The organism is Acinetobacter sp. CIP 101966, assembly GCF_000369725.1.
Lineage (GTDB): Bacteria > Pseudomonadota > Gammaproteobacteria > Pseudomonadales > Moraxellaceae > Acinetobacter > Acinetobacter lwoffii_Q.
In genome coordinates this window covers 134,243-191,913 of the sequence record NZ_KB850159.1, presented here as the reverse complement: position 1 = coordinate 191,913, position 57,671 = coordinate 134,243, and the positions used below count along the sequence as shown (strand labels likewise).

Sequence of the window (57,671 nt, the reverse complement as noted above, 5' to 3'; positions counted from 1 at the left end):
CCGTAGCCTATGATACCCAATATGCAATTGCAGATCGTGAATACGATTTAAAGATTGGGGTGAAATCAACCGCGATCTTATTTGGTCGATATGATATTCAGATCATTAGCGCTTTGCAGGCCATTAGTATTCTTTTGATTGCTGTAGCACTTTGGCTAGAAAATTTACTGATTCCATTTGGTTTGGCTGCATTAATTGTTGTCACTCTCGATTTTATTTACCAATGGTTTAAAACTCGAGATAAAAATCCACATTTGTGTTTCTGGGCGTTTAGGCATAACCGCTGGATTGGACTGATTATTTTTGCAGGAATACTACTGGCTTTGAGGTAGTGACTGTCTATCGACTGAGAAAAAAGCGTCCTATAAGGATGCTTTTGTTATTGCCTAATCTATAAGGCTTGAGCTATGACTTTATTTTGTTATATTGGGCAGTGTAATTAAATGACGAAATTAAAGCAGGTTTGTTATGTCCGAGCAGCCACAGCCCCGCAGTGTCAAAAAGCTATTGATCTTCGGTACGCTTGCACTTTGTATTCCGGTATTTTTAATTAGTATGGCATTTCTTGCAGTGAATAGTGATGCTAAAAATCAGGAAAAATACAAGCAGCAGCAGACAGATATGATTGCGCGTATTGAAGCACGAGAAGCTGCGGAAAAGCTCAAAGCAGAGCAGGATGTTAAGGCAGATTCAACTCAAGCTGCGTCTGAAAGTAGTGCAACAGCACCTTAATCTATCTAAAATCCCTTTGCACTTGTCTAATACTGCAAATGTCTGTGTAGTAGATAGTTGCATGGGTTTCTGCAAACGATGATTTGACTGTAGATATTCGATACTTAGTAATTAGGCAAGCTGTATTCTAGAATGGAAAAATATAGCCACCCATCATCCGATCGGTGGCTATATTTAAATCATCTTAAAGCAATTCTTTGCGCAATTGTTCTGAAGATTTAATTGAAAGTAGGGCAGGTGCTACATCTAGGGCTGTTTTGGCACCATATTGCTGAGTTTGATTCAGACGGTAGCAGGCACGGGCATAAGCCACTAGAACACTTGCAGTAAACTCTGGATTGCTATTCAGCTTTAAAGAAAACTCAATCACCTGTTTTTGTGCATCACTGGTATTACCACTACGAATGACAAAACCGCCATGTGGCATATCTTGGTGATCTTTCAGTAAAGTTTCCTCACTGATAAAATTCACAGTCGTATTATAATCTGCAAAATAATCAGGCATGCTGACGATGGTTTGTTCAACTGTTGCTGCATCAGCTCCTTGTTCCAAGACCACATAACAGTCACGATGATGTTTATCTTTGGTGCTTAACTCAGGTCGTGCGCCACTGCGGACTTGTTCAATAGCATCAGTGGATGGAATGGTATATTGAACACCAGCTTTCACCCCAGGTACACGGCGGATCGCATCCGAATGGCCTTGGCTTAAGCCTTTACCCCAAAAAGTATAAGTTTCGCCATCTGGTAATAGCGCTTCACCAAATAAACGGTTAATCGAGAACATGCCAGGATCCCAGCCAATAGAAATCATGGCTGTTTTTTTGTTAGCAAGGGCGGGTGCATCGACTGCAGCATAGTATTCCGGAATACGTGCATGCGTATCAAAACTATCTACAGTATTGAATTTACTTGCAAAGATAGGCGCCTGTTGTGGCAAGTCATCTTTAGAGCCGCCACAAAGAATCAGCACATCAATTTTATCGCTAAACTCATTTAATAGTGCATCCATGCTATACACTTGAGTTTCTGCAAAGCAAGGAGAGACGCTGCTTGGTGAGCGGCGAGTAAAAATACCGACAAGCTGCATATCAGGATTTTTCTGGATGGCAGTTTCAACACCGCGGCCAAGATTACCGTAACCCGCGATACCAATACGAATAGAATTTTGCATAAATAAACGATCACTGAATAAAAAAACAACGCCAAAAATAAGCAAGGTGATGATGGCCAGAAATGGAACAGGCCAATCAGGTCATCTGACTTATATTTTGTTTTCGAAAGGATTATAGAGCGATAATTTAAACTTTATCACCCTAATCCTGCAGAAAGGCAGGTTTAACTGAGAATGCTTGTGATGAGACGCTAAATTGGACGAGGATAGGTTAGTTTTGAAGCATGAAAAGCTGCCGAGAAATTAAAAGCGGAGCAGGAGGCTTTGATTAATCCAATTCAAGCTGCAGCGAGAAATATCGAAATTGCAGCTTAATTTATTTTAAATCCCTTTGCAGTTGTCTGATAGTCGGAATCTGGGTGTATCGAATCACGGTATAGCCTGCTGCAATCAGCATGGCATCGCGTTCAGCATCTTCCTGCTCTTTGCCAATATGGCTCGGATCATCCAGTTCGACAATCGCCACTACATTATATTCACGATCAAGTACCACGAAGTCTGTGACTTTGCGATTAAATTGATTGCGCATTTTCATCTGATCGTGCGTGATCAAAGCGCTAAACGCGACTTGTGCCAGAATGTGATGATGAGGAAAGGCATCTTTCAGACGTGTAAACATCCTGCTTTCAAAAGCAGTAATGACGCGCTTCGGATAGAATTTCTTTTGACGGGTGAAGAGATGTGGGAAGAGCAGGCAAACTAATGCAAAAGTTGCCAGGCAGCCAATCACAAAAAATATAAACTGACTCAAATTAAACACAGATCACAAAAGGGGAGAATAAAAAAACCCACTTCGCAATGAGTGGGTTTCTTCAGAATCTTGGCTCTCCCACCTGGGCTCGAACCAGGGACCTGCGGATTAACAGTCCGTCGCTCTACCGACTGAGCTATGGGAGAATAGATTGGCTCTCCAACCTGGGCTCGAACCAGGGACCTGCGGATTAACAGTCCGTCGCTCTACCGACTGAGCTATTGGAGAATCTGACAGCGATTATAGAGAGATTTGAAAAGGGGTCAAGGCACTTTTAGAAAAAAGCTGAAGAAATTGAATCAAGTGTTTTAAAAATAGTCGAAAAGGTTTGTAGTTTAAACTGTTATGTTTATGTAAACCGGTCCTAACAGCAAAATCGCGATCAGCCTGAATTTTGATAAGTGATCTGGATCATAAGAAATGAGCGGTTGATCGCGCATATAAATCAATATGATCTCAATTTAAAAAATACAGCTATAAAAAAACCCACTTCGCAATGAGTGGGTTTCTTCAGAATCTTGGCTCTTCCACCTGGGCTCGAACCAGGGACCTGCGGATTAACAGTCCGTCGCTCTACCGACTGAGCTATGGAAGAATATATGGCTCTCCAACCTGGGCTCGAACCAGGGACCTGCGGATTAACAGTCCGTCGCTCTACCGACTGAGCTATTGGAGAATCTGATCGGCATTTTAGGGATGAATAACCAGGTCGTCAATCAATTAATGTAAAGAAATGAATTGATTGCTTCATAAATATTCATTTAGAGCCTAAAAATAAAAAAATCACCCGAAGTGGGTGATTTTTTTAGCAAAGAAATAAAAAATTATTTCTCAACACCTGCAGGCTGACCTGCATATTTCGCATTTGCATAATCCCAGTTTACTAGGCTTTCTAGGAAAGTAGAGATGTACTTAGGACGAGCATTACGGAAATCGATGTAGTAAGCGTGTTCCCAAACGTCAATCGTCAACACTGCAATTTTACCGTGCGCCATTGGCGTATCAGCATTTGAAGTTTTCATGATAGAAAGCTGACCGTTTACTTCGTCAGCCACTAACCAAGCCCAACCTGAACCAAACTGACTAGTTGCAGCAGCAGCAAATTCTTCAGCAAATTTTTCATAAGAACCGAAAGCTTCGTCAATTTTTGCAGCCAAAGTACCAGTTGCTTTACCGCCACCGTTTTTAGCCATACAGTTCCAGTAGAACGTGTGGTTCCAAACTTGAGCCGCGTTATTGAAAACACCTGCTTTAGAAGCATCACCAGCAGTTGCTGTAATAATTTCTTCTAGAGTTTTGCCTTCAAGCTCAGTACCAGCGATCAGGTTATTCAGGTTAACCACATACGTATTGTGGTGTTTGTCGTGATGGTATTCTAAAGTTTCCTTGCTGATGTGTGGAGCAAGATCTTCGTAGCCGTAAGGTAATGCTGGTAAAGTAATGGTTGTCATGTTCTCAATTCCTTGCATTTTGCTGGGTTTTAACAATAAGTGGCTTTATTGTAATAGATAATCGGGCAGAAATGGGCATCGTGTATAAATAACAATACAGAATAAAGCCTGAAAATATATGAATAAAGCCACTGATCATAACCGTCAGTCGAATTAAATCGGATTGTTTAATTCGAAATAATCATACTCAATATTAAACTGTTCTGAAATAGCCTTGCCAAGGCGTTGCACACCGTATTTTTCAGTCGCATGATGGCCACAAGCATAATAATGCACATTCAGTTCCTGAGCTTCATAAAAGGTGCGTTCGCTCACTTCACCTGAAATATAGGCATCACAATCTTGTAGTGCCGCTTTTTGAATATAATCCTGCGCACCACCGGTACAGAAACCGACTTTATGGATTTGAGTTTTTTCAGCAGGAAGATGAATCGCATCAAAGCCCAGCTTTTCTGAAACATAATTTTTAAAATCTTCCGGACTCATTGGCTGTTTTAAATAGCCAATATTGCCAATTGGACGTTTCTCACTCGGATCAAGCTGTTCGATATTTTCGAGTTCTAATAAATCCGCAATGGCGGCATTATTTCCCAGTGTTGGATGACTGTCTAAAGGCAGATGATAGCCAACCAGTGAGATATCATGTTGAATCAGGGTTTTAATGCGTTTACCACGCATTCCCGTAATCGGATAGGCTTCTCCTTTCCAGAAATAGCCATGATGAACCAGCAATAAATCTGCGCCTTGCTCAATTGCAGCTTCAATTGCACTCTGGGAGGCGGTCACGGCACAGAGGATTTTATTCACTTCGGATTTGCCTTCAATCTGCAAGCCATTCGGTGCATAGTCCTTAAATTCACGTGCTGCCAAAGTCTGGTCACACCATTGAATAATATCGTTCAAATTCGCCATAAAATTCCTGTAAGTTTAAAAACTTGCCCATATTTATCTATAGGTCTAATTGTAACTAAAGCTGCACAAATCTCTGTGGAATTTTTTGTGTTTAGTTATGTATTTAGCATTACAATAGGACACAAATTACTTAGTCATCAACGAATTAAAATATTTTAGAGGATAGCAACGTGCGCCGCACCTTTACATGGTTACCCTGGGTGTTACTGATTTTAGTCATTATCGGTTTTTTGGGGTGGCAACAACTACAAAAACCAAAGGCACCAGTTGCGCCAGATGGCGTCAAAATGCCTGCTGAAAAAGTAGAGCCGTTGATTGATACGTCGCGCTCAGGAGGCGTGGTCTCCTACAGTGCTGCTGTAAAAGTGGCAGCCCCGGCTGTCGTGAATATTTTTACTACCCAAAAAGTCAAGCAACAGGCGCATCCTTTACTGACCGATCCGGTATTTCGTGAATTCTTTGGCGATCAGTTGCCTGACCAGTATGGACAAAGCCCGAATGAAAACAGTTTAGGTTCGGGTGTAATTGTACGTCCAGACGGTTATATCCTGACCAATAACCACGTGATTGCGCAGGCCGATCAGATTGTAGTGGCTTTGCAGGATGGACGTCGTGCCGAAGCTAAAGTGGTCGGAACTGACCCGGATACCGATCTGGCCGTGATCAAGATTGAACTGACGCAATTGCCAGTTTTGCCATTTAAACTCAGTGGCAATGAAGTCGGTGATGTGGTTCTGGCCATTGGTAATCCTTTTGGTGTTGGGCAAACCGTGACGCAGGGGATTATCTCGGCAACGGGCCGTTCAGATTTGGGTATCAATACCTATGAAGACTTTGTACAGACCGATGCTGCAATTAACCCGGGTAACTCGGGCGGTGCACTTATTGATGTCGCCGGTAATTTAATTGGTGTGAATACTGCAATTTTCTCGCAGTCTGGTGGTTCGCTGGGGATTGGTTTTGCCATTCCGGCCAAAATTTGTCAGCAGGTGATGAATGCCATTTTGAAAGATGGCCGTGTGGTTCGTGGCTGGTTAGGGATCAGCTTATTACCTGCAGAGCGTGATGATGTCCTGCAACCCAAAGAAAAAGGTGTGACGGTCGCAGAAGTGCTACCGAATGGACCTGCTGCCAAGGCTGGAATCCAGCGTGGCGATAAGATTATGAAAGTAAATGAGGAAGAGATTAGTTCTGCCTCACATCTGATTAATTTTGTGGCCTTGCAAAAGCCAAACAGTACCATTCAGATTGAAATTGAGCGGGCAGGAAAAACCATGATCCTAGAGGTTGTGGTGACTGAACGTAAGGCACAAGACAGTGCTTCACAATATATTCCTCTGCCAGGCCAATAAGTTTGATTAAAAAAAATCCCTCATGATGAGGGATTTTTTTTATACTTTCTTTCAGCATGTTCTGATACAAAAGTGAAATATTAAGCGTTTTATAAATCATTTAGCTTAGTGAAATAACATTAAAAGAGAAAATAAAAATGAATTTTATGACGGCAGATCAGGCCAAAATTTTATCTAATGTTGCTAACCTGAATATTGAAATGTATAAGCCACGTCTGGCGCAACTGATTGAAGATAATGCCCGGCAAGGCAATACAGCGGTACTGACAGTTTTTCCCAAACATCTGCCTTTGGAAGATATCCGTGCCTTGTCTGCCGAGTTAACAGATCTGGGTTATAACGTACGTTTTGAAGTACAAGAATTTTATTACAGCTTTAATGTCTACTGGCTGTAATTTTAACAGTTGTTCAAAAAAGGTCCTGTTTAGGCATATATTTTGCTGCGTTCATCTCATATTTAAACTATGAGAAATTTATGTCTTTATTTATTCATCATGCAGCACAGGCAGATGCACCTTATGTGGTGCTTTCGTCCGGACTGGGCGGACATGCCAGTTTCTGGAATCCTCAAATTAGAGTTTTACAGCAGCATTTTCATGTGGTTACTTATGACCAGGAAGGCTGTCATTCAGATTCTGAACTCTTGCCCACGCCTTATTCGATCGACCATATGGCCGGCCAGATTCTGGATTTATTGATCAATGATGGCATTCGAGAGTTTCATTTTATCGGGCATGCGTTGGGCGGACATATCGGCATGCAACTGGCGACCTATCAGGCTGAAAGAAAGTTTAAGCTGCTCAGTTTGACCATGTTAAATGCTTGGGGAGAGCTGGATGCTCATACTCAGAAGTGTTTCGAAGCCCGGACTTCGTTATTGCTCAATAGCAAGGCAGAGGCATATGTGAGAGCACAGGCTTTATTTCTTTATCCGCCGCAGTGGATTTCAACCCATATTGATCAGTTAACCGAAGCAGAAAATAAGCAGCTCCTTGACTTTCCACCGATCAAAAATGTTCTGGCACGCCTACAAGCCGTGCAGACTTTTAAACTAAACACAGAACATCAACAGGCACTCAAAGATATTCCTATACATCTGCTTGCCAATCAGAATGATTTCCTGGTGCCTTATCAACGGTCACAGCAATTACAGCAATGCTTGCCGCATAGTCAGCTAAGTTTGCTTGCTACAGGTGCACATGCATCTACTGTGACCGAGACAGATCAGGTGAATCAACTGATCCTTTCATTCCTGATTTCCCCTTAGTTTGAAGATTTTTTTAAAGCCAGACCTCGTGTCTGGTTTTTTATTTTTTCTAATCAATCATTTTTGTAGCATCAGCATGGTTTTTACTTCGAATTGATGCATGAACTGCAAATGCAAAAATTGCTACGAGTGCACTTGAATGAAACAATATGTTCAAAATTGACTCATAGGTAAAAATGGTTATTTTACTAAAAATTCAAAAAATAAAATATTAAGTAATTGATAATTATAAATTAAATATAGTTGGCACACGCTTTGCAATGTTTATCTTGTAAATAAAATTCCCGAAGTGGAATCAGAATTTTGAATAAGTGTTAAAAATAATGAGGTGTGAAAATGAAAATAGGTGTCTTCTGTCCAATTGGAAATAACGGCTGGTTAATCTCTGAAAATGCACCACAGTACATGCCGACTTTTGAGTTAAACAAACAAATCGTACAACGTGCTGAACACTATGGTTTCGATTTCGCACTCTCCATGATCAAGCTGCGTGGCTTTGGTGGCAAGACCGAATTCTGGGAACATAACCTGGAAACTTTCACCCTGATGGCGGGTCTCGCAGCCGTGACCAGCAAAATTCAAATTTATGCAACGGCAGCCACTTTGGTCATGCCACCGGCAATTGTGGCACGTATGGCGTCTACCATTGATTCTATTTCTAATGGCCGTTTTGGTCTAAATGTGGTGACTGGCTGGCAACCACCTGAATATACCCAAATGGGTATGTGGCCAGGTAATGACTATTTTGGTAAACGCTATGAATATCTGTCTGAATATGTACAAATTCTGCGTGAACTTTGGGCGACTGGTAAGTCAGACTTTAAGGGCGAACATTTCCAGATGGAAGATTGCCGTGTCAGCCCACGTCCACAAGCGGATATGAAAATTATCTGCGCAGGTCAGTCTGATGCAGGTTTAGAGTTTTCTGCACAATATGCCGATTATAACTTCGTGTTTGGTAAAGGCTTGAATACTCCAACAGCTTATGCAGAAATTAATGACCGCCTAAAAGAAAAAACAGATGTAACTGGCCGTGATGTACAGACTTATGTGCTGTTTATGGTGATTGCTGCAGAAACTGATGAAGAAGCTCAAGCCAAATGGCAGCACTATAACGATGGTGCCGACATGGAAGCGATTAACTGGCTGATGAATCAAGGCGGTAAAGATACGACTTCTGGTACAGATACCAATATCCGTCAAATGGCTTCGAGTGTATCTCCAGTGAATATCAATATGGGTACGCTGGTGGGTTCCTATGGAAATGTGGCACGAATGTTGGATGAAATTGGCGAGATCAAGGGTACCGAAGGTGTGCTACTGACTTTTGATGATTTTATTCAAGGCGTTGAAAATTTCGGTCAGAAAATCCAGCCACTGATGAAATGTCGTGATCATATTGTCATTGAAGATGCAGCACCGGTTATGGAGAAAAGCGCATGAGTGAATCAGTCGTAACAGCCGGTTTTACTGAAAAACTCGGCACAGGAAAAACCCTTAAAGCTGAACCCGAAGCGATTTGTCTTGCACCAGAACAAACAGCTTTGATCGTCATTGATATGCAGAATGCTTATACCTCGCAAGGCGGCTATCTGGATCTGGCGGGCTTTGATGTCTCAAAGACCAAGCCAGTAGTGGAAAATATTAAAAAGGCTGTTGATGCTGCACATGCAGCTGGTATTCAGGTGATTTATTTCAAAAATGGCTGGGATGCGGAATATAAGGAAGCGGGTGGTAAGGACTCTCCAAATTTCCATAAATCCAATGCCTTAAAGACCATGCGTAAACATCCTGAATTACAGGGACAGTTATTGGCCAAAGGTAGTTGGGATTTTGAACTGATTGATGAGTTAAAGCCATTGCCACAAGACTTGGTGATCGAAAAGCCACGTTATAGCGGTTTCTTTAATACCGCGTTGGACAGCATGTTGCGTGTGCGAGGAATCCGTAATCTGGTCTTTGTCGGAATTGCCACCAACGTTTGTGTGGAATCGACGCTACGTGATGGCTTCTTCCTGGAGTATTTCGGTGTCGCACTTGCTGATGCCTGCTATCAGGCAGGTCCAGCCGAAGCTCATGAAGCCAGTCTGTATAACATCAAGACCTTCTTTGGTTGGGTGTCAGATACTGCAAATTTTGTCGAGACCTTTCAAAAAGAAAGTGAGTAACTAAAAGAAACTAAATCAGCTGTAAGCGCATAAAGAATTAAAGATCAGAATTAAGGAAAAAATAGTATGCCTAAAGAAATCATTATTCCAGCAGGAACATCGAAACCATTAGCACCTTATGTACCGGCAACCAAGGCAGACAATATTGTGTATGTATCCGGTACATTAGCTTTTGATGAAAATAATAATGTGGTGCATGTCGGTGATGCCGCAGCACAGACCCGTCATATTCTGGAAACTATCAAGCGTGTGATTGAAGAAGCCGGTGGCAGCATGGATGACGTAACGTTTAACCATGTCTTTGTCAAAGACTGGGCAGATTATGCTGCGATTAATACAGTTTATGCTGAGTATTTCCCGGGAGATAAACCGGCACGTTATTGCGTACAGACAGGTTTGGCCAAACCTGATGCGCTGGTCGAAATTGCTTCGATTGCCCATGTATAAGCCGATCCACCTGATTCAATCTCATTACTAGATGCCCCAGGTCTGAAACTGAATATTGACTTGGGGGAGGGAGAACAGCATGAATGCCAAACTATCTAAAATCATCACAGAAACAGTTGTAGAAAATAACGCATTAAATAAGGTTTTGGCGACTAACGCATCAGATGACATCTTTACCCAGGTCGATCAGCAGATTTTCCGTCAGGGCATGTCTAATCTAGGTGCTGCAGTGAATGTCATTACCACGCAAGGCGATGCAGGAATGGCTGGATTTACCGCTTCGGCCGTATGTAGCGTGACGGATACACCACCAACGTTACTGGTGTGCCTGAACCGTTCTGCGTCAGTCTATGAAACCTTTAAAAAGAATCAGGTGTTGTGTGTGAATACCCTGGCATCACATCAACAAAATCTTTCCAATCTGTTTGGTGGAAAAACACCAATGGCAGAGCGTTTCAGTCAGGGGAACTGGAAAACTTTGGTGACCCAGTCGCCTGTACTTGAAGATGCCTTAGTCAGTTTTGACTGCGAGGTGGTCCAATGTTTATCCGTAGGCAGTCATGACGTGCTGTTCTGTGAGGTGAAAGCCATGTGCCAGAGTCAAGGCAATGCGCTGATGTACTTTAACCGTTCTTACTGTGAGCCACACAAAATGTGCTAAATCAATTCAGTCCTAATCAAGGAGGGGAAGCCGATGCAAGAAAAAGAAACGTGGTTTCCAAAATTTAAGCCTTACCAAGGCAATCTCGATACCACACCCGTGCAAACAGATGAATATCTGCCTGCTGGGAAAAGTATTATTCTCGGGTTACAGCATGTGTTTGCGATGTTTGGGGCAACCGTGCTGGCGCCACTTTTAATGGGGTTTGATCCCAATCTCACGATTTTTATTACCGGGATTGGCACCATTTTATTTTTCCTGATCACTGGCGGTCGATTGCCAAGTTATCTGGGGTCTAGTTTTGCCTTTATTGGCGCCGTGGTGGCGGTCACAGGCTACTCCGGAGCAGGGGCGAATCCCAATATCGGGCTGGCGCTTGGCGGTACCATTGCTTGCGGTATTGTCTATGCCTTGATTGGTCTGCTGGTCATGAAAACCGGTACCAACTGGATTGAAAAACTGATGCCGCCAGTAGTGACAGGCGTGATTGTGATGATCATTGGTTTGAACCTGGCGCCAGTCGCAATTAAGAGTGTTTCAGCGAACCAGTTTGATTCCTGGATGGCATTAATCACCATTATCTGTATCAGTGTGATTGCTGTGTTTACCCGAGGAATGGTACGCCGTCTGTTGCTGTTATTGGGCTTATTGTCTTCCTATCTGATTTACTTCCTTTTCACAAACGTCATGGGCTTCGGATCTGCGATTGATTTTACCAAAGTCAGTGAAGCAGCATGGTTTGGTTTGCCGAATTTCCAGAGTCCGGTCTTTGAAATGAATGCCATGCTGATGATTGCACCAGTGGCCATTATTCTGGTTGCAGAAAATCTTGGGCACTTTAAAGCGGTATCCGCAATGACTGGTAAAAATCTGTCGCCGTATATGGGACGCGGTTTCTTTGCAGATGGGGTTTGTACTTCATTATCCGCTTCTGTCGGCGGTACCGGGATGACCACTTATGCTGAAAATATCGGTGTGATGGCAGTGACCAAAGTGTACGCCACCACCGTATTTATTTTTGCCGGGATCTTCGCTATTTTGCTGGGACTTTCACCTAAATTTGGTGCGGTGATCAGTACCATTCCAGTAGCTTTATTGGGTGGCGCATCGATTGTGGTCTTCGGGTTGATTACTGTGGCGGGTGCCAAAATCTGGGTGGATAACCATGTTGATTTTACCAAGAACAGTACCCTGATTATTGGTGCGGTGTGTCTGATTATGGGGACAGGTAATTATAGCTTGCAGATTGGTGGTTTCGATTTGGGTGGTATCGGTACTGCGACTTTGGCTGCGATTTTGTTGAACCTGTTCCTAAATCGTGGTGAAGATAAAGAATTGCCAGCATCTGAACCAGCTGAAACCGTAACTGAGGTTGAGGCTAAGCCAGTCGCTTAATATGAGGAGCATTTTTTGAGTCATTCAATTGCATTTTTAGGACTCGGGGCAATGGGCTGGCATATGGCCTCCCATTTGCCAAAACTCGGGCATCAGGTTTGGGTCTGGAATCGAACTGAACAGAAAGCTGTAACGCATGCTGAAATTTTTGCAACTCAAGCAGTGAGTATTAAGCAGGCGGTTCAGGCAGATTTTATCTTTTCCTGTTTGCCGACCAGTCAGGATGTGGAAGCATTGATTGCAGCCCATCCACCCAAACAAGGTGCAATCTGGATTGACTGTACCAGCGGTGTACCGGAATCTGCCCAAAAACTGGCGAAGCTCTTGGAGCAACAAGGCAGTTTTTATCTGGATGCTCCAGTATCCGGTCAGACTGTTGGGGCAGAAAAAGGCACTTTAACTGTGATGGTGGGTGGCAATGAACAAGCCTTTGAACGAGCCAAACCGATCATTGATGCCTTTGCTGGCCTGATTGAATATGTGGGAGAAAGCGGTTCTGGCTTTGCGGTAAAAGCTGTGAATAATACCTTAATGGCGACTCACTTATGGGCATTGGCTGAAGGGCTGACTGTGCTGAAAGGGCAGGGTGTTGATTTAAGCAGTGCACTAAACTGTATTAATCATTCCAGTGGTAAAAGCAGCATGTCGGAAAATATCATGGCACAGCGTGTACTAAGCCGTGAATTTAATAAGACCTTTGCACTGGATCTATTACAGAAAGATATTGGCATTGCCTTGGAGTTGGTACAGCAACAGCAACTGGATTTATCAGTAATGTCTTTGGTTCAGCAAGAGTTTCAGCAGATTGCCAAACCACAGGCCAGTCAGCTGGATTTCTCCGCTGCGGTGCAAGGACTGGAACAGCGGACTCAAATTAAATTAAGAGGATAATCTTTTCAAACAATATTAAAGACAGTGTTAAAGACGTTATAGCTATAGATATATCAGTTTAAAATTTAAAAAGCCGGGAATTTTAATTCCCGGCTTTATTATTGATAAGCCAGTTAAATAGCCTAGGCAGTTCTTAATTCTGTTGATTTGTCTGATATTCCTGAATCACTTCAAGCGCTGCACGGAAGGCTTCCTGAGTAGCTGGGGCACCGCAGTAAGGCAGGCTATGCAGTAGTACTTCCTGAATTTCTTCAACTGTTGCACCATTATTCAAAGCGCCACGAACATGGCCTTTCAATTCAGTTGGGCTTTTTTGCGCGGTAAGAAAAGCAATAGTAATTAAAGAACGATATTTACGTGGTAAAACCCCTTCACGTTGCCAGGTCGAACCCCAGGCATGTTCATTAATCCAGTCCTGCAAAGGCTGAGTAAAAGGAACCGTATTGTCCTGAGCGCGCTTTACAAAGCTTGAACCCATCACTTCAGTACGGACTTTCAAGCCATTTTCATAATCTTGTTGTGACATCATTGACCCTCAATTTTATTATGAGTCTAGCTTAACGTTTTATCTCTTAAATACCATCGTGCAATAGTCGTAAAAAAGTGGCTTAATAGCCACTTGAGATATCCAAAGTGAAATCAGGAAATAACTTCACTTTGTAATCAAGGTCTGATTTAGATAAAAGTTCTATCTAAGGACTGGTTGAATGTGAAGGTGCACTTTGAACTGAAGTATCAGTACCTGTTGCATCTGCTTTCGAAATATGAGGATTTTCCAGCTCCAATACTTCCTGTAAATGCAAATCGAAGACATCAGTCAACATGCTGTCATAGCGACGCGCATTATAGTGCAGTAACTTATTGGCTTCTTCTTCATTAATAAAGCCTTGTTCATGCACATCAGCCACATGATCAGCAAAACTGAGTCCCTTGAATTGACCTTTGTTTTCAGCTTTTTTAAAGCGATCCCAAAGCTGCTCAATTTCCAATAACATGGTGAAGGTTGATTCCATACGACCATTTACATCATCTTCCGCTGTGCTATAGAAAACATGCTTTTTCAGTACTTTCCGGAAAGCATTGTCTTCCATCATACTGTTGGCTACCTGCTGTTTTAGCTGGTCTGACGGTTTTTTCAATGGGCGGCCAAGTGGGAAACATAACAGTTTGACCATACCTGCTGCTGCACCTGATGGAAAGTTGGCAAACAGATCGAAAAAAGCTTCTTGCGCTGTATACAGAGACTTTTCTACCGCAAGCTGTGCATGTAAACGCTCATCTTCAGTCTTTTTGCTATGCTCAAAATATTTCAGAATTGAGGAAGCAATAAACAGATGTGCATGAATATCGGCCAGACGACCCGAAAGCATTTCCTTACGTTTGATATCCCCTGCGAGTAAACCTAGGCACATATCCGCAGTTAAAGCAAAGTTGGCACTCAGCCGATTAATGATCTTATAATAAGGCTGGGTGAAATCAACCGCACTTTGCGGCGCAGCACTTGAGCCACCTGTAAAGGCATAGGCAAAGGAGCGAGCAGTCCGGTTAAAGGTGTAACCCAAATGCTTAAACAGCAAGTTATCAAAAGGATTTAGAGCCGCTGCCGAGTCTTCTGCCTGTAAGAGCTGTAATTCTTCATATAGATAAGGATGGCAGCGCATTGAACCCTGTCCAAAAATCATCAAGGAACGACTGAGAATATTGGCGCCTTCGACGGTAATGGAGACTGGAATTGCCTGATAGTAAGGTGCCAGAAAGTTACGCGGCCCCATCTGAATGGCACGACCACCGACCACATCCATGCCGTGATTGACCACTTTACGCATGCCTTCAGTTGCATAGTATTTGGCAATCGCCGTCATTACGGCAGGCTTGCCACCCTGATTCAGACCACAGGTGACCAGATAACGGAAGGCTTCCAGCATATAGGTGTCACTGGCGATTTCACTATTGGCTTCCTGAACACCCTCAAACTTGCCAACTGAAATCTTGAATTGCTGACGAATACGAGAGAAAGCACCCACATTTAAATAAGTCATTTCTGAAGTAGAAGTAGACAGCGCTGGTAGGGAAATGCCACGACCGACTGCCAAACATTCCATCAGCATGCGCCATCCTTTACCGGCATTTTTTACGCCACCAATAATCCAGTCCAGTGGAATAAAGACATCTTTACCTTCCACTGTTCCATTCATGAATGGCGGTCCCGGGTTATGCCGTGGTCCCACTATTACGCCTTCATGACTGGCAGGAAGCAGGGCACAGGTAATGCCATATTCAGTCTGTTCACCCAAAAGATGATCCGGATCATACATTTTAAAGGCCAGACCCACCACTGTCGCAATTGGTGCCAAAGTAATCCAGCGTTTGGAAAAATTCATTCTCAGACCGAGTACTTCCTGACCTTCAAACTGGCCATAGCAGACTACACCGGTATCAGGAATCGCACCAGCATCGGAACCGGCCTCCGGACTGGTCAAACCGAAACAGGGAATTTCTTCGCCTCGCGCCAGACCCGGCAGATAACGGTCTTTCTGTTCTTCGGTACCATAATGCAGTAACAGCTCGCCTGGTCCGAGTGAGTTCGGTACCATACAACTCACGGCTGTGGTCAGAGATCGCGAAGCAATCTTGCTCATCACCCGACTTTGGGCAAAGGAGCTAAAGGCACGACCGCCGTATTCTTTGGGAATAATCAGGCCTAAGAAACCATGTTCCTTAATATATTGCCAGACATGATCAGGCAGCGCTTTCTGCTCATGGATTTCCCATTCATCCAGCATGCTGCACAAGGTCTCAACCTCATTGTCCAGAAAAGCTTGTTCTTCTAGCGATAATTTGGGATAGGGATAACTGTTAAAGGTTTCCCAGTTCGGTGCACCCATAAACAGTTCTTTTTCCCACCAGCTGGTTCCGGAGTCCAGTGCTTCACGTTCTGTCGGGCTGATACTCGGCATGGCATTGGCCAGTGCTTTATAGGCCGGTTTAGAAATGAACGACATACGTAAAGGGTCGATCATCACCACAAGGCTAATCAGGATCAGCGGAATGCCGAGAATAAGTGACCATGGGCTAATAAAGGCACAGACTACTGACATGACAATTAGTGCAATTGCACCCGCGCTACGGGAGAGCTGAAAATAGAAAACCGCCCATAAACTAAGTAATAGCAGTAGTACAGCAAATATAAATAGCATTGTTATAGTTCTCCAGATTTATACAACGCTGCCTGTGCCGAGATCTCATAGAATTTTTGTCACAGTTCATTCATTTTTTTTGTCGCTTGAGGATCGGACAGGTTCAGCATTGCACGTGTGAGAATGATCGTTTTCAAGTCTTGCAACGATATTTTTAAATCTTTCATCTATTTTTGAGATTGTTTGAAAAATGCTCAGTCTTCAAGTGAGAACGCGCAAAGAAATGTGAAGATAAGTAATGACTTAATCTTATCTAAAATAAAAAATGGCGTTTAACGCTGAGTAGAATTTCAATTATGGATATTAAAAAGCCCTCTACAAGAGAGGGCTTTTATTTCATTTGTTTAAACAGGACTAAGCTTCAATGGCCTGGACTGCAATTTTTTTTGCAGGATCCACTTTACGACGCACTGCTGGTACAGGTTCGCCGTAGTATTGGCGGTCGGCAAAGTAGCTTGAACGAACCATTGGTGCTGCCCAGATATTGCGGAAGCCGAGTTTTTGACCATGTTCGGTATAACGCTCGAATTCTTCAGGTGTCACAAAGCGGTCAATCGCTGCATGTTCTTTTGAAGGCTGCAAATACTGACCAATCGTCACATAATCTACGCCATGCGCATATAAATCATCAAGCAGGGCAAGCACTTCTTCTTCAGTTTCACCAATACCGACCATCAGACCACATTTGGTTGGTACGTCCGGGCAGTATTCTTTAAACATTTTCAGCAGGTTTAAAGAGTGTTGATAGTCAGAACCTGGACGCATGGCTTTATATAAACGCGGTACAGTTTCGATATTGTGGTTAAACACATCTGGTGGGCATTCAGTCATGATGCGCAGCGCGATATCCATACGACCACGGAAATCTGGCACCAGAATTTCCAGCAGGGTATTCGGGCTTAGAGCACGCGCTTCTTTAATACAATCTACAAAATGCTGTGCACCGCCATCCAGTAAATCATCACGGTCTACCGAAGTGATCACTGCATATTTCAAACCCAGATTGGCAATAGTTTCTGCCATATGACGCGGTTCATCTGCATCGAGTGCATTTGGACGGCCATGAGCCACATCACAGAACGGACAACGACGGGTACAGATATCGCCCATAATCATGAAAGTCGCAGTACCGCCACCAAAACATTCAGGCAGGTTTGGACAGGCGGCTTCTTCGCACACCGTATGTAATTTTTGCTGACGTAGTGTGGTTTTAATACGTTGAACTTCTTCAGGTGCCGCCATTTTCACCCGGATCCAGTCCGGCTTGCGTGGCGTTTCAACCGTAGGAACAACTTTTACAGGAATGCGGGCAACTTTTTCCGCACCGCGAAGTTTGACGCCCTGTTCAGGTTTACGGTTTTCAGACATATTCAACTTTTCCACTGTTTTTGAAGGGGGAGATACTCAAAGATAGCGCAGTTATTATAACGGACTTCGTTCTAAATAGGGCAAAAAGGGGTATTCATTTAAAAAATGTTCTTATCAAGCAATATATGTGAGTTAAATACACCAAATCAACAGGATTTACGTCATAATAAGAGTGTAGATTAAAGTGAATTTTTTAATTTTGAGGAGCGTTGAATGCCACGTAAAAAAGAGGTCGTTAGTGGGACTTTCGTTAAATATGATGCGGTAGTTCTAGGTTCGGGCCCTGCGGGCGAAGGCGCGGCAATGAAACTTGCCAAATCTGGTAAGCGTGTTGCAATCGTTGAGATGCGTGAACAGCTGGGTGGTAACTGTACCCATGTCGGTACGATTCCAAGTAAAGCATTGCGTCAAACAGTATCCAGTATTATCCGTTATCAACGTGATCCACTGTTTCAAAAAGTCGGGGACTGGAAGCAGTTCACCATGAAGCAAGTGTTGCGTCATGCACATAAAGTTATTCAACAACAAGTAGATACACATTCACGTTTCTACGACCGCAATAAAATTGATATTTATCATGGTCGTGCCTATATTCAGGATCAAAATACCATTTTTGTATTTAACCCAGATGGCATTAAAGAAACGCTGATGTTCAAGCAACTGGTCATTGCCAGCGGCTCGCGTCCATATCGTCCAGACATTCTTGATTTTAATCATCCACGTGTATTTGATTCAGACAAAATTCTGGATCTGGACTATTCCATCCAGAAAATCATTATTTATGGTGCAGGTGTAATCGGTTGTGAATATGCCTCGATCTTTATTGGTCTAGGACATAAAGTCGACTTGATCAACACCCAACACAAACTTTTAAGCTATCTGGATGATGAAATTTCTGATGCACTGTCTTATCACTTGCGTGAACAGGGTGTATTGATTCGTCATAATGAACAGATCGACTTTTTAGAAACATTTGACGACCATGTGGTGATGCACACGCAAAGCGGCAAGAAAATTAAAGCCGACGCGATTTTGTGGTGTAATGGCCGTTCAGGCAATACCGATGGTCTAGGCCTTGAAAATGTCGGCCTGAAACCGAACAGCCGTGGTCAATTGACTGTGAATGATCAATATCAGACTGAAGTAGAAAATATCTACGCTGCCGGTGATGTAATCGGTTGGCCTTCGCTAGCCTCTGCTGCCTATGACCAAGGTCGTTGCGCAGGTGCCAATATGAGCGGCGAGAAAGACGTTGCGCCGGTGACTGATATTCCAACCGGGATTTATACCATTCCTGAAATTTCTTCGATTGGTAAGACTGAACAGCAGCTGACTGAAGAAAAAATTCCGTATGAAGTCGGTCAGGCATCATTCCGTCATTTGGCACGTGCACAGATTACCGGTGATACTATGGGTGAATTAAAGATTCTGTTCCATCGCGAAACATTGGAAGTTTTGGGTGTACATTGCTTCGGTAATAATGCCTCTGAAATTATCCATATTGGTCAGGCAGTCATGAACAGCCCGAACAATACCATCAAGTACTTCGTAGAAACCACGTTTAACTATCCGACTATGGCGGAAGCGTATCGTGTAGCCACACTGAATGGTATGAACCGTTTATTCTAAGTGAGATATTTGACTTAGACAGAAAAACCGCAAGTCTTCACTTGCGGTTTTTTTATTGGAAGTGATTAAGTCAGTCAAGTTGATCAAATCGAATTTTTAAGCCGCCATTTTTCGGCATTCTTCAGCACAGCGGCGGCATGCTTCGGCACATTGCTGACAATGTTCATCTTCATGATGACCACATTCTTCTACACAGTAGTCACAGGCTTTCGCACAAAGTTCACATATTTCATGCATGAATGGAGATTGCTTTTGTTCCATACGGGCGCAAAGCTGACAGATATCTGCACAGTCCAGACAGCGCTGGATACACTCCCGCATCATCTCCAGATCTTCTTCTTTAAGACAGGCACTGGCACAGTTGGCACATGCCAGGGAACAGTTCATACAGGTTTGCACACAATCTGAAAATTGAAGCTGATTCATTATCGTTTCCTCTTTCCATAGGTTTATTGCTGATTTTCTAATACGCTAAGCAGAAAAAGGAAAATACACTAGGCAGATTAGGTGAGGAAAAGTAAACAGGCGCTTTGTTTTGTTAAGGAATTTACTATCTATACTTATATTCAGAGTTAGATAGTTTTATTATTCGAGAAAATAAAAAACCATTGGGCCGGTCAAAGTCTCAATGGTAGAGGATTTACATGTGAGTCATTATTATCGAAGGTTGTAATGACCTTTCTTGTTATTCTGATTTTCTCATTTCTAAAACGGACGGCTACCCGCCAGACTGATGCGTTTTAATAAACGGCGCTGATCAGCCGGGAATGGACGGCGTGAGTGCAAAGTCACCTGATTATCCCAGAACACGATATCGCCAATTTCCCAGTGATGTTCATAAGCGAACTCAGGTTTTGAAATATGCTCACGTAATTTTGCGATCAGTTGACTGCCAGCCTGATCATCATAATTGACCAGTTCGACTTCGGTATGCGTATTCAGCCAAAGTGCTTTACGACCGGATTCAGGATGAGTGCGCACCAGTGGATGTGGATAGGCATGACTTAATATGGGCTGATCTTTAAAGCGATACAGCGGGCTATTGCCATAACCTTGATCATCAGCCTGATCTCTGGTTTTTTGACGGCGCACGAAAGGGTTATAAGTAATCAGTTGCAGCTGATCAATCTGTGCTTTGGTTTCTTTATTGAGTGCATCATAGGCTTTAATGGTATTGATCCAGCTGGTCTGTCCACCGTTCTGAGGCAGTTCAATCGCATACAATAAGGAAGCAAAAGAGGGTAAAGGTGTCCATTGATGATCGGTATGTGGAGTCAGTTCACCATGCCCGGTATAGTCTCCCTGACCGACGGCATTGGAAACCGGCACGACATCTGGTGGAACACCGCTATCGGACTGCGCAGCCAATACCGGGGTATCTGCACCTGGGCGGAAAATGGAACCGAAATAAGTTGAAAATGCCAAGTATTGTAAATCATCCAGACTTTGCTGCTTAAAGATCAAAATCAGATGCTCGGCCAGAGCCTGTTTTAACTGTAAAATGGTTTCAGATGACTGGGCTTTACGGGCATCCAGACCAAAGACCACTGCGCCTAAGGCCTGATCTGTTTGCGGTACAATCTTGATTTCAGCCGGATGTTGAAATTGATCTTGCTGATGCCAGCGTGGAGCATCATGAATGGCTTGTGAAAGTTGGGTTAAGCTGGTCATTATAAAGTCTCAGAATTTTCTTGTTGATGAGAATCTAAGAAAATTCCGGACTGAAATAAAATCAAAAGAAATGATAAGTTTATGAATAATCTGATATTTTTAATATTTAGTTGATTTTGAAACATTTAACTTATTGTGCGATGGATTGCGCATTTTCTGCTGAGGATATTTCAGCAGTTTAGTGTGCGCAAAAAGCCTGATTAAAATATTCAAATAACTGAGGTGTTTGAAACCACAGTCCAATCGACAAAGCCAGTAAAAGCAGGATTGCCACAGCAATCAAGAGTTTGAGTTTCAATAGAGAATCAGTCATGGACGATTTGCTCCTCATTGACCCAGAAATGCACCAGTACGCCAAAAATGCTGAGGACAATGGATAGCATCCACACCGCATTATAATTGCCACTCAAATCATGGTTAACTCCACCGAGCCAGCCACCAAAAAATGAGCCAACCTGATGGGTAAAGAACACGATGCCACTGAGCATGGTCAGATATTTCACCCCGAACATATTCGCCACAATGCCATTGGTCAGCGGAACGGTCGATAACCAGAGTAACCCCATAATGACACCAAAGCTATAGACTGTCCATGTGCTGAGAGGCAGCATGAGAAAGGCAATAATCGCAATTCCACGCAATGCATATAATCCCATCAGTAGATGCGGTTTGAAGTATTTGCCACCCAGCCAGCCGGCCGTATAGGTGCCTACCACATTAAACAGACCCACTAAGGCTAAGAAGATCGTACCGGTTGTGGCATTAAACCCATGATCAATCAGATAGCCAGGCAGGTGAATGCCAATAAAAACTACCTGAAAACCACAAACAAAAAAGCCCATAGCCAGAAACCAGAAGGGTTTATGATTTTTCACCACCACCAGAATCTGTTTAAAATTGAGTGAGACTTTATTGGGGGTAGCGGCCGCGTTGGGATGAACATACATCGGTGCTTTCAGCATCCAGGCCAATGGCACAATCAATGCAATTAAAATGGCACTGACCACCAGCGCCGCTGACCAGCCGACATTCTGTAATAGCAACAGGGTTGAAGGCAGCATGATAAACTGACCAAAAGATCCGGCCGCACTAGCAATTCCCATCGCCAAACTGCGCTTTTCTGGTGGGGCAGCACGTCCAACTGCAGACAATAACACCGGAAATGACGTAGCTGACAGGGCGAGACCCAGAATCAGGCCGACACTCAGATTAAGCAATAATCCGGTCGAGCTAACTGCCATCAAGAGTAGACCAATTGCATATAAGGCTCCGCCTACAGCTACCACAATCTTGCTGCCATATTTATCGGCAAATGCCCCGGTAATCGGCTGAACTGCACCCCAGATCAGGTTTTGCATGGCAATAGCCAGGCTAAAAACATTATGACCCCAACCGAATTCTTCGCTCATCGGTACCAGATACAGGCCAAAGGCATGACGTACACCCAGTGACAGTGCCAAAATGATGGCGGAGCCAATCAGCATAAAAATAAGAGCTTTGGAAAATTGACTGTCAGCCATACGTCATTCATGCCTATAAATTTGATATGTATAGTATTCGATTCAAGCAATAGAGGCGATTAAATAAATATTGATCAAAAGATAAATTTTTTTTATTAATATATTAAGCCTAAAAAAACGGCCGAAGCCGTTTTAATTAAAAATCGGATATTGAGCTTAGAAACGCATACCGATCCCGGCATAGGCCAGAATCGGATTGACTTCAATATCGGCTTTAGAGCGAATCAGTTCACCTAAATTTGCATCTGTCACCGTAATTGTCGTGTCATTTTTTAGATGTGCATAAGATACTGAACCGACTGCAAACCAAGTGTCATTAAAGTCATAGCTAAAGCCGACCGTGGCCACAGGCGCGAAAGCATCGGATGCTTCAAGCTTTACTTTTGGATCGGCTTCACTTAGCTTGCCTTCAAGGGAAGCACCAGCATTGCCTTGTTTAATATTGGCAATCATATGTCCTGCAGCAATCAGGTCCTGCTCGGTACGTGAGTTAATTTCCAGTTCATTGAAATAGGCATACATCACACCTAAGCCGACATAAGGCCGGAATTTATTCACTCCGGTTTTACCAAAGTGATACTGGAATTCAAAGGCAGGTGTCCAGGCGCGGGCAGAGGCAGCCGGACCATAGGCTTCCAGATCAGTAATCTCGATATCTTTCTTCAGTATAATATCGATAGGAAGTTCAATATTGCCCAGAGTAGGGGTTGCTGTTCCCGAGAACGGTGCATAGATTTTACCTTTACCTTGCAGATCAACCTTGGGTGGAATGCCGGCTTTCATTTCAAAAGAAATATTATCGGTAAAATAGTAATTGGTCATAATGCCTAAAGTGGTGACATCATCCGCTGTCAGACCGGTACCTGGATTATCCCATTCAGACAGACCATTGATTTGAGTGGTTCCACTGATATTCGCTGGTAATGTACCTCCAGTGAAGAAACCAATCCCTTCTAATAATCCTTTCACTGTTATCTGATCGACAGAAGGATCAAGATTATTGACGACCGTATCAACATTGATAGCGCCGTTTCTATAACTTTTACCGTTTTCGACAGCAGTATTCACTTTGAACCGTACCGGGTTTGTCGGAGACTTTTTTATTTAAGTTAGGCCACCTGACCTAACGGGTTAATCTTATCATAGTACATTGCTTCAAACTCAAAAGGCGATACATAACCCAGTGCACTGTGTACACGCTTTTTATTGAACCAATCTACCCAGTTTAGTGTCGCAAGTTGTACATCTGCTAAACCTTGCCAATCTGCTTTTAAATATTCAATCACCTCTGTTTTGTATAAGCCATTCACCGTTTCAGCCAGAGCATTATCGTATGAATCACCAGTTGTACCGACTGATGCTCGTAAATTTGCAGCTTCTAAACGATTGGTATAGCGAATAGAAAGATATTGAACACCTCTATCGGAATGATGAATCACATTCTTTGGCATGCCTCGATCGTGCAATGCTTGCTCAAGTGCATCGAGTACCATATCTGTATTCATGCGTGTCGATACCTTCCATCCAACAATTGCTCGTGAGAACACATCAATAATAAAGGCGGTATAGACCCAGCCTGAATGAGTTTGAATATACGTAAAGTCACTGACCCATAATTGGTCAGGTCGATCAGCACTAAAATTACGTTTCACTAAATCATCTGCTCGTTTTTGGTCATCTCGGCTACGGGTGGTTTGTTTGTTCTTACCTCGCCAAACACCTTGTATACCTAGCTTTTTCATTAATCGAGCAACAGTACAGCGTGCAATAATATAGCCTTCACGTTTCAGTTTTTGCCAGACTTTACGTACACCATATCGACCTGAACTTTCCTTCCAAATTCGTTTAATTTGTTCAGCATGATGCTCATCATGTAAATCTCGCTTTGCTCGATGTTCTGGATTTTCGCAGAGATCTAGAGTCCGGTAATAGGTTGAAGCTGCGATCGGTAAAATCCTACAAATCGCATCAACACCATATAAGTCTTTATTGTTATGGATGAAATCCACCATTATTTGTGTGGGCGGTCGAGCTCCGCCTGGGCGAAAAAAGCGGCTGCTTTACGTAGAATTTCATTGGCACGCTTTAATTCTTTAATTTCACGTTCCATTTGCTTCATTTTTTCTTGATCAGATATCTGTTGTACTTTAATAGGATTTTGCTGATCTAAATGCTTTTGATGCCAGGCACGAAGTGTTTCAGGAGTACAACCAATCTTAGGCGCAATTGCTGTGATTGCAGCCCAAGTAGAAGGATAATCTTTTTCAGATTCAATCAATAATTGAACCGCTCTTTCTCTGATTTCAGGGGTATATTTTAATTTTGTCATCGGGATAGTCTCTCAGAATATTGACTCTCCGACAAACCCGGTACGGTTCACTTTAAATGGTTGGGCCTTGCCTTGCGGCATCACATGCAATGCACCGACTGATACCGAAAAGCGCTTAAAGCCATCTCCATCTTGCAAGCTAAAATAAGGGGAATCTGCATGTGCGACCATAGGTAAAGTGGCTAGGCCTGCCATACATGCCAGCAATGTTTTCATTGATTTGGAACTCCATGTCCAGTTTGTTTATTCGTTTTTCTAGTTCATTAATTATGTGAATTACATTAAAAAATTCAGTTATAGAACAACAGGTCAAAAGTTAATCGATGGTTGATATTGGTAAATTCTATATATTTTTTGTTTATATCTCTTGAATTTTAAGAAATGTATAGCGTGTAAATATAATTACTTTTACCTTAATAGCTTAAGTATAAAAGTGAAGGAAATTTGCTCTTGAAAGCATTAAAATTTCAATCCTATGAATTTTTATCGTAGAAGATATAGAGGAGAGTTTAGGTAAATTTTAGGCTGCATTGATTCAAGCATTTATCATCATGGGATGATTTTTTATTTTTCCAAAACAAGAGCATATGAATTTATCCAAGATCCTGCTACCCAGTCGACTGAGTTTTTTTGTACAATAGCTGCATATATTATTGAGTGAATCACATGAGCACCCAAACTCCTCCCAAAAAAAAGCCCCTGGTTAATTTACCTTTCCCGATCAAGCAAGCAGAGCAAAATGCTGCAGAAGAAGTTCTGGAAGATTTAAGACCAAGACCACAGCGTTATGCTGACCGTACCTGGATGCCACCACGTGGTACGCGCCGTTCAATGGGCAAGCGCTAATTGATCAGACTCAAAAAGCTATGATAAATCATGGCTTTTTTTGTGGAAATTTTTAGGGAGTTGATGAGTAATATTTGATTCATCTTTCGCGCAAAGAGAAAATGGTGCTCTAATTTATCCAAATCTCTTTCAATTTTATTCTTAATAAAGCAAACGAAATATTTAAGCTCTCTAAATGCCGACCAAAATAAAATCCACACCTGGTTGATTTCATATTCGACATTTTAGCCGCCCAGAAAAAAAAGCCAATTCAAACATTGGCTTTTTTTGAAAGATATTTTGATAGCACTAACGAATGCTTTTACGCGCTTTATTTTCCGGCTTCGGTGGCGCGATTTCTCTCTCGCCTTGCCAGACATCGATAAAATCTTTCTCGTTAATATTATAAAGTTCCAGTAGCGCTAAAATCACGCCTCCAAACAGCATGGCACCTTCTGAATGGCTTTGAAAATCGACCAGCTTGGTATTCAGATTATGCAGGATATCTTCAATTTCAAAGACACGTTCCCGTCCATTGCTGTCGGTCGGATAGATCTGGGTATTTAAAATAATTCTTGCCAGGCTTTTTTCATTTTCGCTCAAAGGCAGTTCTTCAATCAACTCATCGCTGGCCGGAGTTAAAATCACGGAATCGCGGAATATGGTATGTAAGAAATTTGCGCTTAATTTTGGCAGCGGCTTTTCGACAAAAGGACGGAAAGATTGCGGGAAAATGACATTGCGTGAGATGCCTTTAAACATCGGTGCAATTTCCTCGACCTTATAACCTGCGATCCCACAACCCAAGGAAGTAATAAAATATTTATTTTTAGGATGATTTTTGGTGTAAATCTTAAAGTCATCAATATAGTGCTGGATTTGTGAGAGCGGCATTTGTTGCAAATGCTCGTTCATGGTGGGAATGGCATAGCTCTGACCCGCCCAGCCACGACCCACGCCCATGACTGCACCAAAATGCTCAAGTGCCGTTCTGGCTGCTCCACCACCGTGTTGTCCAGCCAAGTTGCTGCCAAAAACAAAAACCGTATTTTCCGGAAGGGATTTAACAATACTTTCATCGTGATAGTGGTAAGTCATAATTGTCGATTCTAGGCCATCCTGATCTTCATGTTGCCCGTGAAATGAAAAGGGGTCAAGGCAAAATTGTGCCGGACTAGCCAAACAGATAGAGTATTTCACCCATAAGCCAAAACAGGATACCGAGTACGCCCAAATAAAGCTGCTGGCTGAAAATGATTAGTTTGTTCTGTATTTATTCCCTTTGTAACTGTATATTTTATTGATGATTTTTCAAACTAGAGAATGAGTCAAGCGCTAACAAATAATGAATACTAATATTGTTTTATTTTACCAAACAGAAACCTAAGCAGGGATTGAGTAATTCCAATTTACCCTCATAATAAATCAAATCTATATCCGCAGCGAAGTCAGCGAAAGCTATGAGTGATAAAAAACCCTTTGAATTAGTGACCAGTTATCAACCAGCAGGCGATCAGCCACAGGCCATTGAAAAACTTGTCAAAGGCATTGAACAGGGTTTTCATGATCAGCTTTTACTGGGGGTTACTGGGTCTGGTAAAACCTATACTATGGCCAATGTCATTGCACAGACACAGCGTCCGACCATTGTCATGGCACATAACAAAACTTTGGCTGCGCAGCTCTACGGCGAATTTAAAGCATTTTTCCCCAATAATGCCGTCGAATATTTTGTCAGTTATTATGATTATTATCAGCCGGAAGCCTATGTGCCATCTTCAGATACTTTTATCGAGAAAGATGCTGCAATTAATGACCATATTGACCAGATGCGCCTTTCTGCAACCCGTTCACTCCTAGAGCGACGTGATGCGATTATTGTCGCATCGGTATCTGCGATTTATGGTTTGGGTGATCCAAATGCCTATATGAGCATGTTGCTGCATGTGGTGGAGGGTGACCGCATTGGCCGTGATGATATTATTCGCCGTCTGGTCGAGATGCAGTATTCGCGTAACGAACTGGAATTTCTGCGTGGTACTTATCGTATTCGCGGTGAAATTATTGATATTTTTCCGGCTGAATCGGATCAGGATGCCATCCGGATTGAACTGTTTGATGATGAAGTTGACTCTATTCGCTGGTTTGATCCGCTGACAGGGAAAATGGTTCGTAAAGTACCTCGCGTAACCATTTATCCTAAAAGCCATTATGTTACGCCGAAAGACAATTTGTCCCGTGCCATCGAAACCATTCGGGAAGAACTTAAAGAGCGCCTGGTGTTCTTCCGGGAAAATGACAAACTGCTGGAAGCCCAGCGCATCGAGCAGCGTACACGCTATGATCTGGAAATGATGCAGCAGTTGGGTTATACCAACGGCATTGAAAACTATTCACGGCATTTGTCGGGCCGTCCTGCGGGTGAAGCGCCACCGACCTTGTTCGATTATATTCCTGATGATGCCTTGCTGATTATTGATGAGTCACATGTGACGGTGCCGCAGATTGGCGCCATGTATAAGGGCGACCGTTCGCGTAAAGAAAATCTGGTGAATTACGGGTTCCGTTTGCCAAGCGCGCTGGATAACCGGCCGATGAAATTTGAGGAATGGGAACGGATTGTGCCGACGACTGTTTATGTCAGCGCAACGCCCGCACGTTACGAGCTGGAAAAATCCCAACAGATTGTCGAGCAGGTGGTACGTCCAACTGGTCTGATTGATCCAGAAATTGAAATCCGTCCAGTTCTGACGCAAGTCGATGATGTGCTTTCAGAAATTAATTTGCGTAAAGATATTAATGAGCGGGTGCTGGTTACAACCTTGACCAAGCGTATGGCTGAAGATTTAACCTCTTATTTGAAAGAATACGGGATTAAGGTCGCTTATTTACACTCGGATATCGATACTGTTGAACGTGTCAAAATCATTCATGAACTGCGTACTGGGGTGCATGATGTACTGGTTGGGATTAACCTACTGCGTGAAGGGCTGGATATGCCGGAAGTGTCACTGGTTGCCATTCTGGATGCAGATAAAGAGGGATTTCTGCGTTCCGAGCGCTCTCTCATTCAGACCATTGGCCGCGCTGCACGTAACTTGAAAGGTAAGGCGATTCTGTATGCAGACCGAATCACTGATTCGATGCAGAAAGCCATTGATGAGACAGACCGTCGTCGTGCCAAGCAGATTCAGTTTAATGAAGAACATGGCATTACCCCGCGCAGTGCAGTGCGTCAGGTGATCAAGGAAATTGATACCGGTGAAGTATTGGATGATGATTCAATTGAATTGAAAGCCTCGGATCAGGCACGTGCGATCAGTGCAGATGAGCGGCATATCATGGCAGATCCAAAAATGTTTGCGAAACACATTAACAAGCTTGAAAAGGAAATGCTGAAAGCTTCCAAAGAGCTTCAGTTTGAGCAGGCTGCGCGTATGCGTGATGAAATTGTGCGTTTAAAAGCCCAGATATTTGATTGATTGTTGTTGCATTAAATCTTATTTAAATGACGTAAAATCAATCACAAAGAAAACATAATGTAACAAATTTAGGAATTGGATAAAGCTATTGTATGAACAGAAATTTTTAAATAAATATTTTGTGAACATGCAATAGGTAAGTTGACAAAAATAACTAATGATGCGAAAAGGTTTTTTTAGTTAACAGATGTTCACACATGCCTAGAATTGTTTCTGTACCACTTAGTTTAGAACAGCGAGAACGACTCATTTTTCTGGTCAAGCATGCAAAACATTGGCGTGAAAGGCAACGTGCCCAAACTATTCTCTGGCTTTCCGAAGGTAAAAGTGTTGCGGAAGTTGCCACTCTACAAGAACGTATCCCAGAAACCATAAGGCTACAACGCCGACGTTGGGAATTGTATGAGTTTGAATCGATTAAAGAAGGTCATCGCTCAGGTCGACCCAATACATTGATCTCAGACTATCAGGCGAAAATCCTAGATTGGGTCAATACAAGTCCACTCAATGCAGAACAAATCCGAGTCAAACTACATGAAGAATACGAAGTGTCCGTGTCTGTTGAAACCATTCGTAAGTTTTTACGGGATTCAGGTATGGTCTTCAAGCGTACCCGTCATAGCTTGAAAAAAAAGAGATCCGATTGCATTTGAACAAGCAACACAGCAGATTGAAGAATTACGAGAGCAAGCGGCACGTGGTGAAATTATATTAGGTTATGTTGATGAAACAGGATTTTCATCTACACCTGATAACCGCTATGCGTGGACAAAGATAGGTGATGTTCATGCGGTTGATGCAATAAGATTAAAACGAGTTAATGTCATGGGGTGTTTGCTTTCAACGGGGAAACTGGTGACTAGTTGTTTACAAGAGTCAGTGACAAGCACTTGGTTTTATGCCTATTTAACTGGAATAGCTCAACAAGTAAAACAGACGTATAACCTTCCATTGGTTCTTATTGTTGATAATGCCTCGATTCATAGAAGTAAAAAGATGGCTGATTACAGAGAGCTACTTAAAACTAACTTTTCGACGAATCTGTATTTTATTCCAGCTTATAGCCCTGAGTTAAATCGAATCGAGATGGTATGGAAGCAGATGAAATATTATTGGCGAGATTTTCAAGTCATGACAGCTGACAAAATAGAGCAATGGGTGGAGAAAGTATCAAACCAATTCGGAAAAGAATACATGTTTACTTTTTAATGACAACTTATCTTTATGACAACTCAAAAATTTTCACGTACTGGATTAAAGCTGGCAAAAATTGCGGTGGGTAGTGCGGTTCTTCTTGGTTTGGGCGCCGCTACCATGGCTTATGCGAAAGACGAGCCATTACCGACCATTGAGAAAGTTGAACTGGACCGTTATCTGGGAACATGGTACGAAGTAGCACGCAAACCTTTGTATTTTCAAAACAAGTGTGATCGCGATGTCACAGCGACCTATACTTTAAATGAAAATGGCAATATCGTGGTGGATAACCGCTGCATTAAAAAAGATGGTGGACAAACCCAGTCATTGGGCGAGGCATTTGTGCAAAATCCACCGCAGAATACCAAGTTAAAAGTCAGTTTCTTACCAGACTTTATTCGTTGGATTCCGGTCGCTCGTGGCGATTATTGGGTCTTAAAACTGGATGAAAATTATCAAACTGTTCTGGTCGGTGAGCCAAAACGTAAATATATGTGGATACTCTCACGTGATCCTCAATTGGATAAAAATGTGGTAAATGAATATTTACAATATGCACAGTCTGTCGGTTATGACCTGAGTGATGTAATTCATACTAAACAAACTCAAAGATAAAAAGATCGTCTTAATGGGAACCATGCTATGGCATGGTTTTTTATTTTATGAGTCGAAAGACAATCTAAAATCGAGAGATAACTACATTTTAAATAGATGAAGCATCAAGCTTTCTATTGTACTAATCGTTATAATGCCGGCGAATGAAAGTAGAGTTTAACTATGTATAAAGGCATCGCGTTATCTGTCTTGGCCTCTGTGGTTTTTGGAGTGCTGTATGTATTTACGCCTTTTTTACAGCCTTTAGATAGTGAACAGACTTTTGCTTGGCGTATGCTGGCGACTTTACCATTCCTCACAGCCTTTATGTGGTGGTCGGGTGATCTGAAACATATTAGCAATATCTTTAAGCGGGTGTTGCAACAGCCTTCATTCTTGATCTGGTTGCTGATCAGTTCACTGTTGTGTACCACGCAATTGTGGTTATTTCTATGGGGACCTATCAATGGCCGTGGCCTCGAAGTCTCGCTCGGTTATTTTCTGCTACCTCTGGTGATGGTGTTGGTCGGCTGTGTGCTTTATAAAGAAAAATTGTCATCTTTCCAGATGGTCGCCGTTGCTCTGGCAATGTTGGGGGTAGGGCATGAAATCTGGCGGATCGGTTCAATCGCATGGGAAACGGTCTATGTCGCTTTAGCTTATCCACTTTATTTCTTTATGCGGCGTAAATTCGCGACCGATCATCTTGGTGGATTCTGGTGGGATCTATTTCTGATTTTGCCTGTGGCATTTTATTTGGGCTTTATCTATAGCGATTCTATGTCGCTTATGTTGAGTCATTCTCATTTGATCCTGGCAGTTCTTGGATTGGGCTTTTTAAGTGCGCTCGGTTTAGGTAGCTATATTTTGGCTAGCCGATATTTACCCTTTGTCATCTTTGGGCTGTTGAGTTATCTGGAGCCGGTACTGCTTGCTTTTGCCTCGATGGCACTGGGTGAGCGTGTGGAATCAGGTGAATGGCTGACCTATATTCCAATCTGGTTGGCTGTTTTACTGTTGATTGTGGAAGGAATATTGCATTTAAAACAGCAGCAGCTGAAAAAAAATGAGCTGGCAAATAAAGCTGCACAGCTAGAAAAAATCAGAAAAAATAATGAATAATGTGGTTTGCATAAGCATTATATTCGTCAGACAATATTGACCTGATTATTTTTAAAATCATCTACCATTTTGTTTAAAATAATGTTTTCGATATATTAAGGGGATAAACATGTCACAGATTGCGATTCCATATCAGTTACGTGCACGTTTATCACAACTGGAACCAAGTCTGGATTTAAATTGGGAGCGAGAGCTTCGTACTATTCTGGCAGAAGTTTCACCCGAATTAAAAGAAAGGGCGAATTCAAACATGAGGTGCGACAGTTTGAAAAGTCTTATGATAATCAACAAGCTGAGCAAATTTCTCTAATGGTGTAAGCCAATCTAACGCTTTTCTAGGACGAGTATTCAGTGACATGGCAACTTGATTTAAATAATGCTGATCTGCCTGATTTAAATCAATCCCTTTAGGTAAATATTGCCTAATTAAACCATTCATATTTTCGCATGTGCCTTTTTGCCAGGGTGAATGTGGGTCACAGAAATATACATCTATGCCTAAATCTTCTTCAAGTATTTTATGTTCTGCCATCTCGCGTCCACGGTCATAGGTCAACGTTTTACGCAGTTCTGCAGGTAAATATTTCAGAGCTTCAGTTAAAGCCTTGCGCACTGATTCTGCCTTTGCATCAGGTAATGTTGCCAAGATACAGAGCCGTGTATTTCGTTCAATAAGTGTTGCTATCGAACTTTTATTGTCTTTACCTTTAATTAAATCAGCTTCCCAATGACCCGGTATTTTTCTTTCTTGAACTTCGGCTGGGCGCTCATGAATAGTTTTAATATCCTGTAATATAGAATCTTTTTTAGGTTCACCGTTAGCTTTTCGCTTTTTATTTTCATGACGCAGACAGGATAATAAGTCTTTTTTCAACTCACCCTTTGGTAATGCTCGTATCGTTGAATAAATCGTTGTATGGCTTACATTCATTGTTTGATCCAAATCAGGAAATGTCTTTAAACGCTTTGCTATTTGCTGAGGAGACCATAAACAACGGATCGCTTCAACAATAAATTTCCAGAGGATTGAATCGATTTTGAGTTTTCTGTGACCACGTCTACGTCTAGCGAAGGTGTTATCAGAAGCATATTGAGCTTGATAAACGTCATTGATGCTATTTCTTTTAAGCTCACGATAGATCGTACTAGGATGTCTTTTAATGAGTTCAGCAAATTTTCTGGCTGAAAAGCCTTCTTTTCTTGACTCAAGCATTAATGCAGTACGATCTTCAAAGTTAAGATGATGGTATGACAATTTTATATACTCCATAAACCCTTTAAATTAATTAGGTGGTTTATGTCGCACTTCAAGTTTTACTCTGCCAAGTATTGATTTTCAAATTTTAAAGCCCAAGAAAATTCTTTGGGATCAGGAAATGGATCAATACCGCTATCAGGCTCAACATTCGGTAGAACGTCTTAGCCAAAAATTTCTCAATGACCGGATGCGTTACTATGCCAGTACCTTTGGCTTGTCACTGAAAAGTTTGCAGGGTTTGAATGATAGCTTGCAAATTGCGGACTACTTAGAAAACGTACTTGAACAAATCGATAAAATTGACGTCAATGAAAATTTTCAGATGCAGCGTGAAAAGCTGGAACTGCGTCGTACATTTTTATTAAATGCTGCTGAGATTATTCGTGGTCTCCGCTTACAGCCGGTTGAAGGAGTGCGTCAGCTTACCGAACAGCAAATCAAATGCTTCATTATTGAAGTTTTTATCAAGCAGCAATTGTTGAGTTATTGGTATAAGCCGCTATTAAAAAAACAGACGGCAGAAATGACGCATCCACTTTTCCGTTATTTCCTGATTAAAGAGCAGCAGATTCGTCATTTTGATATTGTCCGTACCTCGCAATTTCTATTTATTGTTGCGCCGGTGATGGATGTGCAGCAAAACCCGTATTCTATTCGTCGTTTCCTGATTGAAGAAAAAGGTGCACTTGAAGATCAGGTCTACCTGAATATCCTGATTTTGGACCTCCAGGATGATATGGATGAAGCGGTGGTAGAAACCCTGAAATCGCAGATGCAGCGGATGGTAACTTTACAGAGTCAGATTCATTTGGATGTAATCGATATCGTGCATACGCTGGAACAGGTGTCTGAACAGAAGTTATTGCCTTTACTGGTTGAGCCTATTCAAGTCGTAGAGAAAAATGCCGATGTGGTGGCACAACGTCACTTGAAACAGTTTGAAGAAATTATGACGCGTGAATTGCTTTTACCGATGCGGGATGCCATTCGTGATCATTTGTCGCATATTGAAGAGTTTGATTATCTGTATCTGCATGTCTATAAAATATTTACAGAAATTCTGGCCTATTACCGCGATTTCAAGTCCCAGCCGGGTTTCATGTTTAATCAGTACATCCAGAATTTTGAATATAAACTGCTGGCTTTTATCCGTTTACTGGAAAAGCGTAAATCGGAAACCTTTATTCCTACACACCGCAATGAATGGCAAGTCATGCATCAGCGTTCACAGCAGGCTGTTCTGGATATTCAAAATACGATTTCTGAAAATGTACAGCAATACCGGGATCTGAAAAAATATATTAATACACTGCAGCGGCAAAAAGCAGATGAAGAGAAAAAATCCTTATTTAAAAAGTTATGGCGTAAGAATAATTTCGATGAGGCGATTGATACCGCACTCAATCAATTGCAGCAGTTAAAGCGCAGTATGTTTCTGGAAATTATTCAGGTGCCAAGAACATATGAAAACTGTAGCGTATTTCTGGAGTTTGAAAGTTTGCAGCTTTTACAGCAGGTTGATCGCCACTATGCTTTTCCCTCTGGAGACAATGGTCTGACCCGTTTACCTTTGCTCATTCATTTGCCCGAAACCTATGATGATTTTGATGTAGAAAACTTCAATGCCTCAATGAGTCTGGACATGAATTTTTCAGCAGGGAGTAGAATCCAGCCTGAACAGGGTGGGACGCTAAATTTTGAACTTTAGATTTGTTTGAATAAACAACATTTAACAAATTTATACTAGGTATTGAAAAATAGTGGTCTTTAGCATTTTCGGATGCAAAATCATTCAGCTAATTACAACTATTTTTGAAATTTATAGTGAATATACGTTAAAAACTACCCGTCTCAACGAGCTTTTGATTCAAACTTGCGACCAATTCCATTACAATTGTCGGGTTTAGAAATTTATGCTTAGATTTACAATTAATTAGAGGACGTATCTGTGAGCAAAGACACTATTGTTGCCCTCCATGCAGAACACCAAGGTCGCTGGAAAAACCGTGAAGAACTTGCGGAACGTATGATTGCCCTTGTTGGCCAGTTATATCGTGAAAAAAATATTGTAGCTACAGTTTATGGTCGCTCTTTAATTAACCGTTCTGTGATTCAGATTTTGAAAGCACACCGCCGTACTCGCGTACTGGACGTTGAACTTTCTGTAGTTGATACTTTCCCAATTCTTGAAGCATTGGTTAAAGTAGACAATATCGGTTCTGCTGAAGTTGATCTGGGTAAACTTGCTGTTGAATTTAAAGAAAAAGGCGGCGACATCGATGCATTTGTTGCAGACGCTGTTAAATCGATCGAAGGCAATGCTGCTGCTGTAGAACATAAAGATGTGGTTCTTTATGGTTTCGGTCGTATCGGTCGTATCCTGGCGCGTTTGATGATTGGTCAATCAGGTCTGGGTCGTGGTCTTAGCCTAAAAGCAATCGTTGTTCGTAAATCATCGGATGGTGATTTGGAAAAACGTGCTTCTTTACTTCGTCGTGACTCTATTCACGGTCCATTTGCAGGCACAATTTCTGTAGATGAAGAAAACGAAGCAATCATTGCCAATGGTAACTTCATCAAAGTGATTTATGCTTCTAATCCTTCTGAAGTAGATTACACTGCATACGGTATCAACAATGCACTTGTGATCGACAACACAGGTAAATGGCGTGATGCTGAAGGTCTTGCTCAACATCTTAAATGCCCGGGCGCTGCTCGTGTGATTCTGACTGCACCTGGTAAAGGTGACATGAAGAACGTAGTTTACGGTGTAAACCAAGCGGACATCCTTGATGAAGATACAATCATCTCTGCTGCAAGCTGTACGACTAACGCCATTACACCTACGTTGAAAGTATTGCATGACAAATACACAGTGTTGAATGGTCATGTTGAAACAGTTCACTCGTTCACGAACGACCAGAACTTGATCGACAACTACCATAAAGCTGACCGTCGTGGTCGTGCTGCAACATTGAACATGGTCATTACTGAAACTGGTGCAGCGAAAGCAGTAGCGAAAGCGCTTCCAGCTCTTCAAGGTAAATTGACAGGTAACTCTGTACGTGTACCTACACCAAACGTATCTCTTGCGATTCTTAACCTGACTTTAGGTCAAGATGTTGATCGTGATGAAGTGAACGAATACATTCGTCAGATTTCAATCGGTTCTAGCCTGCAAGGTCAAATCGGTTATACCAACTCGACTGAAGTGGTATCTTCTGACTTTATCGGTTCACGCACTGCAGGTGTATTTGACGCGCAAGCAACGATCACTTCAGGCAACCGTTTAACTGCTTATGTTTGGTACGATAACGAAGTAGGTTATAGCTGCCAGGTATTGCGTATTGCTGAACAGATGGGCGGCGTAAGCTATCCAAAAGTTCCTGCTGAAACTAATGCATAATTAGTATTTAGCTAAAAAAAGAGCCTCACTTGAGGCTCTTTTTTTTATGATTTTTTTATTTAAAGTGAACTTTCTTAATCTAATAAGAATCAAAAAATCTGCTTGCTGGCGAAATATGAATCTGATAACTTACAAAGAGTAAGTATATTAAAATGAGTAAGTAATAAAAATATGGTGAGAATAGTATGACAAATTATGCAATTAGCCCGTTATTGGGGCAGGTTTTATCAACTGAATGTCCATCACGTGAAATATTGGAACACCTTGCCAATAAATGGTCGGTCTTGGTTTTGCGTTGCTTAAGTGAAGGTGTGCATCGTTTCAGTGAACTGAAACAACGCATTGAGGGGGTAAGTGAAAAAATGCTCTCCCAGACTTTAAAAATGCTTGAACAGGATGGTTTTATTTTGAGAACGGTTTATCCGGTGGTGCCGCCAAAAGTGGAATATCAATTGACGATTACCGGTTCACAAGCGGCTGAAAAAATCATGTATTTAATTGGCTGGATTGAAAAAAGCCTGCCAGATATTGTAGAGAATAAAGCGCGCGTAGCAAAATAGGGTGAATTGCTTTTGGGGCGGAGCAATGACATGAAAAATTCAGAAAATCTGGTTGCTACTCTATTAGCAGTGTACGCAATTATTTTAGTTTTATGCATAGCAATATATGCAATCTTTAAACTTTTAGAAGTTGATATTACTTTAGCAACCAATCTCTTGCTTTGGTCAGCAGCGATCTTTGCACCTGTTGCAGTATTGATGACATATAACAGTTGGCGAGAGCAGAAAGGGAGTGAGGTTGTAGCGATCTTAGCTAAAGATATAACCACTAACATATTAGAATTAAGAACACTTAATAATGAAATATTTAGCGGTTTTTGTGTAAGCAATATCAGCTTCGAAAAGAGTCAGAAAAATATTAATGAATTTCATGATTTAAGAATACAAATTAAGAAATCTACTATTCTTTTAAATGAATATTTGAAAAATGAGAATTTGTATAAAATCACTAAAAGTTTTAATCAGCAGACGCAAGAACGTAATGTTGAATATTGGAATATTTTAAAAAATAATTCTGATGAATATGCTAGAGAAACAATTAGAACATCTCAGATAGAATTTGATCCTATACTAGAGCAACTTATTAATTACACCTTATATAAATAAGTAAAAAATTATATGATTTTTAATTTTTAAAACAAAGCAATCAGGCTTGTTGAATCAAATTCAGAGCAAGGTGAACGATCTTCATTGATTGTGTCATAAATATAGTCGAGAAATTCTTTAAAATATGGCAGAATATGGGGTTTTAAAGTTTTTAGAGGATTGGCAATATGCGCTTTGTTGATGAAGCAGTCATTACCGTAGAGGCTGGCGACGGTGGCAATGGCGTAGCCAGTTTTCGCCGTGAAAAATTCGTGCCATTTGGTGGTCCAGATGGTGGTGATGGTGGTCGTGGCGGCAGCATTTATATTCAGGCTGACGACGACACCAGTACGCTAGTTGATTATCGTTATACACGTAAATATCGTGCAGAACGAGCAAAAAATGGCCGTGGGGCGAACTGTGCTGGTCGTGGCGGTGAAGATACCGTATTAAAAGTTCCGGTAGGAACAACAATTGTAGATGTAGAGTCTGGTGACATTATTGGCGACTTGATCGAAGACGGTCAACGCGTGAAAGTTGCAGCAGGCGGTGATGGTGGTTTAGGTAATACCCACTTTAAATCATCGACCAACCGTTCACCACGTAAATGTACGCATGGTCAAAAAGGTGAATTCCGTGAAATCCGTCTAGAGCTTAAAGTTCTGGCAGATGTCGGCTTGCTGGGTATGCCAAATGCGGGTAAATCAACCTTCATTCGTGCAGTATCGGCTGCAAAACCAAAAGTTGCAGATTATCCATTTACCACCATGGTGCCAAACCTGGGTGTGGTCGATGCTGACAGTCACCGTTCATTCGTGATGGCGGATATTCCCGGCCTGATCGAAGGTGCATCTGAAGGTGCAGGTCTTGGGATTCGCTTCCTGAAGCACTTGGCGCGTACCCGTATCTTGTTGCATATCGTTGACGTACAACCGATTGATGGCTCAGATCCGGCACATAATGCCAAAGCAATTATGAAAGAGTTAGAAAACTTCTCCCCAACGCTTTCAAAACTGCCGATCGTATTGGTACTGAACAAAGTCGATCAGTTGGCTGAAGAAACACGTGAAGAATGGTGTACCCATATTCTTGAAGAATTGCAGTGGGAAGGCCCGGTTTTTGAAACTTCTGGCTTAACTGCTGAAGGCACCAAAGACGTAGTTTACTACCTGATGGATCAGATCGAAGAGCAGCGTGAACGCGAAGCTGAAGATCAAGAATATGCAGCAGAAATGAAAGCATTCCGTGATCAGCTTGAAGCTGAAACACGTGAACAAACCATCGCTGCAAAAGAAGCGTATCGTGAGATGCGTCGTCAGCAACGTCTTGCCGGTATTCTGGGTGATGACGAAGATGATGAAGATGGCGATGATGATAGTGATGTGGAAGTGTACTACGTACGCTAATCTCTGAGAGAAGAGTCTGAGGACAAGATGATAGAAGTGGTAGATGGGCAACGTCAGCTCAAGGGTTGTAAACGAATCGTTGTTAAAATCGGATCATCTTTACTCACAGCAAACGGACAAGGTTTAGATTTAGATGCTATCTCGCATTGGGCGGGACAAATCGCAGATCTACACAATGCAGGACACGAGATTATTCTGGTGTCTTCCGGTGCTGTGGCTGAAGGTATGGTTCGAATGAAACTTGAGAATCGACCCACCGATCTACCCAGTCTTCAGGCTTGTGCTGCCATCGGTCAGATGGGCCTGATTCATACTTGGTCAAGCGTACTTGAGAAGCATCAGATTCGAACTGCGCAAGTATTGTTAACCCATGATGATCTGGCAGATCGTCGTCGCTACCTCAACTCATGTGATGCCTTGCAGAACCTGATTGATTGGCGCGTGATTCCGGTGATCAATGAAAATGACACGGTTTCGACTGACGAAATTCGCTTTGGTGACAACGACACGCTTGCGGCCATGGTCGCAGGTCAGGTTCATGCGGACCTTCTGATTATCTTAACGGATCAGGAAGGGATGTTTGACTCAGACCCACGGTCTAATCCAGATGCCAAACTGTTCCATACCGTACGTGCGATGGATGAAAGTCTGTTTGATATGGCCGGTGGAGGCGGTAAATTTGGTCGTGGTGGCATGCTGACCAAAGTTCGTGCAGCCCGTCTGGCGGCAAAGTCGGGCTGTCCGACCTTAATTGCAAGTGGTGATAGTGATGGTGTTCTATCACGTCTAATGTCTGGCGAATTGTTAGGTACCTTGTTTGTCACTGACAAAGACCGGATGACAGCGCATCAGCAATGGTTGGCTGCTCACTTGCAAACCGCAGGTCGTTTAGTGATTGATGATGGTGCAGTAAAAGCCATTAAAGACAATCATCGCAGTTTATTGCCTGTAGGGGTGAAAGCGGTTGAGGGTCATTTCGAACGCGGTGATGTGGTGGAATGTGTCGATACACAAGGTCACCGTATTGCAGTTGGTCGTGTCAACTTTAGTTCTCGTTCAGCAGATATCGTTCGTGGTCTGGCATCGGATAAAGTTCATCAGGTTTTGGGTGAAGCACGTTCTTTAGAGATGATTCATCGCAATCATATGGCGATTTACTAAATTATTCAGATTCAAGTTTAGAGATTCAAAAGTCCCGCTCTCGAGCGGGATTTTTTATGGCATTTTAATTAGATTTATTTAATCCAGCCCATTCGAATTAAAGGCGAAAATAACCAATAATGAATACCCAAAATAAAGTTTATGATTTGATTCTCATATTTCCACCACAGCGGCAAGCCAGCTAAATTTACTATTATTGCCATCAGGAATGCGCCCAGCATATCAATTGGAAAATGCACACCGACATAAACACGCGACCACGCTACCAGCCAAGCTGTCCAGATTAGAATTCGTCCCAAGTCTCGCTGCGGTGAAAAATAATAGGCGAAGGCAATCCCGCTAAAAATACTCATATGGTTGCTGGGAAAAGAACCAGTCGGTGCATGTTCAATCAGAGTGCGACCAACATCTATCACAAACGGGCGTGGGGTATTAAGGATCGCAGACAATACTTCACTCATCAATAAGGTAATAGCTGTAAAGATGAAGGCTTTTATAATCCCTGTTTTTACTTCGTAACTACCACGGAACCAGGCAATAGCAAAAATCAGCAAAAAAAGATACACCAGATCATGCGCAATCAGGGAGGCATAGTTGATCATCCAGATTGAGGTTTGGTCGGGTACATTTAAGATATGAAACAGGTAAAGATTCAGTTGGTCAAGGGACATGAGCAGAGAGGACTGGAACAAATGTCCGTTACTCTAAACCGGTCAAACCTCAATTCCTACCTGAGTTTGTATGAATTTGTAGCCTCGCTTTTTAAAGAATATTCACATGATAAAAAACCACTCAAAAGAGTGGTTCTTAAAAGTGCGAATAATATAATGAAGTCTTATTTAAACTGAATCGCCCCATTCGCGCTGACCGTCATTTGCGATTCACCCGCCGCAACTTCCTGCTCAGGAACCGCCATATCAGCCGATGCAGATTTCATCATGGCCATACGCGGTACTGGCTGTGGTGAATAATTGTTAGTATTCAGGTTTAAGTTCACCAGTTGATAACTCGGTTTGTTCCAGGTCTGGGTGAGTGCCTGTGCGCGTTGCTGGAAGTTTTTGGTAGCTTCAATCATCAGCTCGCTTTCAACTTTTTTACGCTTTTCGTCTGATACTTTAAAGTTAATCGACTGGGTCTGGAAGTGCTGTTGTAATTCGGCAATCAGTTGAGATGTCGCTTTAAAATCTTTCGATTCCAGACGAATTTGGGCACGACCACGCCATTCTTTCAATTTACGGTTGTCATTGTCATAAATAGGATAAGTGCTTTGTGCACCTGTCTCGATTTTCACAGTAGGATATTTGCGTGCTGTGGCGATCGCCTGATTCATCAGCTGGTTAATTTGAGTGGCCAGTTCAGCCGGCTGTTTGTTGGATTTTTCAATATAAAGCACAGCATACATTTCATCATTTGAGATTTCACGGCTAGCCTCTGCTGAAAGATTAACAACATTATAATTCAGAGATTCAGCAGGAGCTGCAAATGCGCCTGTGGCGAGGGTGCTGGCAAGGATCAAACTGGTAAGTGCTAAGAGACGCATGAAATTGTCCTGTTTTTCTTAAAATTGGCCATCTAAGCCGTTGTTAAAATATTAAATCTCAATTGTGATCTTTTTACGAAATATTTGTCGTAAGAGTGTTAAATTTTCTTTAATTTTATCTCATTATTTAATTTATATTTATTTTTAATAATTAAATACTTAATGAATAATTTTGAGACTGATTACCTGAATGTCGCCTGCGCTACAAAAAACCATAAAAGAACACGCTTTTCTTTCTGCTGTCACACTGTAAGATGATGATTTAGGGGATGGATTAGCATGATGTTTTTTTTCGATAAAGATTAGGACAAAATGTGACTGAAAGTTGTTTATTTTCCTGAAAAATTCGGTATCATCCGCCTCCTAGTTATTCGAATACAAAACTGCTAGCTAGAACCTTTTATAAAGCGCCGAGTCAAAGGACCAAACGTCACCAGACTTATTTCTTTCACCCATATCAGAGATGGTAATTCGATATGAGCGTTACTTCTGTAAACCCTGCCACCAATTCCACAAACGAATACTACTTGACTCGCCAAAGTCAGATGGAATCGAATGTGCGTAGTTATCCACGTAAATTACCGTTAGCGATAGCGAAAGCACAAGGTTGCTGGGTTACCGATGTTGAAGGTACTGAGTACCTTGATTGTTTAGCTGGGGCAGGGACGTTGGCTTTAGGCCATAATCATCCTGCAGTCATTCAAAGTATCCAGGATACGATTGCAAGTGGTTTACCATTGCATACCCTGGATCTTACTACTCCTTTAAAAGATGCTTTTACTGAAGCACTTCTTTCTTATCTTCCAGGTGGCCAGGAAGAATACTGCTTGCAGTTCTGTGGTCCATCTGGTGCAGATGCAACTGAAGCCGCGATTAAACTGGCGAAAACCTTTACCGGTCGTAGCTCAGTGATCAGCTTCTCTGGCGGTTATCACGGTATGACTCACGGTGCATTGGCAATGACAGGTAACCTGTCTGCGAAAAATGCAGTGAACGGCTTGATGCCGGGTGTACAGTTCATGCCATACCCGCATGAATACCGTTGCCCATTGGGTCTTGGTGGTGAAGCCGGTGTTGATGCCCTGACTTACTACTTTGAAAACTTCATTGAAGATGTAGAAAGTGGTGTGACCAAACCTGCAGCTGTAATTCTTGAAGCGATTCAAGGTGAAGGCGGTGTGGTAACGGCGCCAGTAAAATGGTTGCAAAAAATCCGGGAAGTGACTGAAAAACACAACATCGTATTGATTCTTGATGAAGTTCAGGCTGGTTTTGCACGTTCAGGCAAAATGTTTGCATTCGAACACGCAGGGATTGAACCTGATGTTGTAGTGATGTCTAAAGCCGTAGGTGGTAGCTTGCCGCTTGCCGTACTGGGTATTAAACGTAAGTTTGATGCTTGGCAACCTGCTGGTCATACCGGTACTTTCCGTGGTAACCAATTGGCGATGGGTACAGGTCTTGCAACGATCAATACCATTAAAGAACAGAACCTGGCGCAAAATGCACAAGAGCGTGGTGATTTCCTGCAAGCTGAATTGAAAAAACTGGCTGCTGAATTCCCATGTATCGGTAACGTGCGTGGCCGTGGTCTGATGATCGGCGTTGAAATCGTAGACGAGCGCAAAGATGCGGATCATATGGGTTCTTTGCCTGCTGATGGTCAATTGGCTGCAGCGATCCAAACCGCTTGTTTCAACAATAAATTATTGCTTGAGAAAGGTGGTCGTAACGGTACAGTGATTCGTTTACTTTGTCCGTTGATTATTACTCAAGACGAATGTGTTGAAGTGATTGCTCGTTTCAAAAAATCGGTTGCTGAAGCACTAGTTGCAGTTCGAGGCGCATAATTCATGGTAGATTTCGCAGAACATCGTAAAGCGTTACTCTGCAATGATGCTGCATCCATTGCTGACTATCAGGCTGGCATGGACCAAGCGACCAAAGCGGTTGCGGCATGGTTGCAAAACGACAAAATGTACACGGGCGGCAGTATTAAAGAGCTGCGCAGTGCAATTGCATTTCATCCTTCAAAAGAAGGTTTGGGTGTAGAAAAATCTCTTGAGCGTATGGTTGAGCTATTCCTTAACAAGAGCTTAAAAGTGCATCATCCGCATTCACTTGCGCATCTTCACTGTCCAACGATGGTGACTAGCCAGATCGCGGAAGTGCTGATTAATGCAACCAACCAGTCAATGGACTCATGGGATCAAAGCCCGGCCGGTTCGTTGATGGAAGTTCAGCTGATTGACTGGTTACGTCAAAAAGTCGGCTATGGTGCGGGTCAGGCCGGTGTGTTCACTTCTGGTGGTACGCAGTCTAACTTGATGGGCGTATTGCTTGCGCGTGATGCTTGCATCGCGAAAAACTGGAAAGACGAAAATGGTAATCCGTGGTCGGTTCAGCGCGATGGTATTCCTGCGGATGCGATGCGTAATGTCAAAGTCATCTGTTCTGAAAATGCACATTTCTCTGTGCAAAAGAACATGGCGATGATGGGCATGGGCTTCCAGTCAGTGGTCACTGTTCCTGTGAATGAAAATGCACAGATGGACGTAGATGCACTGGAAAAAACCATGGCGCATCTTCAGTCTGAAGGCAAGATCGTGGCATGTGTGGTGGCAACAGCGGGTACAACGGATGCTGGTGCGATTGATCCATTGAAAGCAATTCGTGAAATCACCAATAAATATGGCGCGTGGATGCACATCGATGCGGCATGGGGTGGTGCACTGATTCTATCCAATGACTATCGTTCTATGCTGGACGGGATTGAGCTGTCGGATTCGATCACGCTTGATTTCCATAAGCATTATTTCCAAACCATTTCTTGTGGCGCGTTCCTGCTGAAAGATGAAGCGAATTACCGTTTCATGCATTATGAAGCAGAGTATCTGAACTCCGCTTATGATGAAGAGCATGGCGTTCCTAACCTGGTATCGAAGTCACTACAAACGACGCGTCGTTTTGATGCATTGAAATTGTGGATGACAGTTGAAGCACTGGGCGAAGAGCTTTATGGTTCGATGATCGATCATGGCGTGAAATTAACCCGTGATGTGGCAGACTACATTAAAGCGACTGATGGTCTGGAGCTTCTGCTTGAGCCTCAATTCGCGTCTGTCTTGTTCCGTGTGGTTCCAGCGGGCTATCCGGTTGAATTACTCGATACGCTCAATCAAAACGTAGCAGACGAACTGTTTGCGCGTGGTGAAGCGAACATTGGTGTGACGAAAGTCGGTCAGGTTCAGTCTCTGAAAATGACTACTTTAAGCCCGGTTGCAACGCTTGATAACGTGAAGAACTTGCTGGCATTAGTGCTTGCAGAAGCGGATCGTATCAAAGATTCAATCGCTGACGGTACTTATACGCCACCCATTGCATAAGTGATGGTGGTGTGAAAAAAAGGAGATCGAAATGATCTCCTTTTTTGTGCGCTTAAAAATAAAAAAAGGTCCTTTCCCAGATCGAAATTCCTCACAAAAACACGGAAGGTCTGAATCCCGTTTGGCCTGTTATTTATTTGTCATAGGCTTATGTAAAACTGGGGAGCAGGATTTATCCTGAGTTCAGGTTTATAAAAATTGTTACATGTCATTGGTCTAAAATTTTTTATTGAAGTGAATGACATAAAGAACTTAATCATTGAAATCCATAAAAATTTAATCAAGAAAAAGCCGCTAGATTAAAAATCACTAAATCGTAATAAAGCTGTAACTTATCTGTCATATTCTAAAATCAAAATGCAGGTATCGAAAGAAGTACAAAACTGAATAAAAAGTGGTGTACTCCAAATTTGCATAAATGAGAGAGATACTAGAATGCGCTTTACAAATATAGCTTTAGCATTAGCAGTAACCGGGGCAACTGCTGTAACGACTGCACACGCAGCACGTGACACCATTCAAATTGCAGGTTCTTCAACTGTACTTCCATATGCCAGTATCGTGGCAGAAGAATTCGGTAATACTTTTCCACAGTTTAAAACACCAGTTGTCGGTTCTGGCGGTTCTTCAGGTGGTTTAAAGCAGTTCTGTAATGGCGTGGGTGATAACACGATTGATATCGCAAACTCTTCTCGTCAAATCAAGAGTACAGAGCTGGCAGAATGTAAAAAGAATGGCGTTAACCAAGTCCTAGAAATCAAAATTGGTTATGACGGTATTGTGTTTGCATCGAATGCAAACAAAGCGGCTTATAAACTGCGTCCACAACATGTCTTCGCTGCACTTGCTGCACAACTTCCATCAAATGGAAAAATGGTCGCTAACCCGTACACGCGTTGGAACCAAATTGACAAAGCACTTCCGAATGAACCTATCACCCTGGTAATTCCTGCGTCGAATCATGGTACGCGCGAAGTCTTCCAGGAGAAAATGGTGGATGCAGGTTGTGAAACGTATGCTGCAATTAAGTCTCTAGACAAAGATGCTAAGAAAAAAGCTTGTACAACATTCCGTAAAGATGGCCGTGTGGTTGAGATTGCCGGTGACTATACCGAAACATTGGCACGTTTAAAAACTTCTCCAAGTGCGGTAGGTGTGTTTGGCCTAGGTTTCTATGACCAGAACCGTGACCGTCTACGTGTTGCTACGGTGAACAATGTAGCGCCTTCTGAAAAGACCATCTTGAATGGTGCTTATCCGGTATCACGCCCATTGTTCTTCTACGTAAAAGGCGAGCACTTGAAATCGATCAAAGGCTTACCGCAGTTCACAGAATACTTCCTGAACAAGAAAGTATCTGGCAAAGGCTCTAAGCTGGAAAAAGCAGGTCTGATTTCAATGTCTGATAAAGAACGTGCGGCAGTCCTGGCAAATTTCAAGGCTGGTAAAGCGGTTGTAGTGAAGTAATAAATGATTTTGAAAACGCTGGTGGTAGGGTCAACCTACCATCGGCTTTTTGCGATAAACAAGTTTTTTCAAACCATGAAAATTGGAAAAACAGTGGAGAATACATGAATCTGCTACTTATAGGTGTGTTATTGGCCATCATGGCCATAGCCTATCAAATCGGATTAAGTAAAAGCCGTAGCTTAGCAGGTAAGGGAAGCAATTCTGCAAACTTACACTCGCGTCCCGGATATTATGGTGCCCTGGTTGCACTATGGTGTGGTATCCCTGCGTTTTTAATTTTGATTGTTTGGAATATGGTGGAACCCACTTTTCTGGAACAGGTGGTACTCAACCATTTGCCAGAAAATGTTTCGGCTAGTCTGGATCCGGCAAGTTTGAGCGTTGTGATTGATCGCGTTCAGGCACTTGCCTCAGGTTTCGGGGTTAGTGATACACCGGCAGCCTATGAAGTTGCAGCCGCGGAGCAGTTGGCTAAATTCTCGACCATTGGTACCTTTGCCAAATTGGCAGTCGTGATTTCGGCTGCACTGGCCGGTCTGGTCTGGGCCAAGAAACATATTAGCCAGGAATTCCGTGCGCGTAACCAAGTCGAAAAAATGATTAATATCGGCCTGGCATTGTGTTCTGGTGTGGCGATTCTGACCACCCTCGGGATTGTGATGTCGATGTTTGGCGAGGCGATGCGCTTCTTCAGCTTCGTCAGCCCACTGGATTTCTTCTTTGGTACCCAATGGAACCCGGGGTTTAGCACCTCTGGCAGTGCTGAAGGCAGTTATGGTTTATTGCCACTGTTATGGGGCACGCTCATGGTCAGCGGGATCGCACTCTTAGTTGCAGTTCCGGTTGGCCTGATGATTGCGATCTATCTGGCAGAATACGCTTCACCGCGGTTCCGCTCTTGGGCAAAACCCACGATTGAAGTGCTGGCGGGTATTCCTACGATTGTCTATGGTGTTTTTGCCTTGATGATCATCGGTCCATTCCTTAAAAGTATGGGTGCTCTGGTCGGACTCGAAATTAATGCCACCAGCGCGCTGACCGCCGGTCTGGTCATGGGCATCATGATTATTCCGTTCGTATCTTCTCTGTCAGATGACATCATTACTCAGGTGCCGCGTGCCTTACGTGATGGTTCTTTGGGATTGGGTGCGACTAAATCTGAAACGATCCGTCAGGTGGTTTTACCGGCAGCCTTGCCGGGTATTATCGGTGCATTCCTCTTGGCTGCGTCGCGTGCAATTGGTGAAACCATGATCGTGGTTCTTGCAGCCGGGAACAGCCCGCAGTTGCATGCCAATCCGCTTGAAGCCGTATCTACGGTCACGATTACCATCGTGAATCAGTTAACTGGCGATACTGATTTTGCTAGTCCGCAAGCATTGGTGGCTTTTGCACTAGGATTGACGCTATTCGTCATTACCTTAGGTTTGAACATTGTTGCACTGATCATCGTGCGTAAATATCGTGAGCAATACGACTAATGAGTACTTCAAATACAACGCCTGTGGATCAGCGTATTGATCCATCCATCGCCGCCGAGCTGCGTAAAAAGCGTAAGAAGACCATTCAAAGCTCTTTGGCACGACGTCATCGTAAAGAAAAAACCTTCCGTTTATTTGGTTTCTCTGCGGTACTGGCAGGTCTGTTCTTTGTGGTATTGCTGTTCGGGAGTATTTTATCCAAAGGTTTGCCTGCATTCTGGCAAAGCAGCATGAGTTTGCCGATTCATTTCGATCCAGCCATTGTGGATATTGGTCCAAAACCGAAGCCAGCAGCAGGAGAATCTCCAGCACAGTTTGAAGATCGCTTTATCGCGTGGCAGACCGAAGTCGGAATGGTGGATTGGGATGCCCTGATTATCAATGGCATGATCGCCAAAGACAGCAAGCTGGAAAGCCAGCGTGATGAACTGGGTTCTTTATATACCAGTTCTGAGGCGTACCGCTTGCGAGACATGGTCATGAATGATCCGAGTCTGGTCGGTCAAAGCAAGGAAGTGAAAATTCTGGCTGATGCCAATGTCGATGTCTGGCTGGCAGGAAATATTGACCGTGATCTTCCAGATGAACAGCAGCAGCTCAGTCCTGAAGTACGTCAGGTGGCGGACGAGATGAAAGCCTCTGGTGTGATTGAAAATAGTTTCAATACCAATATTTTCACCAGTCCTGACTCGCGCAGCTCACCAGCAACTTCTGGCTTGGCAGGTGCCTTCATGGGCTCGCTGTTCATGATGATGATTGTGATCTTTATCTCGATTCCAATCGGGGTGGCCTCTGCGATCTATCTGGAAGAGTTTGCACCGAAAAACTGGATTACCGATGTGGTCGAAGTCAATATCAACAACCTGGCAGCCGTTCCCTCAATTGTCTTCGGTCTATTGGGTGCAGCGATCTTCATTGGCTGGATGCATTTGCCACTGTCAGCACCATTGGTGGGTGGTCTGGTGCTGAGTCTGATGACCTTACCGACTGTGATCATCACCACACGCGCATCACTTAAAGCGGTTCCACCTTCGATTCGTCAGGCAGCTTTAGGACTCGGTGCTTCCCGCATCCAGACAGTATTTCATCACGTCTTGCCTTTGGCTTTACCGGGTATTTTGACAGGCGCAATTATCGGGGTTGCACAAGCTTTAGGTGAAACCGCACCATTGTTATTAATCGGGATGAGTGCTTTTGTTGCCAGCGTTCCAGCCACACCATTTGATCAGTCAACGGCTTTACCTGTACAGATTTTCTTATGGCAAGGCAATGAGTTGCGTAACTTCTTTGAAGGGCGTACCGCAGCAGCAATTATTGTACTTCTGGCCATGATGATCAGCTTGAACAGTCTGGCCATCTGGTTACGTAAGAAATTTGAAGTCCGTTGGTAATAGGGGCAGAATCATGAACACAACTGTTATTCAAAATTCCTTAAAAAAGGATCAAATCGTGAATCCACAACAGACACAATTCACCTCGGATGAGGCGACTCAAAAGCCGGCAACTCCGTTTGTTTCCCAGTTCGATACGCAAAGCAGCAGCAAAAAAGATGCGAAGTCGACGAATGTGAAACTTAGTACTTCTAATGTGCATGTGTACTATGGTGAAGCGGAAGCGATTAAAGGCATTGACCTGAACATTTATGAAAATGAAGTGATTGCTTTTATTGGGCCATCAGGCTGTGGTAAATCAACCTTTTTGCGTACCTTAAACCGCATGAACGATACCATTGATAGCTGCCGTGTAACCGGTAAAGTGATGTTGGATAACCAAGATATTTATGATCCAAATCTTGATGTGGTCTTGCTACGTGCACAGGTTGGTATGGTGTTCCAGAAGCCGAACCCATTTCCAAAATCAATCTTCGATAATGTCTCCTATGGCCCAAAACTGCATGGTTTGGCGCGTGACAAGTACGATCTTGAAGAAATTGTCGAAGGCAGCTTGCGCAAAGCCGGTCTGTGGGAAGAAGTGAAAGATCGTTTGAACCAGCCGGGAACAGGTTTGTCAGGTGGTCAGCAGCAACGTCTGTGTATCGCGCGTACGATTGCAGTCAGTCCAGAAGTCATTTTGATGGATGAACCGTGTTCGGCACTTGATCCCATTGCAACCGCCAAAGTGGAAGAGCTGATTTCTGAGCTATCTACGCAATATACCATCGCGATCGTAACGCACTCTATGCAACAGGCAGCACGTGTATCGGATCGTACTGCGTATTTCCATTTGGGGGATCTGATTGAAGTCAACTCGACCGAAAAAGTCTTTACCCAGCCAGATCATCAGTTGACTGAAGCCTATATTACCGGGCGTTTCGGTTAATCCCATATCTAGAATAAGAGCCGCAAGGCTCTTTTTTTATAGGTGAAATAGATGGTGATAATCGTAATAATTCTCGAAATAAAGTTGAAAAAAACCGAAATTGACCTAATCTAAAGGAATAAATCCGAATTAAATAGAGAATAGATTTTTTATGTTATTTCATACTCCGAAACTGTCCGCTGAAATCCGTATTAGTCATCTCAATGCGCGTATCAATGAACAACGAAAAAAAATAGCGCAAACTACTGGCTCTAAACTGGAACTTTTACAGTTATCACAACAACTGTCAAAAGAAGCGCGTGCGCGTAAGAAAACCAATCAAAAAATCTATGTACTCGATTTTAAAGGCGATATGGCGGCTTCTGCGGTAGAAGGCTTGCGTGAAGAAATTACCTTGATTCTGGCCACAGCCAAAGCCGGTCGTGACCGTGTGGTAGTGCGTCTGGAAAGTCCGGGCGGCATGGTTCATGGTTATGGACTTGCAGCAGCTCAACTGGTACGTTTACGCGAGGCAGGTTTTCATCTGACCATCTGTGTCGATAAAGTGGCGGCCAGTGGCGGTTATATGATGGCGTGTATCGCCAATGAAATTATTTCTGCACCATTCGCGATTGTCGGTTCAATTGGTGTGGTTGCTCAAGTCCCCAACTTTAACCGCCTGCTGAAAGACAATAAAATCGACTTTGAACTCTATACCGCAGGACAGTACAAACGTACCGTGACTATGTTTGGTGAAAATACCGAAGAGGGTAAGGCCAAGTTTGAAGAAGAATTACAGCAAACACATGCTTTATTCAAACATTTCGTTGAAAAGTATCGCCCACAGCTGAATATTGAAAAAGTGGCCACTGGTGAGCATTGGTATGGTCGGGATGCGCTAGATCTAAATCTGGTGGATAAACTGCAAACCTCAGATGAATACCTGCTCAACTTGTTGCCCCAACATGATATCTATTCCATCCAGACCCGCAAGAAACCAACTTTGGGTGAAAAGCTGGGCCTGCAAGCAGCGCAAATTGCTGATTCACTGGTACCCACTGTCATGAATAAAGTCATGGAAAGCTTAAGCAAAGCCAATGCAAACTTGGTACAAATGCGTGATCCAAAACTTTAATTCAGTTGATCTTGAATGAATTTTAAAGCTCACTTCGGTGAGCTTTTTTATTTTTTGAAATCATATTGTTATGATATAAGTGGAGTACTCTGATTGAGTCTAGGCTCATATGCTCACGTTTATTTTGTTGCTTGGTTTTTTTAGTATCGTATTTATTCCGATGTTATGTATGCTTTATTCTGAAGCAAAATTAACTCAGGATAATTCTAAGAAGGTTTTGTTTTGGCTGAGTTTTCTACCCGGCGTTTGTATCTTTCTGCTGTATAGCTTTCTAAAGCCCAATGATCCACCTGTTATTCCATCGAAGGAATGTGGTGTTGTGCAGTTTTATCAGATGCATAAAGTTCGAGGTGGTAATGAATTTGAACGTGTGAGTATTCGCTTTGATGGCGCTCAATATAGTCGGCATTTATTTTTCGATAAGCATCTGGATAAAATTCCTCAAGGCCAAAAGGCCTGTTTTGAATATCTAGATAAGTTCAAATATCCACATTTGTCAGAATCTAAGTTTGTTCAATGGATTGAACCGAATGAAATGTAAACCATCATTGAAACTAATCAGATAATATAAAGCATATTTCATTGTTAGAGCAGAAACATGGCTATAGCTGAAGCATTTCTTGCGACGCAAAATTGTTATTTTAATTATGAATTTGAAGAACTTTATTTAGAGGATGATTTTCCTGAGGAGTTATCTGTGTCACTGCGTGGCATGATGTTCCGTCATGAGATTCAATATCCTGATGCAACCTATTTCATTTATTACAGTGAGATGTTGACGGGGAATGAACTGCAAAAAATGAAAGATGATTGGATGCGATATTGCCCACATTCATAATTGAAAAATATGAATGTAATTAAATGCGTGATCCAAAACTTTAATTCAGCTATTAGATTGTGATTTTAAAAGCTCACTTCGATGAGCTTTTTTGATTTTTCGGTATCAATTGCAGCCCGCCTGTTATCGCCGCGCCAATCGTAGCAAGCAAGATGTCTTTGTGTGCATCCCACATATCACCTTGTTGTCCATTATAGTTTTCCGCTTCCTCAGGAGATAAACCAATGGCAATCAGCCATTCCAGCCATTCATAGAGCATGCTGCTGGCCACCACAAACTGAATCACCAGTAGGAAAATGACCACGGGTTTTTGCTGCGGCAACCAGACCTGAAACAGGCGATGGAAAACTGGATAAAGTAATAATCCGTAGGCCAGATGGACAAATCGGTCGAACATATTGCGTGACCAGTGCATGGCTTCATTCAGATTAAAGCCAAAAATCTGTTCGATCCACTGGTTATAGGGCACATAAGAATACAGATAGTGCGCAGCAATCACATGAACAATCAGAAAAAGAATATATAAATTAAAATTTAAAAAATTCAGCCCGATTTTATACAGGCAGATGAGCAGCATGATGATCATGAAAACTGTGCCTGCTTGATGCAAGAGATAAGCTTCCAGTTCTAAAGGACGAATACTGGCAAGCAAACTCGCCAGAATTAAAATGCCCAGGCTCGCGTAATGTTTGGCAGAAAGTCGATGTTCAATCATGTCGTTATTATGAAATATCTTTTTTAAAATAAAATACATTATAAATAAAAAGGCGAAGCCTGAGCTTCGCCTTTTCGTCTTATTGCAAATTAGATTTTTGCAATCAGCTCAGCTACCTGTTTAGCTTGATCAGCAGCATTACCTGTATATGATGCAGGTGTCATTTCCGCTAAACGCGCACGGTCAGCAGCAGGAACAGCTTCTAACTCGTTACCGTTTACGAAATCTACCATCATGTCGCGAGTCATGGCTTGACCACGAGTCAGGGCTTTTAGTTTTTCGTATGGTTTTTCAACGTTGTAACGACGCATTACAGTTTGAATTGGTTCAGCCAATACTTCTTGGGCATTATCCAAATCTTCATTGATACGCGCAGCATTCAATTCCAGTTTACCAATACCTTTAGAGCAAGCTTCAAAAGCAATTAAGCTTTGCGCAAAACCAACACCCATGTTACGAAGCACCGTAGAGTCAGTCAGGTCACGCTGCCAGCGAGAAATAGGCAGTTTTTCGCCAAGGTGTGCAAGTACAGCATTGGCAATACCCAAGTTACCTTCAGAGTTTTCAAAGTCAATTGGGTTAACTTTGTGTGGCATGGTTGAAGAACCAACTTCGCCTTCTTTTAGTTTTTGCTTGAAGAAACCAAGAGAGATATAGCCCCAAATGTCACGGTTAAAATCGATCAGAATAGTGTTGAAACGACGTAGCGCATCAAACAGTTCAGCCATATAGTCATGTGGCTCGATTTGAGTGGTGTACGGGTTGAAGTCTAGACCCAAAGACTCTACAAATGCTTGTGAGTGCGCAGGCCAGTTGATGTCTGGGTAAGCAGAGTAGTGCGCATTGTAGTTACCTACTGCACCATTGATTTTGCCCAGTAGCTCAACATTTTTGAACTGTTTGATTTGGCGTGCGAGGCGGTAAGCCACGTTCGCCATTTCTTTACCCAAAGTTGTCGGGCTTGCAGTTTGACCATGAGTACGAGACAACATTGGCTGGTCTGCATGCTTTTCAGAAAGCGCAACGATTGAATCGATGATTTGCTGCATAGATGCAACCAGTACATCACGACCGCTTTTCAGCATCAAGGCATGTGACAGGTTGTTAATATCTTCAGACGTACATGCAAAGTGAATGAATTCACCGGCATTTTTAAGTTCTTCGATACCAGCGATTTTTTCTTTCAGGAAATACTCAACCGCTTTAACGTCGTGGTTAGTGGTGCGTTCGATCTCTTTGATGCGATTGGCATCATCTTCAGAAAAATCGCTCACAATCGCATCAAGCGCTGCATTAGTTTCGCCTGAAAACGCCGGTACTTCAGTAATTTCCGGGTGGTTTGCAAGCGCTTGTAACCAACGCACTTCAACAGTCACACGAGCATGGATTAAACCAAACTCAGAAAGAAAAGGACGTAGAGCATCACATTTGCTCGCGTAACGTCCATCTAATGGAGAAAGTGCAGTTAAAGCGTTCATATCGATTCCTTAGATTTTGGAATTAAACGTAAAACGAAACACGTGCAGCATCAGTTAAACCACCTGAAACTGTAAACGCGCTAGATTCTGAATATCTTGTAGCAACTTGCGCTTGCCAAATACCATGCCCCAAGAGCTGCCACCGAGCTGACGCCACAAGTGCGCCATTTGCAAACCGGTAAATAAGGACGCACGAATACGGTTGGTGTGTCCGGCATCTTTAAAGGCTTCAGCATTACCACGTACCATAATGCGCGGATTAATCTGTCCGGCCGTATCGACATAGGTTTGAGCGAGATTGGCAATGATGCTGGGGTGCAGGTAATTATTATCAAAGAAAGAAAGCTGTCTGAGAATTTTCTGTTGGGACTGTTCAATAATTTCAACAAATTTGGGATTGCTATAGACCTTCTTTTCTAACTGAAGAAGTGCCATTGCATAGCTCATGGGAAGTTTGGTGCTGGAAAGTTTTGGAATTCTGGATTTTGGAGAAGTATTGAAGGGTTGAATAATGCTGCTTTCTAATGTTTTTAAACCTAAGGAAATATCAGCCAGTTGATTAAAAAAGTCTAGGGTCTGGGCATTTTGATTACTGCCGGGACGGATATTAAGACTGGCTCTAATCAACTGTTCAAAATAAAAGTTACCACTTTCACCAATGCTTTGCTGACCTGTCAATGCTGTCATATGGGTCAGCTGGGTGGCCTGAAACACACCCGCTAATGCCAAAGCACGATTTTGACGAGTATTCAACGTTGTGGCTGGTTGAAATGGTAACTCCGTCATGCCGAATTCATCCTTTTATAAAATCAGGTTTAGGTGCATTGGTATGATGAATCACACCACCCCCTAAACAAACTTCACCTGAATAGAACACCACGCTTTGACCCGGGGTCACTGCACGTTGAGGTTCATCAAACTCAACACGAACACCATTCGGTGATTCTGAATCTTGATACACAGTACATGCTTGATCAGTCTGACGGTAACGGGTTTTGGCCGTACAGCGGAAGCCTGTTTCAGGAATATCCTGCTCACCTGCGACCCAGTCAATCGCTTCACTCCAAAGTGTAGTACTTTGCATGAGTGGGTGTTCATGGCCTTGACCGACCACCAGACGATTGCCTTCGATATCTTTATGCAATACGAACCAGGCACCTTCAGCAACGCCCTTCATACCGCCAATACCAATACCACCGCGTTGACCGAGCGTATAGTACATTAAGCCGTGATGATCACCAACCTCTTTACCGTCTTCCAGCACGATTTTTCCGGGTTGAGCGGGTAAATATTGCTTCAAGAAGTCATTAAAACGACGTTCACCAATGAAACAGATCCCGGTCGAGTCTTTTTTCTTGGCAGTAACCAGATCTAATTCTTCTGCAATTTTACGGACTTGTGGCTTTTCAATTTCACCAACAGGGAACAGGGTCTTATTAATTTCACGACCATGGACAGCATGCAGGAAATAAGTCTGGTCTTTGTTATTGTCCACACCACGCAATAAAGGTGCATATTCTTCACCACGTGAGTTGGTCATGGTTTCACCACGACGGCAGTAATGGCCTGTGGCAATAAAGTCTGCACCCAAGTTAATCGCGTGATCTAAGAAGGCACGGAATTTAATTTCTTTATTACATAAAATGTCTGGGTTTGGCGTACGGCCAGCCGCATATTCCGCCAGGAAATGCTCGAATACGCGATCCCAATATTCCATGGCAAAGTTTGCGGTATGCAGTTTAATCCCGATTTTGTCGCAAACGGCTTGTGCATCGGCAAGGTCATCCATCGCCGTGCAATATTCTGTGCCGTCATCTTCTTCCCAGTTTTTCATGAAAAGACCTTCAACCTGATAACCTTGTTGAAGTAAAAGGGCAGCAGAAACAGATGAATCTACACCACCTGACATACCGACGATGACACGTTGTTGCATAGGATTAGGCATCCAAATTTGAAATTAAGGGAGAATTTTGGTGCTCGTAAATGAGCGATAAAGGATATTTTTGACCTGAAAGCGCATCTTGCACGGCTTTAATCACCAATGGACTACGCGCGCGAGCAGATTCAATCAGTTCATCAAGCGTCATCCAGACTGCGCCGATAATATCTGTATCTAAAGTGGCATTTGGGTCATAGTCAATGGATTTGGCCAAGAAACAGAAACGGTAATAAGTACGATCCGGGAACATCGGTGGAGTATAGGTATATATACCTAATAAGTGTTTTACTTCCACCCTATGACCTGTTTCTTCCATGGTTTCACGAATTGCGGCTTCAATAATGGTTTCACCGCATTCAACATGACCTGCTGGCTGATTAAATACCGTGTGTGTCACACCTTCTGTATGTTCTTCTACAAACAGGAATTTTCCGTCTTTTTCAACGACAGTTGCGACAGTGACATGAGCAGTCCAAGCGGTCATAAAGCAGCACCATGGAAAAGGATGCACTATTGTATAAAATTTTAGGGTGTGTGGCTATGATGAAATTTTCCGAAAACTATAGTTTTAAACTTTCCTTCAAATTCATTGTTATGATTATATAGAAAGTCAATTTGACTTTCAGGAATTGGATGTTGGCATATTTCTAGACATGAGTAATATTTGATTGTATTCAGGGAAAGTTCACGTCTTTTTTGTCTAATTTCAACTTTATTTTCATCATAATGTGAAATAAGTGTTTCGAAGTTTTTTACGGGTACTTCTTGTATTTGTAAATATAAGTTACCCCAATCTCAACTTTTTAAGTGATTGAAATAAAAAGGACATAACCCTATTTTAGTTTCCACCAAGAAATTAAAGCAAAGTTATGTCCATTGA

54 protein-coding genes, 4 tRNA genes, 2 pseudogenes and 1 other annotated feature (1 of these 61 cut by a window edge) are annotated in these 57,671 nt (G+C 42.7%); of the genes and pseudogenes, 33 read left to right on the top strand and 27 right to left on the bottom strand.

From position 1 onward, the window contains the following. On the top strand, positions 1 to 332 hold the 3' end of the coding sequence (gene ubiA / locus F891_RS03765) for a 4-hydroxybenzoate octaprenyltransferase (RefSeq protein WP_004279645.1). The gene continues 547 nt to the left of window position 1, outside the view; only the last 332 of its 879 coding nucleotides appear in the window; its start codon lies beyond the left edge, outside the window; it ends in the stop codon at positions 330 to 332. Positions 333 to 468: 136 nt separating this feature from the next. Continuing rightward, positions 469 to 732, top strand: a complete 264-nt coding sequence (locus tag F891_RS03760) for a hypothetical protein (protein ID WP_004279647.1) — start codon at positions 469 to 471, stop codon at positions 730 to 732. Between the two features lie 184 nt (positions 733 to 916). On the opposite strand, the gene F891_RS03755 is transcribed toward F891_RS03760, so the two are convergent. From F891_RS03755 to F891_RS03720, 8 genes are all read right to left on the bottom strand, one after another. After that, entirely contained in the window at positions 917 to 1,906 is a 990-nt protein-coding gene (locus F891_RS03755; protein ID WP_004279649.1) for a diaminopimelate dehydrogenase, read from the bottom strand. Positions 1,907 to 2,222: 316 nt separating this feature from the next. Next, on the bottom strand, positions 2,223 to 2,666 hold the full coding sequence (locus F891_RS03750; RefSeq protein ID WP_004279650.1) for a DUF2726 domain-containing protein: 444 nt from the start codon (positions 2,664 to 2,666) through the stop codon (positions 2,223 to 2,225). A gap of 61 nt (positions 2,667 to 2,727) precedes the next feature. Then, a tRNA-Asn gene (locus F891_RS03745) sits at positions 2,728 to 2,803 on the bottom strand. 6 nt (positions 2,804 to 2,809) lie between these two features. Then, positions 2,810 to 2,885: transfer RNA gene (locus tag F891_RS03740), tRNA-Asn, on the bottom strand. Between the two features lie 291 nt (positions 2,886 to 3,176). Next, positions 3,177 to 3,252, bottom strand: a tRNA-Asn gene (locus F891_RS03735). A 5-nt stretch (positions 3,253 to 3,257) separates the two neighbouring features. Then, a tRNA-Asn gene (locus tag F891_RS03730) sits at positions 3,258 to 3,333 on the bottom strand. Positions 3,334 to 3,481: 148 nt separating this feature from the next. Next, positions 3,482 to 4,108, bottom strand: a complete 627-nt coding sequence (locus F891_RS03725; RefSeq protein ID WP_005262173.1) for a superoxide dismutase — start codon at positions 4,106 to 4,108, stop codon at positions 3,482 to 3,484. Positions 4,109 to 4,261: 153 nt separating this feature from the next. Further along, positions 4,262 to 5,020, bottom strand: coding sequence for a Nif3-like dinuclear metal center hexameric protein (locus tag F891_RS03720; RefSeq protein ID WP_004279653.1), 759 nt, complete (start codon positions 5,018 to 5,020; stop codon positions 4,262 to 4,264). 170 nt (positions 5,021 to 5,190) lie between these two features. On the opposite strand from F891_RS03720, the gene F891_RS03715 reads away from it, so the two are divergent. From F891_RS03715 to F891_RS03675, 9 genes are all read left to right on the top strand, one after another. Further along, the gene (locus F891_RS03715; protein WP_004279655.1) at positions 5,191 to 6,372 is read left to right on the top strand and encodes a S1C family serine protease; all 1,182 of its coding nucleotides are present in this window, start codon (positions 5,191 to 5,193) and stop codon (positions 6,370 to 6,372) included. Between the two features lie 137 nt (positions 6,373 to 6,509). Next, positions 6,510 to 6,767 carry a hypothetical protein gene (locus F891_RS03710; RefSeq protein ID WP_004730148.1) on the top strand — a complete coding sequence of 86 codons (258 nt, stop codon included), beginning with the start codon at positions 6,510 to 6,512 and terminating at the stop codon, positions 6,765 to 6,767. 80 nt (positions 6,768 to 6,847) lie between these two features. Then, complete coding sequence (gene rutD, locus F891_RS03705) at positions 6,848 to 7,639, top strand: pyrimidine utilization protein D (RefSeq protein WP_004279657.1); 792 nt, start codon at positions 6,848 to 6,850, stop codon at positions 7,637 to 7,639. A gap of 336 nt (positions 7,640 to 7,975) precedes the next feature. Beyond that, positions 7,976 to 9,082: a pyrimidine utilization protein A gene (rutA, locus tag F891_RS03700; protein WP_004279658.1), complete on the top strand. Its 1,107-nt coding sequence runs from the start codon at positions 7,976 to 7,978 to the stop codon at positions 9,080 to 9,082. Then, positions 9,079 to 9,807 carry a pyrimidine utilization protein B gene (gene rutB / locus F891_RS03695; RefSeq protein WP_004279659.1) on the top strand — a complete coding sequence of 243 codons (729 nt, stop codon included), beginning with the start codon at positions 9,079 to 9,081 and terminating at the stop codon, positions 9,805 to 9,807. Before rutA ends, rutB begins: the two co-directional genes overlap by 4 nt. Positions 9,808 to 9,873: 66 nt before the next feature. Beyond that, positions 9,874 to 10,254, top strand: a complete 381-nt coding sequence (gene rutC / locus F891_RS03690; protein ID WP_004279660.1) for a pyrimidine utilization protein C — start codon at positions 9,874 to 9,876, stop codon at positions 10,252 to 10,254. Positions 10,255 to 10,399: 145 nt separating this feature from the next. Continuing rightward, complete coding sequence (gene rutF / locus F891_RS03685; protein ID WP_004279661.1) at positions 10,400 to 10,915, top strand: NADH-dependent FMN reductase RutF; 516 nt, start codon at positions 10,400 to 10,402, stop codon at positions 10,913 to 10,915. A gap of 33 nt (positions 10,916 to 10,948) precedes the next feature. Then, the gene (rutG, locus tag F891_RS03680) at positions 10,949 to 12,310 is read left to right on the top strand and encodes a pyrimidine utilization transport protein G (protein WP_004279662.1); all 1,362 of its coding nucleotides are present in this window, start codon (positions 10,949 to 10,951) and stop codon (positions 12,308 to 12,310) included. Positions 12,311 to 12,361: 51 nt separating this feature from the next. After that, positions 12,362 to 13,201, top strand: coding sequence for an NAD(P)-dependent oxidoreductase (locus F891_RS03675; protein ID WP_005104603.1), 840 nt, complete (start codon positions 12,362 to 12,364; stop codon positions 13,199 to 13,201). A gap of 133 nt (positions 13,202 to 13,334) precedes the next feature. Here the strand turns inward: F891_RS03675 and F891_RS03670 are convergent, their stop codons facing one another. The 3 genes from F891_RS03670 to lipA form a co-directional block, all read right to left on the bottom strand. Continuing rightward, positions 13,335 to 13,727 (bottom strand): carboxymuconolactone decarboxylase family protein, encoded by a 393-nt coding sequence (locus tag F891_RS03670; protein ID WP_004279664.1) that lies wholly within the window; start codon positions 13,725 to 13,727, stop codon positions 13,335 to 13,337. A 166-nt stretch (positions 13,728 to 13,893) separates the two neighbouring features. Beyond that, complete coding sequence (locus F891_RS03665) at positions 13,894 to 16,398, bottom strand: acyl-CoA dehydrogenase (protein WP_005262169.1); 2,505 nt, start codon at positions 16,396 to 16,398, stop codon at positions 13,894 to 13,896. A gap of 354 nt (positions 16,399 to 16,752) precedes the next feature. Then, on the bottom strand, positions 16,753 to 17,766 hold the full coding sequence (gene lipA / locus F891_RS03660; protein ID WP_004279666.1) for a lipoyl synthase: 1,014 nt from the start codon (positions 17,764 to 17,766) through the stop codon (positions 16,753 to 16,755). 213 nt (positions 17,767 to 17,979) lie between these two features. On the opposite strand from lipA, the gene sthA reads away from it, so the two are divergent. Beyond that, positions 17,980 to 19,395 (top strand): Si-specific NAD(P)(+) transhydrogenase, encoded by a 1,416-nt coding sequence (sthA, locus tag F891_RS03655; RefSeq protein WP_004646501.1) that lies wholly within the window; start codon positions 17,980 to 17,982, stop codon positions 19,393 to 19,395. A gap of 96 nt (positions 19,396 to 19,491) precedes the next feature. On the opposite strand, the gene F891_RS03650 is transcribed toward sthA, so the two are convergent. The 7 genes and pseudogenes from F891_RS03650 to F891_RS03615 all read right to left on the bottom strand — a co-directional run. After that, entirely contained in the window at positions 19,492 to 19,821 is a 330-nt protein-coding gene (locus F891_RS03650; protein ID WP_004279668.1) for a four-helix bundle copper-binding protein, read from the bottom strand. 279 nt (positions 19,822 to 20,100) lie between these two features. Further along, the gene (locus tag F891_RS03645) at positions 20,101 to 21,066 is read right to left on the bottom strand and encodes a TauD/TfdA dioxygenase family protein (protein ID WP_004279669.1); all 966 of its coding nucleotides are present in this window, start codon (positions 21,064 to 21,066) and stop codon (positions 20,101 to 20,103) included. 178 nt (positions 21,067 to 21,244) lie between these two features. Further along, positions 21,245 to 21,379 (bottom strand): hypothetical protein, encoded by a 135-nt coding sequence (locus F891_RS18395; protein WP_005104601.1) that lies wholly within the window; start codon positions 21,377 to 21,379, stop codon positions 21,245 to 21,247. After that, positions 21,372 to 22,586, bottom strand: coding sequence for an MFS transporter (locus F891_RS03635; RefSeq protein WP_005104600.1), 1,215 nt, complete (start codon positions 22,584 to 22,586; stop codon positions 21,372 to 21,374). Before F891_RS03635 ends, F891_RS18395 begins: the two co-directional genes overlap by 8 nt. Positions 22,587 to 22,742: 156 nt before the next feature. Next, positions 22,743 to 23,660, bottom strand: a pseudogene (locus tag F891_RS03630) (OmpW/AlkL family protein); the annotation flags it as partial. A 35-nt stretch (positions 23,661 to 23,695) separates the two neighbouring features. Continuing rightward, positions 23,696 to 24,915 (bottom strand): IS3 family transposase gene (locus tag F891_RS03625; protein ID WP_121980446.1). Its coding sequence is split into 2 segments (ribosomal slippage): positions 23,696 to 24,639 and positions 24,639 to 24,915, totalling 1,221 coding nucleotides; the frame shifts between segments, so codons are not numbered across the junction. Next, positions 24,524 to 24,640, bottom strand: a sequence feature (AL1L pseudoknot). (Overlaps the previous gene by 117 nt.) 21 nt (positions 24,916 to 24,936) lie before the next feature. After that, positions 24,937 to 25,131, bottom strand: a pseudogene (locus F891_RS03615) (OmpW family protein); the annotation flags it as partial. Between the two features lie 450 nt (positions 25,132 to 25,581). Between F891_RS03615 and F891_RS03610 the strand changes: the two are divergent. Further along, positions 25,582 to 25,761 (top strand): hypothetical protein, encoded by a 180-nt coding sequence (locus F891_RS03610; protein ID WP_004646507.1) that lies wholly within the window; start codon positions 25,582 to 25,584, stop codon positions 25,759 to 25,761. 288 nt (positions 25,762 to 26,049) lie between these two features. Here the strand turns inward: F891_RS03610 and F891_RS03600 are convergent, their stop codons facing one another. Then, on the bottom strand, positions 26,050 to 26,838 hold the full coding sequence (locus F891_RS03600; protein ID WP_004279675.1) for an A1S_2505 family phage non-structural protein: 789 nt from the start codon (positions 26,836 to 26,838) through the stop codon (positions 26,050 to 26,052). Positions 26,839 to 27,200: 362 nt separating this feature from the next. Here F891_RS03600 and uvrB point away from each other — a divergent pair, with 362 nt between their 5' ends. The 5 genes from uvrB to rarD all read left to right on the top strand — a co-directional run bounded on the left by uvrB (position 27,201) and on the right by rarD (position 32,135). Beyond that, positions 27,201 to 29,222 carry an excinuclease ABC subunit UvrB gene (uvrB, locus tag F891_RS03595; protein ID WP_005262158.1) on the top strand — a complete coding sequence of 674 codons (2,022 nt, stop codon included), beginning with the start codon at positions 27,201 to 27,203 and terminating at the stop codon, positions 29,220 to 29,222. Positions 29,223 to 29,419: 197 nt separating this feature from the next. Then, positions 29,420 to 29,875, top strand: coding sequence for a helix-turn-helix domain-containing protein (locus F891_RS03590; protein WP_004647755.1), 456 nt, complete (start codon positions 29,420 to 29,422; stop codon positions 29,873 to 29,875). Beyond that, a complete protein-coding gene (locus F891_RS03585; RefSeq protein WP_108675453.1) occupies positions 29,865 to 30,431 on the top strand; it encodes an IS630 family transposase in 567 nt (188 codons plus the stop codon). Before F891_RS03590 ends, F891_RS03585 begins: the two co-directional genes overlap by 11 nt. A gap of 15 nt (positions 30,432 to 30,446) precedes the next feature. Next, on the top strand, positions 30,447 to 31,034 hold the full coding sequence (locus F891_RS03580) for a lipocalin family protein (protein WP_004279677.1): 588 nt from the start codon (positions 30,447 to 30,449) through the stop codon (positions 31,032 to 31,034). A gap of 162 nt (positions 31,035 to 31,196) precedes the next feature. Then, complete coding sequence (gene rarD, locus F891_RS03575; protein WP_004730115.1) at positions 31,197 to 32,135, top strand: EamA family transporter RarD; 939 nt, start codon at positions 31,197 to 31,199, stop codon at positions 32,133 to 32,135. A 244-nt stretch (positions 32,136 to 32,379) separates the two neighbouring features. Here rarD and F891_RS03570 read toward each other — a convergent pair whose 3' ends face one another. Continuing rightward, positions 32,380 to 33,348: an IS30 family transposase gene (locus F891_RS03570; RefSeq protein WP_081398964.1), complete on the bottom strand. Its 969-nt coding sequence runs from the start codon at positions 33,346 to 33,348 to the stop codon at positions 32,380 to 32,382. Between the two features lie 163 nt (positions 33,349 to 33,511). Between F891_RS03570 and F891_RS03565 the strand changes: the two genes are divergently transcribed. The 6 genes from F891_RS03565 (at position 33,512) to proB (ending at position 40,511) form a co-directional block, all read left to right on the top strand. Continuing rightward, a complete protein-coding gene (locus F891_RS03565; RefSeq protein WP_005262153.1) occupies positions 33,512 to 35,101 on the top strand; it encodes a hypothetical protein in 1,590 nt (529 codons plus the stop codon). A gap of 240 nt (positions 35,102 to 35,341) precedes the next feature. Beyond that, complete coding sequence (locus tag F891_RS03560) at positions 35,342 to 36,799, top strand: glyceraldehyde-3-phosphate dehydrogenase (RefSeq protein ID WP_005246822.1); 1,458 nt, start codon at positions 35,342 to 35,344, stop codon at positions 36,797 to 36,799. Between the two features lie 185 nt (positions 36,800 to 36,984). Further along, the gene (locus F891_RS03555) at positions 36,985 to 37,359 is read left to right on the top strand and encodes a winged helix-turn-helix transcriptional regulator (RefSeq protein ID WP_004646514.1); all 375 of its coding nucleotides are present in this window, start codon (positions 36,985 to 36,987) and stop codon (positions 37,357 to 37,359) included. 30 nt (positions 37,360 to 37,389) lie between these two features. Further along, on the top strand, positions 37,390 to 37,965 hold the full coding sequence (locus F891_RS18265; protein ID WP_005262150.1) for a hypothetical protein: 576 nt from the start codon (positions 37,390 to 37,392) through the stop codon (positions 37,963 to 37,965). Between the two features lie 167 nt (positions 37,966 to 38,132). Beyond that, positions 38,133 to 39,350, top strand: coding sequence for an Obg family GTPase CgtA (gene cgtA / locus F891_RS03540; protein WP_004646519.1), 1,218 nt, complete (start codon positions 38,133 to 38,135; stop codon positions 39,348 to 39,350). Between the two features lie 27 nt (positions 39,351 to 39,377). Beyond that, positions 39,378 to 40,511, top strand: a complete 1,134-nt coding sequence (gene proB / locus F891_RS03535; protein ID WP_004279682.1) for a glutamate 5-kinase — start codon at positions 39,378 to 39,380, stop codon at positions 40,509 to 40,511. Positions 40,512 to 40,585: 74 nt separating this feature from the next. Here the strand turns inward: proB and F891_RS03530 are convergent, their stop codons facing one another. Together F891_RS03530 and F891_RS03525 are read right to left on the bottom strand one after the other, a co-directional pair. Further along, positions 40,586 to 41,182 carry a phosphatase PAP2 family protein gene (locus F891_RS03530; protein WP_005262149.1) on the bottom strand — a complete coding sequence of 199 codons (597 nt, stop codon included), beginning with the start codon at positions 41,180 to 41,182 and terminating at the stop codon, positions 40,586 to 40,588. Positions 41,183 to 41,346: 164 nt separating this feature from the next. Then, a complete protein-coding gene (locus F891_RS03525; RefSeq protein ID WP_005262148.1) occupies positions 41,347 to 42,051 on the bottom strand; it encodes an SIMPL domain-containing protein in 705 nt (234 codons plus the stop codon). A gap of 476 nt (positions 42,052 to 42,527) precedes the next feature. On the opposite strand from F891_RS03525, the gene F891_RS03520 reads away from it, so the two are divergent. The 9 genes from F891_RS03520 (at position 42,528) to F891_RS03480 (ending at position 52,659) form a co-directional block, all read left to right on the top strand. Further along, positions 42,528 to 43,901, top strand: coding sequence for a diaminobutyrate--2-oxoglutarate transaminase (locus F891_RS03520; protein WP_005246815.1), 1,374 nt, complete (start codon positions 42,528 to 42,530; stop codon positions 43,899 to 43,901). 3 nt (positions 43,902 to 43,904) lie between these two features. Further along, on the top strand, positions 43,905 to 45,437 hold the full coding sequence (locus F891_RS03515) for a pyridoxal phosphate-dependent decarboxylase family protein (protein ID WP_005246814.1): 1,533 nt from the start codon (positions 43,905 to 43,907) through the stop codon (positions 45,435 to 45,437). A 435-nt stretch (positions 45,438 to 45,872) separates the two neighbouring features. Next, on the top strand, positions 45,873 to 46,904 hold the full coding sequence (locus tag F891_RS03510; RefSeq protein ID WP_004279710.1) for a substrate-binding domain-containing protein: 1,032 nt from the start codon (positions 45,873 to 45,875) through the stop codon (positions 46,902 to 46,904). A gap of 104 nt (positions 46,905 to 47,008) precedes the next feature. Continuing rightward, positions 47,009 to 48,388 carry a phosphate ABC transporter permease subunit PstC gene (pstC, locus tag F891_RS03505; RefSeq protein WP_005107378.1) on the top strand — a complete coding sequence of 460 codons (1,380 nt, stop codon included), beginning with the start codon at positions 47,009 to 47,011 and terminating at the stop codon, positions 48,386 to 48,388. Then, the gene (gene pstA / locus F891_RS03500) at positions 48,388 to 49,779 is read left to right on the top strand and encodes a phosphate ABC transporter permease PstA (protein WP_004646526.1); all 1,392 of its coding nucleotides are present in this window, start codon (positions 48,388 to 48,390) and stop codon (positions 49,777 to 49,779) included. Before pstC ends, pstA begins: the two co-directional genes overlap by 1 nt. A gap of 13 nt (positions 49,780 to 49,792) precedes the next feature. Then, positions 49,793 to 50,707 (top strand): phosphate ABC transporter ATP-binding protein PstB, encoded by a 915-nt coding sequence (gene pstB, locus F891_RS03495; RefSeq protein ID WP_005262140.1) that lies wholly within the window; start codon positions 49,793 to 49,795, stop codon positions 50,705 to 50,707. A gap of 151 nt (positions 50,708 to 50,858) precedes the next feature. Further along, on the top strand, positions 50,859 to 51,821 hold the full coding sequence (gene sohB / locus F891_RS03490) for a protease SohB (protein ID WP_004646527.1): 963 nt from the start codon (positions 50,859 to 50,861) through the stop codon (positions 51,819 to 51,821). Positions 51,822 to 51,930: 109 nt separating this feature from the next. Next, positions 51,931 to 52,362, top strand: a complete 432-nt coding sequence (locus F891_RS03485; RefSeq protein WP_004279718.1) for a hypothetical protein — start codon at positions 51,931 to 51,933, stop codon at positions 52,360 to 52,362. A 57-nt stretch (positions 52,363 to 52,419) separates the two neighbouring features. Further along, the gene (locus F891_RS03480; RefSeq protein WP_004646529.1) at positions 52,420 to 52,659 is read left to right on the top strand and encodes a hypothetical protein; all 240 of its coding nucleotides are present in this window, start codon (positions 52,420 to 52,422) and stop codon (positions 52,657 to 52,659) included. 73 nt (positions 52,660 to 52,732) lie between these two features. On the opposite strand, the gene F891_RS03475 is transcribed toward F891_RS03480, so the two are convergent. The 5 genes from F891_RS03475 to F891_RS03455 all read right to left on the bottom strand — a co-directional run bounded on the left by F891_RS03475 (position 52,733) and on the right by F891_RS03455 (position 57,275). After that, entirely contained in the window at positions 52,733 to 53,374 is a 642-nt protein-coding gene (locus tag F891_RS03475; protein ID WP_004646530.1) for a DUF2238 domain-containing protein, read from the bottom strand. 89 nt (positions 53,375 to 53,463) lie between these two features. Further along, positions 53,464 to 54,852 carry an adenylosuccinate lyase gene (gene purB, locus F891_RS03470; RefSeq protein WP_004646531.1) on the bottom strand — a complete coding sequence of 463 codons (1,389 nt, stop codon included), beginning with the start codon at positions 54,850 to 54,852 and terminating at the stop codon, positions 53,464 to 53,466. Between the two features lie 54 nt (positions 54,853 to 54,906). Further along, positions 54,907 to 55,638, bottom strand: a complete 732-nt coding sequence (gene hflD / locus F891_RS03465; RefSeq protein WP_005107369.1) for a high frequency lysogenization protein HflD — start codon at positions 55,636 to 55,638, stop codon at positions 54,907 to 54,909. A 7-nt stretch (positions 55,639 to 55,645) separates the two neighbouring features. Next, positions 55,646 to 56,785, bottom strand: coding sequence for a tRNA 2-thiouridine(34) synthase MnmA (gene mnmA / locus F891_RS03460; RefSeq protein ID WP_004646533.1), 1,140 nt, complete (start codon positions 56,783 to 56,785; stop codon positions 55,646 to 55,648). 4 nt (positions 56,786 to 56,789) lie between these two features. Beyond that, positions 56,790 to 57,275, bottom strand: a complete 486-nt coding sequence (locus F891_RS03455; protein ID WP_004646534.1) for an NUDIX hydrolase — start codon at positions 57,273 to 57,275, stop codon at positions 56,790 to 56,792. Positions 57,276 to 57,671 lie beyond the last annotated feature (396 nt).

What these genes read in the sequence shown, in the direction of transcription:
- F891_RS03760 (WP_004279647.1), top strand. Translation starts at nt 469, where the DNA reads ATGTCCGAGCAGCCACAGCCCCGCAGTGTCAAAAAGCTATTGATCTTC.
- F891_RS03755 (WP_004279649.1), bottom strand. Translation starts at nt 1,906, where the DNA reads ATGCAAAATTCTATTCGTATTGGTATCGCGGGTTACGGTAATCTTGGC.
- F891_RS03725 (WP_005262173.1), bottom strand. Translation starts at nt 4,108, where the DNA reads ATGACAACCATTACTTTACCAGCATTACCTTACGGCTACGAAGATCTT.
- F891_RS03720 (WP_004279653.1), bottom strand. Translation starts at nt 5,020, where the DNA reads ATGGCGAATTTGAACGATATTATTCAATGGTGTGACCAGACTTTGGCA.
- F891_RS03710 (WP_004730148.1), top strand. Translation starts at nt 6,510, where the DNA reads ATGAATTTTATGACGGCAGATCAGGCCAAAATTTTATCTAATGTTGCT.
- rutD (WP_004279657.1), top strand. Translation starts at nt 6,848, where the DNA reads ATGTCTTTATTTATTCATCATGCAGCACAGGCAGATGCACCTTATGTG.
- rutA (WP_004279658.1), top strand. Translation starts at nt 7,976, where the DNA reads ATGAAAATAGGTGTCTTCTGTCCAATTGGAAATAACGGCTGGTTAATC.
- rutB (WP_004279659.1), top strand. Translation starts at nt 9,079, where the DNA reads ATGAGTGAATCAGTCGTAACAGCCGGTTTTACTGAAAAACTCGGCACA.
- rutC (WP_004279660.1), top strand. Translation starts at nt 9,874, where the DNA reads ATGCCTAAAGAAATCATTATTCCAGCAGGAACATCGAAACCATTAGCA.
- rutG (WP_004279662.1), top strand. Translation starts at nt 10,949, where the DNA reads ATGCAAGAAAAAGAAACGTGGTTTCCAAAATTTAAGCCTTACCAAGGC.
- F891_RS03675 (WP_005104603.1), top strand. Translation starts at nt 12,362, where the DNA reads ATGGGCTGGCATATGGCCTCCCATTTGCCAAAACTCGGGCATCAGGTT.
- F891_RS03670 (WP_004279664.1), bottom strand. Translation starts at nt 13,727, where the DNA reads ATGTCACAACAAGATTATGAAAATGGCTTGAAAGTCCGTACTGAAGTG.
- F891_RS03665 (WP_005262169.1), bottom strand. Translation starts at nt 16,398, where the DNA reads ATGCTATTTATATTTGCTGTACTACTGCTATTACTTAGTTTATGGGCG.
- lipA (WP_004279666.1), bottom strand. Translation starts at nt 17,766, where the DNA reads ATGTCTGAAAACCGTAAACCTGAACAGGGCGTCAAACTTCGCGGTGCG.
- sthA (WP_004646501.1), top strand. Translation starts at nt 17,980, where the DNA reads ATGCCACGTAAAAAAGAGGTCGTTAGTGGGACTTTCGTTAAATATGAT.
- F891_RS03650 (WP_004279668.1), bottom strand. Translation starts at nt 19,821, where the DNA reads ATGAATCAGCTTCAATTTTCAGATTGTGTGCAAACCTGTATGAACTGT.
- F891_RS03645 (WP_004279669.1), bottom strand. Translation starts at nt 21,066, where the DNA reads ATGACCAGCTTAACCCAACTTTCACAAGCCATTCATGATGCTCCACGC.
- F891_RS18395 (WP_005104601.1), bottom strand. Translation starts at nt 21,379, where the DNA reads ATGACTGATTCTCTATTGAAACTCAAACTCTTGATTGCTGTGGCAATC.
- F891_RS03635 (WP_005104600.1), bottom strand. Translation starts at nt 22,586, where the DNA reads ATGGCTGACAGTCAATTTTCCAAAGCTCTTATTTTTATGCTGATTGGC.
- F891_RS03610 (WP_004646507.1), top strand. Translation starts at nt 25,582, where the DNA reads ATGAGCACCCAAACTCCTCCCAAAAAAAAGCCCCTGGTTAATTTACCT.
- F891_RS03600 (WP_004279675.1), bottom strand. Translation starts at nt 26,838, where the DNA reads ATGACTTACCACTATCACGATGAAAGTATTGTTAAATCCCTTCCGGAA.
- uvrB (WP_005262158.1), top strand. Translation starts at nt 27,201, where the DNA reads ATGAGTGATAAAAAACCCTTTGAATTAGTGACCAGTTATCAACCAGCA.
- F891_RS03590 (WP_004647755.1), top strand. Translation starts at nt 29,420, where the DNA reads ATGCCTAGAATTGTTTCTGTACCACTTAGTTTAGAACAGCGAGAACGA.
- F891_RS03580 (WP_004279677.1), top strand. Translation starts at nt 30,447, where the DNA reads ATGACAACTCAAAAATTTTCACGTACTGGATTAAAGCTGGCAAAAATT.
- rarD (WP_004730115.1), top strand. Translation starts at nt 31,197, where the DNA reads ATGTATAAAGGCATCGCGTTATCTGTCTTGGCCTCTGTGGTTTTTGGA.
- F891_RS03570 (WP_081398964.1), bottom strand. Translation starts at nt 33,348, where the DNA reads ATGCTTGAGTCAAGAAAAGAAGGCTTTTCAGCCAGAAAATTTGCTGAA.
- F891_RS03565 (WP_005262153.1), top strand. Translation starts at nt 33,512, where the DNA reads ATGGATCAATACCGCTATCAGGCTCAACATTCGGTAGAACGTCTTAGC.
- F891_RS03555 (WP_004646514.1), top strand. Translation starts at nt 36,985, where the DNA reads ATGACAAATTATGCAATTAGCCCGTTATTGGGGCAGGTTTTATCAACT.
- F891_RS18265 (WP_005262150.1), top strand. Translation starts at nt 37,390, where the DNA reads ATGAAAAATTCAGAAAATCTGGTTGCTACTCTATTAGCAGTGTACGCA.
- cgtA (WP_004646519.1), top strand. Translation starts at nt 38,133, where the DNA reads ATGCGCTTTGTTGATGAAGCAGTCATTACCGTAGAGGCTGGCGACGGT.
- proB (WP_004279682.1), top strand. Translation starts at nt 39,378, where the DNA reads ATGATAGAAGTGGTAGATGGGCAACGTCAGCTCAAGGGTTGTAAACGA.
- F891_RS03530 (WP_005262149.1), bottom strand. Translation starts at nt 41,182, where the DNA reads ATGTCCCTTGACCAACTGAATCTTTACCTGTTTCATATCTTAAATGTA.
- F891_RS03525 (WP_005262148.1), bottom strand. Translation starts at nt 42,051, where the DNA reads ATGCGTCTCTTAGCACTTACCAGTTTGATCCTTGCCAGCACCCTCGCC.
- F891_RS03520 (WP_005246815.1), top strand. Translation starts at nt 42,528, where the DNA reads ATGAGCGTTACTTCTGTAAACCCTGCCACCAATTCCACAAACGAATAC.
- F891_RS03515 (WP_005246814.1), top strand. Translation starts at nt 43,905, where the DNA reads ATGGTAGATTTCGCAGAACATCGTAAAGCGTTACTCTGCAATGATGCT.
- F891_RS03510 (WP_004279710.1), top strand. Translation starts at nt 45,873, where the DNA reads ATGCGCTTTACAAATATAGCTTTAGCATTAGCAGTAACCGGGGCAACT.
- pstC (WP_005107378.1), top strand. Translation starts at nt 47,009, where the DNA reads ATGAATCTGCTACTTATAGGTGTGTTATTGGCCATCATGGCCATAGCC.
- pstA (WP_004646526.1), top strand. Translation starts at nt 48,388, where the DNA reads ATGAGTACTTCAAATACAACGCCTGTGGATCAGCGTATTGATCCATCC.
- pstB (WP_005262140.1), top strand. Translation starts at nt 49,793, where the DNA reads ATGAACACAACTGTTATTCAAAATTCCTTAAAAAAGGATCAAATCGTG.
- sohB (WP_004646527.1), top strand. Translation starts at nt 50,859, where the DNA reads ATGTTATTTCATACTCCGAAACTGTCCGCTGAAATCCGTATTAGTCAT.
- F891_RS03485 (WP_004279718.1), top strand. Translation starts at nt 51,931, where the DNA reads ATGCTCACGTTTATTTTGTTGCTTGGTTTTTTTAGTATCGTATTTATT.
- F891_RS03480 (WP_004646529.1), top strand. Translation starts at nt 52,420, where the DNA reads ATGGCTATAGCTGAAGCATTTCTTGCGACGCAAAATTGTTATTTTAAT.
- F891_RS03475 (WP_004646530.1), bottom strand. Translation starts at nt 53,374, where the DNA reads ATGATTGAACATCGACTTTCTGCCAAACATTACGCGAGCCTGGGCATT.
- purB (WP_004646531.1), bottom strand. Translation starts at nt 54,852, where the DNA reads ATGAACGCTTTAACTGCACTTTCTCCATTAGATGGACGTTACGCGAGC.
- hflD (WP_005107369.1), bottom strand. Translation starts at nt 55,638, where the DNA reads ATGACGGAGTTACCATTTCAACCAGCCACAACGTTGAATACTCGTCAA.
- mnmA (WP_004646533.1), bottom strand. Translation starts at nt 56,785, where the DNA reads ATGCAACAACGTGTCATCGTCGGTATGTCAGGTGGTGTAGATTCATCT.
- F891_RS03455 (WP_004646534.1), bottom strand. Translation starts at nt 57,275, where the DNA reads ATGACCGCTTGGACTGCTCATGTCACTGTCGCAACTGTCGTTGAAAAA.